The following is a 55,830-nucleotide window of genomic DNA, read 5'->3' as shown; positions in this document are numbered from 1 at the left end:
AACTGCTGTTCACCGAGACGCTGATCTATCAGCAGGAAGTGAGCGAGCGGCTGGGCCTGCGCAATGTGCGCATCATCCGCGCCGACGACATCGCCGAGAAAGACCCCTATGGGGCCCTCAAGTTCAGCGACAAGGACGCCTGCTGCACGCTGCGCAAGACCGTGCCGCTGCAGAAAGCGCTGGCGAACTATGATGGCTGGATCACAGGCCGCAAACGGTTCCAGTCGGGCACCCGTGCCGCGCTGGAGTTCTTCGAGGTCGAGGAAGGCACCGGCCGGCTCAAGATCAACCCGCTGGCCCACTGGGCGCCCGAGGACGTGCGCGCCTATATGGATGAAAACCGCCTGCCCCGCCATCCGCTGGTGGCCAAGGGATACCCGTCGATCGGCTGCGCGCCCTGCACCAGCCCGGTCAAGGAAGGCGAAGACCCGCGCGCCGGCCGGTGGCGCGGCGAGAACAAAGAAGAATGCGGCATCCACGTGGTGGACGGCCAATTTGTACGCACAGGAGCGTGAGTGAGATGACTGTTATCGTGACCGACACCGGCTTTGCCGCCGACGACTGGACCGGCGGCTTTGAGGGCAGCAACGTGCTGGAGCTGGCCTCCGACGCCAATCTGAACAACGTGCCGCTGGACGGGGTTGAACTGGTGCGGATCAGCTTCCCCAGCTTTGCCGACGGCCGCGGCTTTACCCTGGCCCGCCAGCTGCGGCTGAAGGGGTATCAGGGCCGTCTGCGCGCCTTTGGCCATGTGATTGCCGACCAGTACGCCATGGCCCGCCGTTCCGGCTTTGACGAGGTGGAGCTGAGCGACGACCTCGCCGCCCGCCAGCCCGAGGACCAGTGGCTGGCCCGCGCCAACTGGAAAGACCACAGCTATCAGGCCCGCCTGCGCGGCAGCACCGCTGCCCGCTGAGCCAGCCCCTTAACCCGGGACACTCCCTGAAACCGGCTCCGTTGCGTCAGACGCGGGGCCGGTTTCGCAAAACAGGGGGTTTTCCTGACCTGTATCAAAGACTAATCAGAGGTGCCGGCTACTCCTCCGGCAGTGGACCCGATGAATGAGATGACACCCGTGACCGACACTGCAACCGACCCGAAACCGGCCAAAGCCGTGCCGGCCCTGCCCGATGCGCAGACCGTGACCCAGGTGAAACACTGGACCGACCGGCTGTTCTCCTTCCGCTGCACCCGCCCGGCATCCCTGCGGTTCCGCTCCGGCGAGTTCGTGATGATCGGCCTGATGAATGACCCGGACCCCAAGACCGGCAAGCAGAAGCCGCTGTTGCGCGCCTATTCCATCGCGTCGCCCTCTTGGGACGAGGAAATGGAGTTCTACTCGATCAAGGTGCAGGACGGCCCGCTGACCTCCAAGCTGCAGCACATCAAGGAAGGCGACGAGATCATCCTGCGCCCCAAGCCCGTCGGCACCCTGGTGCATGACGCGCTGGTTCCGGGCAAGCGGATCTGGTTCTTTGCCACCGGCACCGGCTTTGCGCCCTTTGCCTCGCTGCTGCGCGAGCCGGAAACCTACGAGAAATTCGACGAGGTGATCATCACCCACACCTGCCGCGAAGCGGGTGAGCTGACCTATGGTGCTGAGCTGATCGAGAGCCTGAAGGACGACGAGCTCCTGAATGAGGTGATCGGCGAAGGCTTCTGGAAGAAGATCAAGTATTACCCGACCACCACCCGCGAAGAGAGCCCCAAGATGGGCCGCATCACCGACCTGATGCGCTCCGGCGAGGCCTTTGCCGATCTCGGCGTGCCGCCGCTGAACCCGGAAAGCGACCGCGCGATGATCTGCGGCAACCTGGCCTTCAACCTGGAGCTCAAGGACCTCTTTGAGAACACCTATGGGCTGGAAGAAGGCGCCAACTCCAAGCCTGCGCATTTCGTGGTGGAAAAGGCGTTCCTGGACTGATCCCGGGCCGGGCCGCCCGGCGGGCTGCCCGAATTTTGACACTGTTTTGACGGGAGGCTGCCGCCTCCCGTTTATCTTTTGTTGGTGATGAATCGGTATTTCTGCTGCTGAGATCCAGAATGGAGCAGCAGCAGATGCACAACGAAACGGCCCCCGGGCAGGCGCCCGTCTTTCAGTCCGTCAGAACCGAAGCAGGCAAGGCGCGCGTCCGCGCCGCCCTCACCGGCTTCCAGAACCGCCCCGACCCGGTGCAGCCGCCGCTGCAGGACAGGATTGCCGCCATCAAGGCCCGTTTCGACCTGCGCGCTATGACACCGCAGGACATCGACCAGATGTTCGACGCGCTGGTGCAGGAAGGCCAGCCGATGACCGCGCCGATGCTGCTTTTGAACTCGATGGGCGACCGCTTCCGCAGCCATCTGGCGGGCCTCACCGGCAAGGACTACGACGGCGGCAAGGCGCTGGACCTGATCGCGGTGGCGCAGCTGCAGATCCAGCGCGCCCGCAAGCAGGGCGGCGCCAGCGGCGGCTGGGAGAGCTTCCTGACGTTCCTGGCACCGCAATCGCCGGCAGACCATCCCGCGGCCCAGGCCCCGCTGCAGCATATGGCGCGCCTTGCCCAGCAGGCCCAGGCGCACACTCACGCGCAACCGAGGCCGCACTGATCCGGCAGATGCAGCGCTGACCAATGCTGGAATGGAAAAGGCGGCCGGAATGTCCCGGCCGCCTCTCCTTTTTCTGCAAATGCGGCGGGCGCAATCACTCGCTGGCGGTTGCGGCCTCATCAGCGGTGCCGGTTGCGGCAGTGCCGGACTGGTTCAGCAGCTCCTCAGCGGCAGAGGTGGCGCTGTCCAGCGCTTCGCTGGCGGCGTCCTGGGTGGCGTCAGCCGCGCCCGCCGCCGCATCCGCAGCGCTGTCAGCCGCGCCTGTTGCGGTGTCCACCGCGCTGTCAGCCGCAGCGGCCGCTGCATCTGCTGCAGTGCCGGTGGCGTTCCCAGCCGCTTCACCCGCGCTGTCCAGCGCATCGCCCACGGTTTCGGTCACCGCCTCTGCGGCTTCGTTCACCGCATCCTGCGCAGCCTCGACAGCGGCACCTGCCGCCTCGGCGCCAGCCTCAACGGCCTCTTCGACCGCTTCGGCAGCCTCCTGGGCCGCTTCCTCTGCTGCAGCTGCCGGCTCTTCCGAGGTCACCGGCGCGGTGCTGCTCTGCTCTTCCTGCACCGTCGGCGCTTCAGCCGGGACCGGCTCCTGCGTGTCCTGGCGGCTGACCACCACATAGGCCCCAACGGCCGCGGCACCCAGCGCCAGCACGATCAACAACTGTTTCATAGATCTCTCTCCTCACTCCTGCCGGCCCGCCTGGGCCGGGGCCGCAGCTGGTGCGGCATCTGCCTGCCAGATGGCGATGCGCGGGGCGCAGCTCAAGGGGGAAGTTTGCGCCAGGCGCGTCACGGGCGGGCGGGCGCCGCCCTGGCGGCGCGAAACTGGCGGAAGGCCGCCGCAACCGCGCCTTTTCAGATTGTTGCGCCGCACCTCTCAGCCGCCGCCACCCGCCGGTTTCACGCCTGTTTTCCAAGCCTTTTGCAACATGCGGCCTTGAAAAGCGCCTTTCCTGCCGCCATACCGCCCATAACGCTTGAATCACACGCGCGGGGGCAGTAGCGTTCCCGCACTTTTTGCAATGACAGAAGGATCGCAGTCATAGCCCGCAGACCTCATAACGCGCCGCCGCAACGCGACACCGGCCCGCGCGTCAACGAAAAAATCCGTGCCCCCGAAATCCGCCTGATCGGCGCCGATGGCGAAAACGTCGGGGTTGTGCACCCGGCCAAAGCCATGGACATGGCGGCAGAGGCCGGACTTGATCTGGTTGAAATCTCGCCCAACGCCACCCCGCCCGTGTGCAAGATCATGGACTTCGGCAAGTTCAAGTATGAACAGCAGAAGCGCGAGAGCGAAGCCCGCAAGAAGCAGAAGATCATCGAGGTCAAAGAGGTCAAGTTCCGTCCCAACACGGACACCCATGACTACGATGTGAAGATGCGCAATGTCGTCAAGTTCCTGGAGAACGGCGACAAGGTGAAGGTCACCCTGCGCTTCCGCGGCCGTGAAATGGCGCACCAGAACCTTGGCCGCGAGCTGCTGGAGCGGGTTGCCGAGGACACCAAGGAAATCGGCAAGGTCGAGAACTTCCCCAAGATGGAAGGCCGCCAGATGATCATGCTGATCGGGCCGCTCGCCAAGAAATAAGCCCGCGCACCGCTGGTGCCAGGCACAGCCCCGCAGGCCGCCGCCTGCGGGGCTTTTCTTTTGCTTCGGTTAGCGGTGCCTTAACGCCTGCCCGCTATACCGGAGCCATCCCCAGTGAAGGCAGACGCATGACCAGCTTGACCGACGTTCAGAACACCGCCTTCATGGCCATCGGCCCCAGCCGCATCGCCGCGCTGTCGCTGCTGGCCCTGGCGCAGGCGCCTCAGGATGCGGACGGCAGCGGCGCTGACGGCGTTCTGGCGCTGTCGGTGCAGCGGATTTGCGCCGCGCATGACATGCTCGGCGGCGGGCTGGACGCCTTGCTGGCGGAGTGCAGCTATGCCCTGCCCGCTGAACTGGAGACCAAACGCCAGTCCTGTCTTGAAATGCTGGTGCCGCTGCATCGCGCCGTCACGGCCGCCGAGGGCGAAGCACTGGCGCAGGTGCGCGCGGTGCCGGATCTCGCTGCCCTCTGCCTCTACCGGCTGGAACCGGCGGTGTCGGACTTCCTCAAGGACATGGTGCAAACCCTGCGCGAGGCGCAGCAGCAGCGCGAGGAAGACCGCGACGCGCAGATGCGGGCCACCATCGCCACGGCCGAAGGCGTCGGCAAGAACATCAAGTTCATTTCCTTCAATGCCTCGATCGAGGCGGCCCGGATCGGCGACATGGGCAAAGGGTTTGCCGTCATCGCCACCGAAATCCGGGAGCTGTCCGGCAAGACCCAGACCCTGCTGGAAGAGATGTCTGCCTATCTGCGGCACTGAAACGGCAACAGGCACCGGAAACCGGTGCCTGTGCATTCAAGAGCTTGCGGAGGTTCAGCCCGCTGCGGCCACCGCGCGTTTTGTTATCACCCCGACCAGATGGGCGCGGTATTCTTTCGTTCCGTGCAGATCGCCGATCATGCCGCCGGCATCCACGCTGAGCCCATCCAGCGCGTCCGGCGCGAAACCGGCGTCCAGCGCCGCCTCGGCCTCATGCCAGCGGAACACGCCCTCCTCTGACGCGCCGGTGACCGCCACCCGGACGCCCGCCGCATATTTCGCCACAAAGACACCCACAAGCGCAAAACGCGAGGCCGGCTGCAGGAACTTCTGGTAATTGGCCTTCTCCGGCACCGGAAAGCGCACCGCGGTGATGATCTCGCCTTCGTTCAGAGCGGTTTCAAACAACCCTTGAAAATAGTCATCCGCAGCGATCTCGCGGGCGTTGGTCACGATGGTCGCACCGCTCCCGAGCGCCGCCGCCGGATAGCAGGCCGCCGGGTCGTTGTTGGCCAGCGAACCGCCGATGGTGCCGCGGTTTCTGACCGCCGGGTCGCCGATATGGCCGGCCAGATCCGCCAGCGCCGGGTAGGCGCCTGCAGCCCCTTCAGCCACTTCGGCATGGGTGACCGCACCGCCGATGGTCAGCATGCCGCCATTGACGCTCAGCTCCTTCAGCTGCGGAATGCTGCTGAGGGAGACCAGTTTCGACGGCATCGCCAGCCGTTGTTTCAGCGTCGGGATCAGCGTCTGCCCGCCGCCCAGCGCCTGCGCGTCCTCATCCGCCAGCGCGGCCGCGGCCTCGGCGACGGTTGAGGGCTTCTCGAATTCGAATTCATACATTTCGTATCCTTTCTGAAAACCGGCCCGCCGGCTTTCATCTTTCCGAAAATACTCCGGGGGTATGGGGGCAGCGCCCCCATGAGCCCTTACCCGTTCATCGCCGCCCAGACCCGCGCAGGCGACAGCGGCATGTCAATGTGGGTGACGTTCTTGCCGCCCGATTGCAGCGCGTCGATCACCGCGTTGACCACCGCCGGCGGCGAGCCGATGGCGCCGGCCTCGCCGCAGCCCTTCACGCCCAATGGGTTATGAGTGCACGGCGTTTGGCAGGAATGATCCACCTGGTAGAACGGCACGTCATCGGCCCTGGGCATGGCGTAATCCATGAAGGACGCCGACAAGAGCTGGCCGTCCTCATCATAGGCGGCGTTCTCAAGCAATGCCTGGCCGATGCCCTGCCCCAGCCCGCCATGGACCTGGCCGTCAACGATCATCGGGTTGATGATATTGCCAAAGTCATCGGCGGCCGCGAACCGTTCGATTGTCACCTTGCCGGTGTCGGGATCCACCTCCACCTCGCAGGCATAGGCGCCGGCCGGATAGGTGAAGTTTGCGGGGTCATAAAACGCGGTCTCCTCCAGCCCTGGCTCCAGCTCCTCCAGCGGGTAGTTGTGGGGGACATAAGCCGTCAGGCAGACATCGCCCCAGGCCACCGACTTGTCGGTGCCCGCAACGGTGAACTGGCCGTCCTTCAGCTCGATATCGGCGTCCGAGGCCTCCATCAGATGGGCCGCGATCTTCTTGGCCTTGCTGATGATCTTCTCGGTCGCCCGCACCATGGCAGAACCGCAGACCGCGATGGAGCGCGACCCGTAGGTGCCCATGCCGAACGGCACCCGCCCGGTGTCGCCATGCACGATATCGACCATGCTTTCATCGATGCCGATCATGTCGGCCACCACCTGCGGGAAGGTGGTCTCATGCCCCTGCCCGTGCGCATGCGCGCCGACCATCACGCTGATGGAGCCGGTGGCATTGACCCGCACCGTAGCCGCATCATAAAGCCCTGCACGGGCGCCCAGCATGCCGACGATATTGGAGGGGGCGATGCCGCAGGCCTCAATATAGCAATTGACGCCAAAGCCGCGCAGCTTGCCGTTCTTCTCGCTTTCGGCGCGGCGGGCGGCAAAGCCCGCCACGTCGGCTACCTCCTCCAGCTTGTCCATCGTCGCCACGTAATCGCCGGTGTCATAGGTCAGCGCCACCGGGGTTTCATAGGGAAACTCGGTGATGAAGTTCTGGCGGCGCAGCGCAATCGCGTCGGCGCCCAGCTCGCGCGCAGCCTTGTCGATCACCCGCTCCAGCTGATAGGTCGCCTCCGGCCGGCCCGCGCCGCGGTAGGCATCAACCGGCACCGTGTTGGTGAAGACGGTCTTGACGTTCACCTGCACGATGGGCGTCTTGTAGTTGCCGGCCATCAGGGTGCCGTGCAGGTAGCTGGGCACCGAGGTCGAAAACGTCGACAGATACGCGCCCATATTGGCCATCGTGTTGGTGCGCAGCGCGGTGAAGTTGTTGTCTGCATCCAGCGCCAGCTCGATCCTGGTCACATGGTCGCGGCCATGGGCGTCGGAGATGAACGCCTCTGCCCGGGTGGAGGTCCATTTCACCGCCCGCCCGCAGGCCTTGGCGGCGAAGGTGCAGAATGCTTCCTCGGCATAGTGGAAGATCTTGGAGCCGAAACCGCCGCCCACATCCGGCGCGATCACCCGCACCTTGTGTTCCGGCAGGCCCAGCACAAAGGCGCACATCAAGAGGCGGATCACATGCGGGTTCTGGCTGGTGGTGTGGAGCGTGTACTCATCCGTTGCGCGGCTGTAATCGCCGATCGCCACGCGCGGTTCCATCGGGTTGGCGACCAGGCGGTTGTTGACCAGTTCCAGCGTCGTCACATGGGCGGCGCTGTCAAAGGCCGCCTGCACCGCATCGTCGTCCGGGTTTCCAAACACCCAGTCATAACAAAGGTTTGAGGTCAGATCCTCATGCACCTTGGTGGCGCCATCGGCCAGGGCCGCCGCCATATTCACGACCGCGGGCTTGTCGCTCAGATCCAGTTCGATCGCCTCGGCCGCATCGCGGGCCTGTTCCAGCGTGCCGGCCACCACCGCGGCGACGATCTCGCCCACGTGGCGGATCGTGTCATGCGCGATGATCGGGTGGCGGGGCTCCTGCTGCGGATTGCCGTGGCGGTCGGTGACGCCCCAGCCGCAGGGGATGCCGCCCACCTCGGCGAAATCTGCGCCGGTGAAGATCTTCACCACCCCGGGCATCGCCTCAGCCGCGCTGGTGTCGATGGAATTGATGGTCGCATGGGCAACATCCGCGCGCAGGAAATGCACGTATGCCTGTCCGTTCACGTTGATGTCGTCGGTATAGTTTCCGGCTCCTGTCAGGAACCGCACGTCCTCGCGCCGCTTGGGGCTGGCGCCGATACCTTGGTCCTTGGGCATGTCTGGTCTTTCCTCCCTGGAGGGTGCTGCCGTGGCGCACCTCTTTGTCAGTCACTCCTTGTCCGTTTCAGGCCGGGTCCGGCCTGGGCCGTCGCAAATTATTCCGCCGCGATGGACGAAACATCCTGTCCCGAGGCCGCCAGGATCGCCTTGACGATATTGTGGTAGCCGGTGCAGCGGCACAGGTTGCCCTCAAGGTAGTCGCGGATTTCCGCCTCGGTGGGCTTGGGGTTGTCCTTCAGCAGCGCTGCCGCCGACATCACCATGCCCGGCGTGCAGAAGCCGCATTGCAGCCCGTGATGGTCCTGGAACGCCTGCTGGATGGTGTTGAGCGAGCCGTCGGCGTTGGCCTGGCCTTCGATGGTGGCGACCTCGGCCCCCTCGGCCTCTTGCGCCAGCATGGTGCAGGCCTTCACCGCCTTACCGTCCACATGCACAACGCAGGCGCCGCACTGGCTGGTGTCGCAGCCCACATGGGTGCCGGTCAGCCCCAGCTGCTCGCGCAGGAATGATGACAGCAGCGTGCGCCCTTCAACCTCGCCGCTGGCAGCCTTGCCGTTCACGGTCATGGAGACCTTGGCCATAGTACCCTCCCTTTAGCTTGTTTTTGTCTGGCTGACGGGAGTTAAGCACGGGCCGCGCCGTCCGCGAAGTGTTTTCCGGCGGAGCAGAAGTGCAAATTCGCGTCAGCAGCGCTTACCCATGGTTGTGACCTTGCGTCACAAATCCCGCGCTGCAGTGCCGCATTCAGCCTTCTGCATCGCGGCGCGGCATCGGGCGGGTGGGGATTTCCTTCAGCAGCCCGCCCACGCCCATGGCGGCGATATCGGCGGAGGTCACAGGCAGGCCGCAGATCACCCGCTCCAGCACCCAGTCGGCGCCGTTGAGGGCCGGAGACCGCGCGCAGCCCGGCAGGCCGATCACCACCCTGTCCTGATGTGTGCCCAGAAACAGCAGGTTGCCGGGATCCACCGGCATGCCAAAGCGGGTCACGCTGCCGCCCGCGTTGTGCAGGGCCTGAGGCGCCACGTCATGGGCGTCAGAGGTAGCGGAGCCAGTGAGGATCAGCACCAGTTGTCCGGGCGCGTTTAGGATCGCCTCTGCCAGCGCATCCTCCCGGTGCGGGACGACCAGCCGCGGCGACAGGCTGAGACCCATCCGGTGCAGGCGGCCCGCCATTGCGGCGCGACCCTTATCCGGCGGGGTGTCTTCCGTGACCGCCGTTTCGATCAGCGTGGCAGAGGACAGGACCGGCGGCAGCACCCGGATGGCGTCCCCTGCCCCCTCGCTGGCACGGCGGATGGCGTCGGCCGGCACGCCATAGGAAATGATCTTGATCGTGGCCAGCATGCCGTCCGCATCGGCGCGGTGATAGTCCGGCACGGTGGCAACGGTGATCATCGGGTCAACCGCGTTGACACCCTCCAGCTTGTCCCGGTCCAGCCGCACCAGCCCGGCGCCCGTTGCATAGAGATTCACCCGCCCGGTGCCAGCGCCGGAGATGCGGATGCCTTGTGCGGAGGGGTCCGGCACCAGCGCCTTGGCCAGCGCCTCCGCCGCAGCATCCTCGTGCAGGTCGGCGGGATCGAGCCGGGCCACGGTCAGGGTGTCATGGCCAGCGCCGGCGAGATCTGAGAGGTCGTCTGCGCTCAGCACCGTGCCCTTGGCGACCTTACGGCTGGCGCCCAAGAGTGAATGCGCGAGGATGGCGCCCTCGGCGTCTGAAATGGGGACCGGGCCGAACCTCATGGCTGTTTGCCGCGCAGGACGGCGGTCATTTCCGACAGGATCGACACCGCGATTTCCGCCGGGCTGGCGGCGCCGATATCCAGGCCGATGGGGCCGTGGATGCGGTTGATCTGCGTCTCTGTGAAACCTGCATCCTGCATCCGGGCGACGCGGGCGGCGTGGGTTTTCCTGCTGCCCAGCGCGCCGATGTAGAAGACATCCGCCGCCAGTGCCGCCTGCAGTGCCGGGTCGTCCAGTTTCGGATCATGGGTCAAAAGCACCAGCGCGGTGCGGGTGTCGAGGCCGAGTTTTTCGACCGCCTCGTCGGGCCAGTCGTCCATCAGGGTCTCGCCGGGGAACCGTTCGGGGGAAGCGAAGGCCGCGCGCGGGTCGATGATTACCGGATCATAGCCCGCGATCCGCGCCATCGGCACCAGCGCTTGCGTAATATGCACCGCACCGACGCTAACCAGCCGCAGCGGCGGGTTGTGAACGGCCACAAAGGTCTTACCATCCTCTTCCAGACCGGAGCGATCCATGCGCATGCGGTCCGGGTAATCTTTGCGGGTGAGCCGCCGGGCGCCGGTGGCGAGGTTCACCTCATAGGCCACGGGGGTGCGGGCTGCGCGGGCGGCCACCAGATCCTCCAGCAGGTCCCCGGGCAGCGCTGAGCCAACCGGTTCCACCAGCACCTTGATGGTGCCGCCGCAGGCCAGGCCGACGGCAAAGGCGTCTTCGTCGCTGATGCCGAATTCCAGCAGCCGGTGCTGGCCGTCCTGCAGCGCCTCCAGCGCCTCAACCACCACCGCGCCCTCGACACAGCCGCCGGAGACGGATCCTTCGATCTGCCCGGTGCCAGACACCACCAGCTGCGATCCGGTGCGGCGCGGGGCGGAGCCCCAGGTCTGCACAACAGTGGCCAGCACAGCGCCGGTGCCGGAATGGTGCCAGTCCTGCGCGGTCTCCGGGGCGTGCTCAAACGGGGTCATGGATTGCATTGGCGGGCCTTAAGGGTTGCGGCGGGAGATGTTGTCAAAATCGGTACTTGGACGGCGGATTGCAAGCGGCGGCGGCTAGAGCAGCGCCATCAGCCGTGCCTTTTCACCCGCGTCGGAGGGGCTGGTTATCACCTGTGCCAGGTCCTGCAGTGAAGCGATGGAATGGCCGGCGCGGAAGCTGTCCGTGTAGGGCAGCATCGCACGGATGCCCTGCGCCTTGGGGGCGAACCCGTCCCAGCGCAGCAGGGGGTTCAGCCAGATCAGGCGGCGCGACGACAGCTGCAGCCGCTGCATCTCGCGCGAAAGGCCCTCGGGGTCGCCGCGGTCCAGCCCGTCGGTGATCAGCAGCACCACCGCGCCCTGCCCCATGACGCGCCGCGACCAGTCGCGGTTGAAGGCGTGCAGGCAGTCGCCGATCCGGGTGCCGCCCTCCCAGTCCTGCGCCTCTGCCCCTGCAGCGGCCAGCGCTGCGTCGACATCGCGCTGCTGCAGATGCCGGGTGATGTTGGTCAGGCGGGTGCCGAAGGTGAAGCCATGCACCCGTGCCCAGCCCTGCCCACCAGATTTTCCCCGGGCATTGGCGGCGGCATGCAGGAAATGCAGGATGATGCGGCTGTACTGGCTCATCGAGCCGGAGATGTCGCAGAGCACCACCAGATTGGGCCAGCGGATGCGGCGCTTGGCGCGGGCAATCTGCTGCAGGTCGCCGCCCTGCCGCGCGGCATTGCGTAAGGTTTTGCGCCAGTCGGCGCGGTGCCCCCGTGGTGCGGCCATCAGGCGGCGGGACTGGATGGGTGTCACCGGCAGTTTCAGCTGCGCCAGGATGCGCTTGGCGGCGGCAATCTCCGCCGTGCTCATCTGTTCGAAATCCAGCGTCCTGAGGCGTTCCTCCGCCGACATGGTGCGGGAGGCGTCGATCTCGATCTCTGTGCCTTCCGGCTCCGCTTCCGGAACGTCCGGCGGGTCAAGCATGCCGTCCAGCAGCGCCTCGGCGGCGCGTTTCTCGGCGGGCTTGGCCGGGCGCTCCTCCTGCACGCCGCGGATGGCGGGCAGCATCGCGGCCATCATCTGCTCCAGATACCGCGGATCGCGCCAGAACAGGCGGAAGACCTGGGCAAACACAACCCGCTGCTCCGGCTTGGTCACGAAACAAGCGTGCAAGGCCCAATAGAAGTCCTGCCGGCTGGTGAAGCCTGCCGCGGCAACCGCGCGCACCGCGTCCAGCACCCGGCCCGGGCCAATGGGCAGCCCGGCCTTGCGCAGGGCGCGGGCAAAATGGGTGATGTTGCGGAGCAGCTTAGGATTGTCCGGCAGGGTGAGCGGCGGATAGTCAGGCACTAGCGAACATGGGGGCGCTGCCCCCATACCCCCGGAGTATTTCCAGAATGATGAAACATCAGGCCGCGTCCAGGCTGGCCTTGGCCTCATCAAGGATGCGCTTGGCCTCGGAACCGTGCAGGCGGGCAATGTCGTCCTGGTATTTGAGGATCGCGCCGAGGGTGTCGGCGATCACCTCGGGGCTGAGGGCGATGACGTCGAGCGCCAGGAGGCAATTAGCCCAGTCGATGGTTTCGGCCACCCCCGGTTTCTTGAACAGATCCTCGGTGCGCAAGGATTGCACGAAAGCGACGATCTCGCGGCTGAGCTGTTCGCTGGCCTGCGGCGCGCGGGCGTGCAGGATATCGAGTTCGCGGCTGAAATCGGGGTAGTCGACCCAGTGGTAGAGGCAGCGGCGTTTGAGGGCGTCATGCACCTCCCGCGTGCGGTTGGAGGTGAGGATAACAATCGGAGGCTCCGGCGCCTGGATGGTGCCAAGTTCGGGGATCGTCACCTGGAAGTCGCTGAGCGCCTCCAAGAGGAAGGCCTCGAACGGTTCATCGGTGCGGTCCAGCTCGTCGATCAGCAGCACCGGGGCGCCGTTCTCATCCGGGCGCATCGCCTGCAACAGCGGCCGTTCGATCAGGTAATCTGCGGAGAACAGTTCGTTCTGGAGCGCGGCGCGGCCGGCGCTGCCCGCGGCCTCGCCCGCAGCTTCAGCGGTGCGGATCGCCACCATCTGCGCCGCGAAGTTCCATTCATAAACGGCGCTGGCGGCATCCAGCCCCTCGTAGCATTGCAGGCGGATCAGGCGGCGGCCTAGGCTGGCGGCCAGTGCCTTGGCAATCTCGGTCTTACCGGTGCCGGCCTCGCCCTCCAGGAACAGCGGGCGGCCCAGTTTCAGCGACAGGAACACCACGGTGGCAAGCGCCCGGCCGCAGACGTAGCCCTGCTGCGACAGCAGGTCCTGCACCTGCTCGATGGATTGTGCCTGCATGTCTGACCTCCCCTTGCCCCGTCCAACAGGCCACGGGCAGGCGCATCGGTCAAGCGGCGGCTGCCTGCGACGCTGCGGCCCGGCAGCGGCGCGGGAGGGTTTGTATCGCCGCCGGCTTGGGGTAAGACTGGCAGCAGCAAGACAGAAGGCCGAGGCATGAGCAGAACTCTCCAGATGCGGTTGAAACCGGCAGCCCGGCGCTGCGGGGACGTGTGACGATGCGGGTGCTGGCCATTCTCTGCGTGCGCAACGAGGGCGCGTTCCTGCTGGAATGGCTGGCCCATTACCGTACGGCCGGCTTCACCGATTTCCTGGTGTTTTCCAACGATTGCCAGGACGGCACCGATATGATGCTGGACCGGCTGCAGGCGATGGGGCAGCTGGCGCATGTGCGCAACGAAGGCCCATATGGCCGCGAGGGCATCCAGTTCGCTGCGCTGAAAATGGCGGACAAGCATCCGCTGATGAAGGCCGCGGACTGGGTGCTGGTTGCCGATGCCGATGAGTTCCCTTGCATCAAGACCAGCGAGGGCACGGTGGCGGACCTGCTGGCGGCGCTGCCGGATGCGGATGCCATTCCGCTGACCTGGCGGCTGTTCGGCAATGGCGGCGTTGTGGCCTATGAGGACCGCCCGGTCACGGAGCAATTCACACAGTGTGCGCCGGAGGTGGTCCACTGGCCCTGGCGGGCGGTGATGTTCAAGACGCTCTACCGCAACAACGGCACCTACCGGAAATGCGGCGTGCACCGGCCCCGCGGTGTGAAAGAAAAGGCGCAGCTGAAAGGCTATCGCTGGTTCGACTGCGAGGGGCGCGAGCTGGGTGAGGCGTTCAAGACCAAGCGGCTGTTTACCGATTACGGCCAGCCGAATTACCGCCTGGCGCAGCTGAACCATTACCCCTTGGGCGCAATGGAGAGCTATGTGGTGAAGGCGGCCCGGGGCCGCGTGAACCGGCAGGCCCCGCTGGGGATGGATTACTGGGTGGAGCGCAACTATGCCGCCTGCGAAGACCGCGCGATTGCCCGCTATGCGCCCGCGCGCGCGGCGCTGCAGGCAGAGCTGATGGCGGATACGGAACTGGCCAGGCTGCATGGCACTGCCGTGGCCTGGCGCAAGGCGCGGTTCCTGGAGCTGATGCTGGCCGAGGAAAACCGGGCGCTGTTCACCCGCCTGCTGATGGCCCCGCCGGCGCGGGTGCTGACTGCGGAGCAAGGCGCGCAGATGCGGCGCTTTGCGATGCTGGGGCTGGCGGCGGAGAGCGGAAGGCAGCCAGGCTGAGAGGTGATCAGCACGCGGCAGGCAGGCAATGGCCCGCTGATCGCCCCGGACCAGACAGTAAAGAGGCCTTAGTTTTTCCAAATTTAGCCTTATTTGTCTCCTAAGCGTAAACCAGCAAAACCGCCGCTCGGCGCAGGGGGTACTCAAGGTGGAAGTCATGCAGGACGGACTCGAAAATCTGGACGAAGACCTTTCGGGGCTGAAACCGGCGCAATGGAAGGCGCGGATGGCGGCGCTGGCCGAACAGCACGGCATGTACCAGCCGCTGGGCGAAAAGCATTTCACCACCTTCATCGACCAGGGCAACACCCTGCTGGTGACCTTTGAGACCATGCAGGGCATTCACAACCTGTCGGACCAGGCGCAGCCGCTGGGGTTCGATCTGGTGAAGAACCTGGGCTGGTCGCATATGTGCGTGGTCTCCGACGGCGACACCTGGTTCCGCGACGAGCGCATCTATGGCTTCTTCGATCAGCTGATCGACGACGGCTTTTTTGACGAATTTGAAAACGTGCTGTTCTACGGCGCAGGCCCCTGCGGCTATGCGGCGGCTGCGTATTCCGTGGCCTCGCCCGGGGCCACCGTTGTGGCGGTGCAGCCGCAGGCGACGCTGGATCCGCGGATGACCGAATGGGACGACCGCTTTGCCGAGAACCGGCGGCTGTCGTTCACCGACCGCTACGGCTATGCGCCGGACATGCTGGATGCTGCCGGGCAGGCTTTTGTCATCTACGACCCGCAGGAGCGGCTGGACGCGATGCATGCGGCGCTGTTTGCCCGCAGGAACGTGACCCGGCTGCGCGCCAGCCACATGGGGGACGCGGTGCAGACCCGGCTGATCGAGATGGAGATGCTCTATCACATCCTGTCGCTGGCAGGCAGCGGCAAGCTGTCGGAGGCGGCCTTTTGCAAGCTGTTCCGGGCGCGGCGCAACAACCCCTTCTTCCTGCGCAACCTCCTGGGCCGGCTGGAGCGGGAGGACCGCGGGGTGCTGATCGCGCTTCTGTGCCGCAATGTGACGGAGCGGATGCGGGCGCCGCGGTTCCGCCGCCGCCTGGAGGAGATGCAGAAGCGGGCCGGCAGCGGCGAATTCACCATCCCGGACAAGCGCTGATCCGGCTGGATCAGCGCGCATTCTGCCGCTTTGTTTCCGTGCTGCCATGTGCTAACGCACGCGCATGACCGACACGCTCACCATCCCCCGCCCCGATGACTGGCACCTGCACCTGCGCGACGGCGCCATGCTGCAGGCCGTGCTGCCCGAAACCGCCCGCCATTTCGGCCGGGCGATCATCATGCCGAATCTGGTGCCGCCGGTGGTGACCGGGGCGCAGGCCGCGGCCTACCGCGACCGCATTCTGGCGGCGCTGCCGGAAGGCATGGCGTTTGAGCCGCTGATGACGCTGTACCTGACCGAGGACACCGATCCGGCGGATGTGGCTGCCGCCCACGCCAGCGGGCTGGTCAAGGCAGTGAAGCTGTATCCGGCGGGCGCCACCACCAATTCGGCTTCGGGTGTGACCAATTTCGATAACGTCCGTGCGGTGCTGGAAAAGATGGCCGAAATCGGCCTGCCGCTGTGCACCCATGGCGAAGTGACCGACCACGACATCGACATCTTCGACCGTGAAGCCGTGTTCATCGACCGGGTGCTGGACCCGATCCGCAAGGCGACCCCCGGCCTGCGGGTGGTGATGGAGCATATCACCACCAAAAACGCGGCTGATTACGTGGCCAGCCAGGAGCGGGATCTGGGCGCGACCATCACCACGCACCACCTGATCATCAACCGCAACCACATCCTGGTCGGCGGCATCAAGCCGCATTACTACTGCCTGCCGGTGGCCAAGCGCGAAGAGCACCGTCTGGCGCTGCGGGCCGCTGCGACCTCCGGTGATGCGCGCTATTTCCTGGGCACCGACTCGGCGCCGCACACCGACCCCAACAAGGAAAGCGCCTGCGGCTGTGCCGGCTGTTTCACCGCCACCAACACCATGTCCCTCCTGGCGCATGTGTTCGAGGAAGAGGGCGCGCTGGACAAGCTGGCGGGCTTTGCCTCGGAAAACGGCCCGGCGTTCTATGGCCTGCCGGTGAGCAGCGAGACGCTGACCCTGACCAAGCAGGATGCGCCGGTGGCTTTCCCGGAGAAGATCGAAAGCGGCGACGGCCCCGTCACCGTATTCGACCCGGGCTTTGACGTTTTCTGGAACGTGGCCGGGTAATTCCTTGAAACAGTCTCTTGCGGCTCTGTTGCGCAAATCGGGTGAGGGATTCATCTCATGAATCCAGCGTGATAGCTGGAGGGCATGAGCAGACCAACACCCCCGACCTACAAGATCAAGAACTGGCGGGCCTATAACGAAGCGCTGAAGCGTCGTGGCTCTCTGACGATCTGGTTCGATCCCGAGATGACGTGGGAGGCCCGGCCGACCGGCAAGAGAGGCCGACAGCCCATCTATAGCGACGCCGCGATCAAGACCTGCCTGACGATGAAGGTGCTGTTCCGTATGGCGCTCAGGCAGACGACCGGCTTCGTGGAAAGTCTCCTGCGATTGAGTGGATTGGACTGGTCGGTACCGGATTTTAGCACGCTTTCACGCCGCCAGAAGTCTCTCGCCGTGAACATCCCGTATCGTGGTTCTGAGGGGCCGCTACACCTGCTGATCGACAGCACTGGGATAAAGGTAGAGGGCGAAGGCGAGTGGAATGCGCGCAAGCACGGTGGCTCGAAACGCCGCGTGTGGCGCAAGGTTCACCTCGGTATCGACGAAAAGACACTGGAAATCCGGGCAGTCGAGTTCACCAGTAGCAACATTGGTGATGCGCCCATGCTGCCGGAACTGCTTAATCAGATCCCGCCCGAGCAGGAGATCGGCAGTGTCACGGCAGATGGCGCCTACGATACGCGCAAGTGCCACGATGCCATCGCCAACCGAGGTGCCAATGCCGTCGTCCCGCCCCGCAAGAACGCCAAGCCCTGGAAACCCGACACCGCAGGCGCGATTGCGCGCAACGAAGCGCTGCGGGCGTCGAAATACCTTGGCCGAGCGCTTTGGCGGAAATGGAGTGGATACCACCGCCGAAGTCGTGCCGAAACCAAGATGCACTGCATGAAACTGCTGGGACAAAGACTGATGGCACGGGATCCTGGACGTCAGGTTGCCGAGCTTCAGCTCCGTGTTGCGGTCATGAACGGATTCACCGCGCTTGGCATACCCGTCACAGAGGCAGTGGGATAAGTCCGTCTGGGGAAAGGGGAACCTTGGCCCTCAACCGATTTGCGCAACAGAGTCTATCCAGGACAACGGCCCAAGCCGGCTGCTTCCCTCCCTTGCAGCCCGCGATCTGGAACTGCGGTTAAACGTTTCTGAGGGTGAACCCTTCTCCTACTCTCCCGTCAGTTTCCTGCCCGATGGCGAGGTGCAATTCATCCCGGGCACAGAGATTTCCGGGCTTCCCGAGGCGCCAGCGGACGGCAACGATATTCTATTGCCCAGGCTGACCCTCTCCGAAATAACCTGGAGCGGTGGCACCACGGTAGTTCTGATAATCAATAATTTTTGGGGCATCGACGGCGGCAGTATCCAACTCTTTGCCCTCAGAGGTGCAGCCCTGCCGGAAATCAGTAGCTTCGGCGATTACCAGAACTTTCAGAATTCAATCACGCATAAGCAACCGGTCACTGGGACGCTGGACCCGAACCAGACCCTGGACTGGGACCCTGAGACCGTCCGGACGGTGGAAGACTTGAATATTACCGGCACTAGCGGCAACGATGACCTCAGCGGCGGCGAGGGCAATGACACCCTGAACGGCAGGGAAGGCAACGATGCCTTAGACGGGGGAGCCGGAAACGACAGCCTGCGCGGCGCTAACGGCGATGATGCCCTCTCTGGCGGCAACGGTGATGACGAGCTATCGGGTGGGACCTTTACCCAGAACTGGTTTTTGTCGCCTCTGCGGTTCGTGAGGGCCGCACCATCTGGCGAAATGATTCAGGAAGATACCGGCAATGATACCCTCGACGGAGGGCAAGGTCAGGACACGCTGGACGGCGGGCTTGGTGATGACCTTCTGACAGGCGGAGCTGGCGATGACCTGTTTGTGTTCTGGGACGGATTCGGAAATTTTGGCAACGACACCATTACTGATTTCGACGCGACGAGCAGCCTTGAGAAGATCGACCTCAGCACAGTTTCCAGCATCACGGATATGACCGACCTGCTCGAAAACCACATCCGGCAGGACGGCCAAGACGTTCTGATCGAGGACGCGCATGGGAGCACCATCACACTGCTGAACGTGGATTTGACGGATCTGGATGAAACAGACTTCAATTTTGATCTCCCCGCGTGGAACCCCTGCGGGGTTGGCGAAGAAGGATTTGAAGTCATTCCGATTGGGCCGGAGCAAAGCGGCGATGACCCAGCACCTGAAGCGGAAGATGATCTTCGTTTAACTTCAAATTACATAATAGAGCCCTGCTTCGATGTCGTTTGGTAAGAGATCCCTTGGGGACCGGCCTGATCCTGAACAGCACTAGGCAACGTTTGCGCGTTGCGCCTCTGGGGCTTCTAACCGGCGGAGTTCCGGTTTATGGACAGCAAAACCGCTGCCGCAAAGGATGCCTGCCGCCATGATCCCCACCTCCTACCCTTCCCGCGAAGAAATCGCCCGCCTGTCGGCCCGGATGCTGCTGGAAATCGGCGCGGTGAACTTCAACACGGATGAGCCCTACACTCTGGCCTCCGGCCTGCCCTCGCCCAGCTATATCGACTGCCGCAAGCTGATCTCCTTTCCGCGCATCCGCACCACGCTGATGGATTTCCTGACCGTGACCGTGATGCGCAACGCGGGGTTCGAGGCGTTTGACAATATTGCGGGCGGGGAAACCGCCGGCATCCCCTTTGGCGCGCTGGTGGCCGAGCGCATGGCGCTGCCGATGACTTATGTGCGCAAGAAACCCAAGGGATATGGCCGAAATGCCCGCATTGAAGGGGTGATGACCGAGGATCAGCGGGTGCTGCTGGTGGAGGACATGACCACCGACGGCGGCTCCAAACTGTCCTTTGTCGATGCGATCCGCGAAACCGGTGCCTCCTGCGGCCACACCGCGGTGATCTTCTATTACGACATCTTTCCTGAAACTACTAAGCGCCTGGGCGACCACGGGGTTGAGCTGCATTACCTGTGCACCTGGTGGGATGTGCTGGCCGAGGCCAAGGCGCAGAAGAGCTTCAGCGAAGAGACGTTGGCCGAGGTGGAAAAGTTCCTGAAAGACCCGCGCGCCTGGCAGGACGCGCATAAGGCCTGATCGGATGGCGGGCGGAACCGCCCGCCCTGCACGCCCCCGCAGGGCGGCAATTTGCATCCCGTGCCGGCACCGGTGTCCTGCCGCGCCCCTTGCAGATTAACGCAAGGGAAAGCGTTACGGGACGGGATGTGGACAAGCCCGCCCCGAATCGTTTCCCGCACAGGTTGATGCGCAGATCTTGGGGCCTTCCCACAGCGCACCGCATCATGTAGCCTGGATAGGACAGGCTTACTGGCCTTTTGTGGTAAACGGCCCACAAACCCTGCGGCTTTATCCACAGGGAATCCACAGAGATTCCCAGATAGGAGAAACCCGCGCGGCACCGTATAAGCGGGCCGAGTGACGAGAGCAGTGATGAACGAAATTACCCCTTTCGACGGCGACATGCCGCCCCCCGCCCCGATGCCGGAGCATCTGCCGGCCCCCGCGCAGGCGGACCAGGCGATGCCGGACAACGAACTGCCGCATTCAGTGGAGGCGGAACAGCAGCTCTTGGGCGCGATCCTGACCAACAACGAGGTCTACGACAAGATCGCGCTGATCATCGACTCGTCGCATTTCTACGACCCGGTCCATGCCCGCATCTATGAGGTGGCGGCGGCGCGGATCTCCAAGAACGCGCTGGCCTCGCCGGTGACGCTGAAGGCGTTCCTGGAGGACCACGAAGGTCTGAAGGAACTGGGCGGGCCGGCCTATCTGGCCAAGCTCGCAGGCGCGTCGATCTCCGCCTTTGCGGTGCGGGATTACGCGCAGATGATCTACGACCTGGCGATCCGGCGCGAGCTGATCGCCCTGGGCCAATCGATTTCGGACAAGGCGCGCCGCGTAGACGTGGCATCAGAACCTAAAGAGCAGATCGTTGAGGCTGAGCAGGCGCTTTACCAGCTGGCAGAGCAGGGCCAGACGGAAAGCGGTTTCAAATCGTTCCTCAAGGCCGTCACCGAAGCGGTCAATGTGACAAACGAGGCGTACCAGCGCGGTGGCGGCATGGCCGGCATCTCGACAGGCCTGGTCGACCTAGACAAGCAACTTGGCGGCCTGCATCCCTCGGACCTTCTCATCCTCGCAGGCCGCCCCTCTATGGGGAAGACGTCGCTGGCGACCAACATCGCCTTCAACGTTGCCAAGGCATACAAACGCGGGGTGAAACCCGACGGATCGGAAGGCGCGCTGGATGGCGGCGTGGTGGGGTTCTTCAGCCTCGAGATGAGCGCCGAGCAGCTGGCGGGGCGTATTCTGGCGGAAGCGTCAGAGATTTCCTCGCACAAGATCCGCCAGGGCGACATGACAGAGGGCGAGTTCCGCCGCTTTGTGCAGGCTGCAAAAGACCTGGAAAGCTGCCCGCTGTTCATTGACGACACGCCTGCAATCCCGATCTCGCAGCTGGCCGCGCGCGCCCGCCGCCTGAAGCGGACGCATGGGCTGGACCTTCTGGTGATCGACTATTTGCAGCTTTGCCGCGGCATGGCCGACAACCGGGTGAACGAGATCGCCGAGATTTCGATGGGGATGAAAGCGATTGCCAAGGAATTGAACATTCCGGTGATCGCGCTGTCGCAGCTGTCGCGCCAGGTGGAAAACCGCGAAGACAAACGCCCGCAGCTGTCGGACCTTCGGGAATCGGGCTCGATCGAGCAGGACGCCGACGTGGTGATGTTCGTGTTCCGCGAGGAATACTACAAGGAACGCGAAAAGCCCGGTGACCACGAGCTGGAAAAGATGGAAGAGTGGAAGCAGGCGATGGAACGGCTGCATGCCAAGGCCGAGGTGATCGTCGGCAAGCAGCGTCACGGTCCCATCGGCACTGTGGAACTGTCGTTCGAGGCGCAATTCACCCGCTTCGGCAACCTCGCCAAGGCCTGGCAGCAGGGGCATGAGGACGGCGGTTATTAACCGCCGCCGGTTTCTGTCCGGTTCAATGGCCGGTGCCGCGGGCGCCGGCGCCCTGTCCATTGCGGGAGGTCCGGGTATGGCAGAGGACGGTTTCCGGGTGCCGCCCGAGGAGGCGCCGCATCAGCTGACATTCATGCAATGGCCGGTGACACCCCAGGTCTATGGCACCGGGCGCTACCGCAGGCAGGTGCAGAACCAGATCGCGCGGATTGCCAATACGGTGGCCGCTTTCGAGCCGGTGGTGATGCTGGCCGCGCCGGAGGAACACGCCCGTGTCCGGCGCAAGCTGTCCGGCAACGTCGAGCTGTGGGACATTCCTGCAGATGATCTGTGGTGCCGCGACTCCGGGCCGCTGTTCGGGCGCGACACGCGCGGGCAGCTGTCCGTTCGGCAGCTGAACTTCAACGGCTGGGGCCGCTACCATCTGCCGAATGACGAACGCATCGCCGCACGGGTGGCAGAACGGCTGGGGCTGCCGCTGTTTGACAGCGGCATCAGGGGCGAGGCCGGAGGGGCGGAGGCGGACGGCCATGGCCTGTTGATGGCCAATGAAAGCAGCTGGGTGAATGCTAACCGCAATCCCGGCCTGAGCCGCAGCGGAATTGAAACGGCCCTGCTGGCCGCCTATGGCGCGGACCGGATGATCTGGGGCACGGGCGTCAAGGGCCAGGACGTGACCGACGACCACATCGACGGGCTGGCCCGTTTTACCGGCGGCGACCGCGTGCTGATGATGCTGGCAGACGCGCCCGATCCAAATGATCCCTTTGATGCCTCGGCCCGGCAGTTGCAGCGGCATCTGCAGGCAGAGGGCCTTCAGGTGGACACCCTTCCCTGGCCCGAGGCCGGGCGGATCAGGGACGTGAACAGCCAGTGCAGCTATGTGAACTATTATGTCTGCAACGGCGGGGTGATCGCACCTGAAAGCGGCGACAGGCGCACCGATGCGCTGGCCGCAGAGGCGCTGCGCCGCCATTACCCCGAGCGTGAACTGGTGATGCTGGACACCGATCTGCTGGCAGAGCTTGGCGGCGGCATCCATTGCGCCACCCAGCAGATGCCCGCCTGAGCTGGCTGCAACAGGCTGATCAGCGCCCTGAAAGCTGGCAACAAATGGCCTGTTTGGCGGGTTTTCCCACTTGACCTGCGCACCTCCCATGTCATGAACACCGCATGAGCACGGCAAAACTGACAATCAACCTGGATGCGCTGGTGACCAACTGGCGGAATCTGGATGCGCTGACAGGCTGCGAGACTGCAGCCGTGGTGAAGGCGAACGGATACGGCCTGGATGCAGGCCGGGTGGGCAAGGCGCTGGCCAAGGCGGGCGCGCGCAACTTCTTTGTGGCGGCAGCCGAGGAAGGCGGCGCGCTGCGCCGTGCGCTGGGACCGGGTCCCGGCATCTCGGTGTTTTCCGGCCACATGGAGGGCGATGCGAAGCTGTTGAAGGATTTCCAGCTGACGCCGATGCTGAATTCGCTGGACCAGATGCTGCGCCATTTCGAGACGCTTCCGGGCCACCCGTTCGGGGTGCAGCTGGACAGCGGCATGAACCGGCTGGGGATGGAGCATGGCGAATGGGCCGCGGTGGCGGAGATCGCCCTGGGCCAGAACCCGGTTCTGCTGATGTCGCATCTGGCCTGCGCCGATGAACCCGCGCACGAGATGAATGCACAGCAGCTGAGGACCTTCCGCGAGATGTCGGACGGGCTGGAGGTGCCGCGCTCGCTGGCTGCGACCGGCGGCATGCTCCTGGGCAAGGACTATCACTTCGACCTCTGCCGCCCCGGTGTCGGGCTTTATGGCGGGCTGCCGTTCACGGATGCGGTACCGGTGGTGCAGCTGGACCTGCCGGTCATTCAGGTGCGCGATATGGAACCGGGCGAAAGCGCCGGTTACGGCAATGCCTGGGTCGCCCAGCGCCCCAGCCGCATCGCAACTGTCGCCGCGGGTTACGCCGACGGGCTGCACCGGGCGATGGGCAAGGGCGGCATTCACGTCTATGCGGGCGAGACCCCCTGCCCCGTGGTCGGCCGCGTTTCGATGGACCTGATCACCGTGGATGTCACGGATCTGGCGGAGGTGCCGCAGATGCTGGCGATCCTCAATGAGCGTCAGACCGTGGACGTGCTGGCCGACGCGGCAGGCACCATCGGCTATGAGATCCTGACCTCCTCGGGCCACCGGTCGGCGCGGACCTATCTGGGATGAACCCAATCGCTCTCCTGGCCCGGCTGGGCCGCACCGCCCTGGCGGGACTGGCGGCTGTCGGCCGCGCGGCGCTGTTTGCCCTGTCTGCCTTCAGCCACATGATCCGCCCCCCCTATTACCCGCGCGAGTTCCTTCAGGCGCTGCTGAACGTCGGCTGGCTGTCGCTGCCGGTGGTGGGCCTCACCGCGATTTTCACCGGCGGCGCGCTGGCGCTGCAGATCTATGCCGGCGGCGCCCGGTTCAACGCCGAGGCGGTGGTGCCGCAGATCGTCGCCATCGGCATGGTGCGCGAACTCGGCCCGGTTCTGGTCGGCCTGATGATCGCGGCGCGCGTGACCTCCTCCATCGCGGCTGAGATCGCCACCATGAAGGTGACGGAGCAGATCGACGCGCTGGTCACGCTCTCCACCCATCCGATGAAATACCTGGTGGCGCCGCGGGTGCTGGCCGCGCTGATCACGGTGCCGGTGCTGGTCGGTGTCGGCGACATCATCGGCATCATGGGCGGCTACACCGTGGCGGTGCAGAACCTCGGCTTCAACCCGGCGGCCTACCTCAAGAACACCGTCGATTTCCTGGAGGCGCTCGACATCATCTCCTCGCTGGTCAAGGGAGCCGCCTTTGGCACTATCGCGGCGATGATGGGCTGCTACTACGGCATGCAGTCGGGCCGCGGCGCCCAGGGCGTGGGCCGGGCCACCAAGGGGTCGGTGGAATCCGCCGCCGTCCTGATCCTGGCCGCCAACTTTGTCCTCACAGGGGTGTTCTTCTCGCTATGATCCGCATGGAAAACGTCCACAAGGCCTTTGGCGACAACCGTGTGCTGAACGGCATGAACCTGGAGATCGCCAAGGGCACCTCGATGGTGATCATCGGCGGCTCCGGCACCGGCAAGTCGGTGGCGCTGAAAAGCATCCTGGGGCTGATCCAGCCGGACTCAGGCCAGATCTACGTCGACGGCAAGCCGGCGGGATCAGGCGACCGCGACAAGTTCCTGGCGCGCTTTGGCATGCTGTTTCAGGGCGGCGCGCTGTTTGACAGCTTGCCGGTCTGGCAGAATGTTGCCTTCCGCCTCTTGCGCGGTGCCCTGAAACGCCCGCAGGAGGAAGCCCGCGAAATCGCCATCGAAAAGCTGCGCCGGGTGGGACTGAAGGCGAATGTCGCCGACCGGTTCCCGGCGGAACTGTCAGGCGGCATGCAGAAACGCGTCGGCCTCGCCCGCGCGATTGCGGCTGAGCCTGAGATCATCTTTTTCGATGAGCCGACCACCGGCCTCGACCCGATCATGTCAGGTGTGATCAACGACCTGATCCGCGAGATCGTGGTGGAGATGGGCGCGACGGCGATGACCATCACCCACGACATGACCTCGGTGCGCGCCATTGCCGACAATGTGGCGATGCTGCACGGCGGGGTGATCCAATGGACAGGCCCGGTGGCTGAGATGGACCAGTCAGGCGACCCCTATATGGAGCAGTTCATCCACGGCCGCGCAGAGGGGCCGATTGAGGCGGTGCGGTAGAGCTTCCCCGTTCAGGAACTACCCTACCTGTGGACTTTCTTCGAACCACCTCTCTTGAATTCTCAGCCAGAACCAATCAGGTACTGTGTGAATTCATTTTGAGGTAGAATCTTGAAACCGTCAATGGCGTTCGGAGACTTAGCTGGGGCACTGCTTGCCCCAGTTTTTGAAGCAATTTTCGCATTTCTTCAGGGCGTCGCGGCCTTTTTCTTAGAGCTCTTGGCACCCTTTCTCTTTCCTGTTTTCGAGTTCATAGGTGCTGTCATCAGCGGCCTTTTTCTGATGGTGGCCTCTCTTATTTGGGGGATCATCGAAGCGCTTGGCATGGCACAGCGGGCACGCGGACTTTCGCTGGCAGCCTACACCCTATCCGCAGCAGGCTTTGTGTACCTGCTGTACGGGTTCATGTTTGGTGGGCTATCTTCGCAGGAAGAGTTTTACCCAGGCTGGGCCATCCTCTCCGCTTTGTCGATCGCAGTCTTTGGCTTGCTTCTTGGCTGGGTTCTTTTTGACCCTCCAGAGGACCGCCGCGGGCACCGGAAGGAAGAAAGCAAGCAGGAAGCAGAACAAGGTAAGGACGCTTCGAATTCAGGCAGGAGGCTGAAACTCCGTCATGCTCTGGTATTCTTTATAGCCGGATGTCTGACTGCCGGGGGACTTGTCTGGTACACAACACCGCGAGCGACCAGCCTTCCGCCATGTGCGACCAGCGACAAGCTGCGGAATTTCGCAGCTGATGCCCTCAGAAAACAAGGCAAAGAGCTTACCGCGGACATAGTGGGCAACCGGAATTGTACAGACTAAATTGCGCGCCTGAGACATCGAATGAACAAACGCCTGATAAAGATTGCGACCCTGTCGCTGCTGATCCTCTACCCCGTCGCCTGGTTTGCCCCTTTGATGCGGGCGGGGCTGCTGCCGATCTTCGGCCTCAGCGAGATCTCGGTGATCACCGGGCTGCAATCCCTGTGGGGCAGCGATGCCGTGCTTGCGCTGATTGTCACCTTCTTTGCTATCTTTGCGCCCTACCTCAAGACCATCGGCACCGCGCTGGTGCAGTGGGATCTGCTGGATGCACGGGTGCAGCCTGCGCTGCATGTTCTGGGCAAACTGGCGATGGCCGACATTTTCCTGATCGCGCTTTACATCACGCTGGCCAAGGGCATCGGCCTTGCCACGCTTGAGACCGCCTGGGGATTGTACCTGTTCACCGCCTGTATTCTGGCGTCGATTGTGCTGGGAATGCTGACGGAACGCACGGCCAGGATGCAGCACAAGCCGCGTTAAACCCTTGATCCGGGAGCAAACCGCTCCATTTCATAAGACCGGACAAGTGAAAACGCACCGTCGCGGACCTGGCCAGCTGCGCCCTTTTCGGGCTCCCCCGCCTTGCAGGCCCCGGTTCCGGGCGTGCATTTGCTGGAGGGGGGCCAATGGCCGGCATTCAATCCATCCTGTTCACCGCGCAGACCGTGCTGATGCGGTTTGCCTTTGCGCTGATTTGCCTGGCCGCTGCGGCGATGCTGGCGGCAACCACGCTGGCCGCCCTGGGCGTCTGGCCCTGGCTGTCACTGCAAGCGGGCCTTGGCGGCGAAGTCATGCCGCGGGCCGGCATGGCCGCGCAGATCACCCTGACCGCGTTGGCGGTGATGCTGGCGTTCTTTCTGCCCGCCAACGGGCGCATCATGGCGCTTGAGACCTCGCACCGGCGGTTTTCCATGAACATGGAGGACGTGCTGCAGGCCTATCAGCTGGCTCATGCCGGCGACCGCGCAGGCGTTTTCACGCTGGCCTCAGAGTTTGATGCGGTGAAGGAGCGGCTGACCTTCCTGCGCGATCACCCGGACCTGCAGGGGCTGGAGCCGGATGTGCTGGAAGTCGCCGCGCAGATGAGCCAGGTGAGCCGCGAACTGGCGGAGACCTATTCAAATGCCAAGGTGGCCCGCGCCCGCCAGTTCCTGAAACAGCGGCAGGAGGAGCTGCAGACCTTCAAGGCGCGGCTGGAGGATGCCCAGATCATCATGCATGAGCTGCGCCAGTGGACCCGCGACGTGGAGATCGAGGAAAGCATCGCCAAGTCGCATCTCTCCCGGCTGCGCGGCGAATTGTTCGAACTGCTGCCGGAACTGTCGGCGCAGTTGCAGGGCCAGCCGGACGGGTCGGACCCGGAAGGCGGCAGCGTGGTGCCGATCCAGCCGCCGCGCCGCGCCGACTGACGCGCCGCAGGCCGCGGCGCGCAGCCCCTTGAACAAAAGGGAAACATCTGCCACTGATCCGGAATGGCAAAAACATCTTTCTCCTGCTCCGCCTGCGGGGCCAGCTTTTCGAAATGGTCGGGCCGCTGCGAGGGCTGCGGCGAGTGGAACACCATCACCGAGGATCAGGGGCTGTCCTCCGGCCCCTCCAAGAAGTCGCTGGGCGTCAAGCGCGGCCGCGCCATCCCGCTGACTGATCTGTCCACCCGGGAAACCCCGCCGCCGCGCGCCTGCTGCGGCGTCGGCGAGCTGGACCGGGTGCTGGGCGGCGGCCTTGTTGCAGCCTCGGCCATTCTGGTGGGCGGCGATCCGGGCATCGGCAAGTCCACCCTGCTGCTTCAGGCGGCTGCGCGGTTTGCCCAGGCCGGCGTCAAGACCGTCTATGTCAGCGGCGAGGAGGCCTCGGCCCAGGTGCGGATGCGGGCGCAGCGGCTGGGGCTGGCGGATGCGCCGGTGCAGCTGGCGGCCGAAACCAACCTGCGCGACATCCTGACCACGCTGGAGGCGGAAAGGCCGCAGCTGGCCATTATCGACTCCATTCAGACCATGTGGGCGGACCATGTGGACAGCGCGCCCGGCTCGGTCAGCCAGGTGCGCGCCGCCGCCCATGAGCTGACCACATTCGCCAAGCGGCACGGGATCTCGATCATCATGGTTGGCCATGTCACCAAGGAGGGCCAGATCGCAGGCCCGCGGGTGGTCGAGCATATGGTCGACACGGTTCTGTATTTCGAGGGCGAGCGCGGCCACCAGTTCCGCATCCTGCGGGCGGTCAAGAACCGATTTGGCCCGGCGGATGAGATCGGCGTGTTCGAGATGACCGGCAGCGGCCTCAGCGAGGTGATCAACCCCTCTGCCCTGTTCCTGTCGGAGCGCGGCGAGCCCTCGCCCGGGTCGGTGGTCTTTGCCGGCATTGAGGGCACCCGCCCGGTGCTGGTCGAGATGCAGGCACTGATTGCGCCCTCCCCCCATTCGCAGCCGCGCCGCGCGGTGGTGGGCTGGGATTCATCGCGGCTGGCGATGATCCTGGCCGTTCTGGAGGCGCGCTGCGGCATCCCCTTTGCGGGCCTGGACGTCTATCTGAACGTGGCGGGCGGCATGAAGATCTCGGAACCTGCCGCCGACCTGGCGGTAGCGGCTGCATTGCTGAGCGCGCGGGAGGACGTCGCCCTGCCCGCCGATACGGTGGTTTTCGGAGAAATTTCGCTGTCAGGCGCCCTCCGGCCCGCCCCGCAGACCGAAAACAGGTTGAAAGAGGCGCAAAAACTTGGTTTCACGGCGGCGATTGCCCCTGGCGGCAGCAAAACCGTGTCCGTAAACGGCCTGAACCTCAGAAAGTCGGGCGATCTGGCAGGTTTTGTTGGCGAATTCTTCGGGGCCGGTTAAAGTCGCAAAAAATTTGAGATCGCAGGCAAACGGGCGAGGGACATGGAAGGTTTCACAATTATCGACGGGGTCGTGGCCCTGGTCATCGTGGTATCGGCGCTGCTGGCCTATTCGCGCGGTTTCGTGCGCGAGGCGATGGCGATTGCCGGCTGGATCGCCGCTGGTGTCCTGGCCTTCATCTTCGCGCCGCAGGTGGAGCCGCTGATGGCGGAGATCCCGGTGATCGGCGACTTCATCGCCGACAGCTGCGAATTGTCGATCATTGCCGCCTTTGCCGCGGTGTTTGCCCTGGCGCTGATCGTGGTCTCCTTCTTCACGCCGCTGTTTTCCACCCTTGTTCAGCGGTCGGCGCTTGGCGGCCTGGATCAGGGCGCGGGCTTCTTTTTTGGCGTCTTGCGCGGCATTCTTCTGATCGCAATTGCCTTCTTCCTCTATGATGTTGTGATGACCGGGCAGAGCTTCACAATCGTTGACGAAAGCCGCTCTGCCGAGGTGTTCGAGCGCCTGACCGGCAAAATCGAGGAACGCAACCCGGAGCAGGCCCTGGGCTGGGTGACTGAGCAATATGAGGCGCTGATCGGGGCCTGTGGCCAGTAATTCCAAGGGATTACCACCTTCAGTCAGATACGCGGGCGCCCAAGGGGCGCCCGTTTTGCTTGAATATCAATGCGTTCACACAGTTACCCACAGGTTGCGGGGTGCAGCCGTTAACACAGCAAACTCGCATTAACACTTTGTTAACCAAAGAGAATCGGGCGCCAGAGGGCAATTCAGCGCGTCTCAAAAATTGCGTCAATTCTTAATAAATCCTCAGCCTGCACCGTGAAAAGGTTAACAATACCTCGGAAAAAGCAGCTTTTATCCCCAAAAAACCGCCTCATCCCGAAAGGCGACGCACCCCTGCCCCAATTTGGTCCCAATTCGGGGGCCACATGGCGTCAACGGCAAAACGCCGGGACGAAGACGCTCAGAAGGGACGCTACAATGCAGCTGGATCACACCACAGATTTCGCAGACTACCTGCCGGTTGACGTGCTGCTGCTGACCAATCCCCTGCCGCACTCCGTGAAGCCGGCGCCCAAGCGTGCCCGTATCCGCAGCGGCGGCTTCCTGCCCGATACGCTGGTGGAGACCGAAGAAGGCTTCAAGCAGGCCCGCGACATCAAGCCCGGCGACATGGTGTTCACCTTTGACGGCGGCGCCCAGGAAGTGAAGGCGGTGAAACACGCTGTGCCGCGCCTGACCACGCTGATGCATATCCCGGCCGGTGCGCTGGGGAATGACACTGCCCTGATGCTGCCCTCGGACCAGAAAGTGGCGCTGGAGATGGAGACCGCGGAACGCCTGTTCGGCCTGCCGGTTGTTGTCGCCAAGCTGATCGCCCTGGCCGGATACAAGGGGATCACCGCGGCTGCACCGGAGCGCCTGGGCCGCATCCATTTCGAATTCGCAGAGGAAGAGCTGGTCTGGGCCGAATGCGGCATGCTGCTGTCCGCCGGTGACGCCACCAGGGACTCCGCGTTCCACCAGCTGTCGCTGACAGAGACCCGCCAGGTTCTGGCCAGCGACGAAGGCCGCGCGCTGTCGCAGACCGGCATGGGCGAGATTGACGCCCGCCTGCCCGGCCCGCTGGACAACCTTCTGGACCGCATCCTGGCGGCCTGACCCAAAGGCCAGCCTGCAAGACATTCCCTCCCCCCTCGGGCCCGCCTTTGTGCGGGCCTCTTCTTTTGGGAACCCGGAGAGGCTCGCATGGTTCCGCCCCTGCATTTTGGCGGAAAGACGGAACGTCCGTTCCATACGCAGGAGCATTTCCGGAAAAAGTTGCCCGGAAAATATATGTATGCCAGCATCCCCCCAGGCGCCAAAGGCCCCGCAGAGCAACCGGCGCCCGGTATTCAGGGAGGATTTGACGATGAACTTGCGGCCCGACCCAACATTTCACGCAACACCCAAACTGGCGATGGAGGCGCCGGCGGAAAAGCTGGCCTTCACGCTGATGCTGAGCCCCGATTTCTCGCAGCCCGACGGACTGGCAGTGGTCGATGTCGACCCGGGCTCAGACACCTACGGCCAGATCGTGCATCAGCTGATCATGCCCAACAAGGGCGACGAGTTTCATCATTTCGGCTGGAACGCCTGTTCCTCCTCGCTGTCGCCGCTGTCGGGCCATGCGTTCCTGGAGCGGCGCTATCTGATCATCCCCGGCATCCGCTCCAGCCGGATCTATGTGGTGGACGTGAAAGAGCCGCTGAAGGCCAAGATCCACAAGATCATCGAGCCGGAGGAGGTCTTTGCCAAGACCGGCTATTCGCGCCCGCACACCATCCACTGCGGCCCCGAGGGCATCTATGTCTCGACCCTGGGCGGCGGCGGCGAGGACGGCACCGACGGGCCGCCGGGCATCTTCATCATGGATTGCGAGACCTTCGAGATCCTCGGCCGCTATGAGATGGACCGCGGCAAGCAGGACAAGCACTATGATTTCTGGTGGAACCTGCCGCGCGATTACATGGTCAGTTCCGAATGGGGCCTGCCGCCGCAGTTTGAGAACGGCATCGTGCCGGAGGACCTGCTGAGCAACAAATACGGCCATTCGATCCATTTCTGGAACCTGCGCCAGCGCAAGAACGTGCAGACCATCGACCTGGGCGAGAACCACCAGATGGCGCTGGAAATCCGGCCCGCGCATGATCCCTCACGCGATTACGGGTTCTGCGGCGTGGTGGTGGACACCACCAACCTGCAAGGTTCGATCTTCACTTGGTGGCAGAAGGACGACGGCACCTTTGAGGCCAAGAAGACCATCACCATCGACCCGCGCCCGGAAAAGGCGGAAAACCTGCCGCCGCTGCTGCAGGGGTTCGAGGCGGTGCCGCCGCTGGTCACCGACATCGACCTGAGCCTGGATGACAAATACCTCTATGTGGCCTGCTGGGGGCTGGGCGAGATGCATCAGTATGATGTGAGCGACCCGATGAACCCCAAGCTGGCCGGCAAGGTCGAGCTTGGCGGCATTGCGCGCGGTGCCAAGCATCCGAACGGCAAGGACTTCGCCTATGGCCCGCAGATGGTGGAGATCAGCCGCGACGGCAAGCGGGTCTACTGGACCAACTCGCTTTACTCCACCTGGGACGACCAGTTCTACCCGGACAGCGGCGGCGGCCAGATGGTGATGGCCAACGTCGGCGAAAGCGGCGGGCTGGAGCTGGACAAGGACTTCTATGTCGAGTTCCCCGAGGGCTACCGCAGCCACCAGATCCGGCTGGAAGGCGGCGACTGCTCCACAGACAGCTTCTGCTACCCCTCCGTCTGACGCGTGGCAGAGATCAGCACGGCGGCGGCCCTGTGGGGGGCCGTTGCGCTTTCGGGCGTGTATCACGGTGTAAACCCCGGCATGGGCTGGCCGCTGGCGGTGTCGGCCGCGCTGATGGAGCGCGCGCGGGGCAGCCTGTGGCGGGCGCTGGCCGCGCTGGCGGCGGGGCACCTGCTGGCAATGGCAGCGGTGCTGTTTCCGTTCTCGATGCTGCTGGTGCTGGCCGAATGGCAGCGCGAGATCCGGATCGGCGCTGCCTGCCTGGTGATGGCGCTGGGGCTGTATCTTTTGTGGAACCGCCGCCACCCGCGCCTGCTGGCCCGCGTGCCGCCGTCGCGGCTGGCGTTGTGGTCGTTCCTGGCAGCAATGGCGCATGGCGCCGGGCTGATGCTGGTGCCTATCTATCTGGGGCTATGCGCTACGGCGGAAACAGATGCCGGACATGCTGCTGCGGGGACGCTGATGACCGGCAGCGCGGGCATCGCCATAATGGTCGCCCTGGCCCATACGCTGGCAATGACGCTGGCGGGCGGCGCCATCGCCTTTGGCGTCTATCACTGGCTGGGGCTGAAGTTCCTGTCCCGCGGCTGGTTCAACCTGGATCTGGTCTGGGCGCTGAGCCTGGTCCTGGTTGGCGCAGTGTCGCTGCTGACGCTGCATTGATGCGGGCGGCCCGCCCTGCCCGCGCAGCCGGCAAACCGCCCCTGTTGCCGCAGCGCAGAAGGGAAATGTGATCCTTTGATGACAGCAGCCGCGAAAGCCTCTATGTGAGGGCGCGAACAGGAAACGGATTCGGAGCCACACCGCCTTGCCGCTGCTGCAGACGCTGCCCGCCTGCCCTTGTGGACCTGACCTGATGCGCGCAGCGCCAGGGAGCAGGGCTGCAACCGGCCACCAGGCTCCGGAGGTTATGCCGGCAAGCTGCTTTGGTGCCGCCAGAATGGCGCGGGCGCGCAAGAATGCGCTAGACTGCCGGCAGAACCGTTTCCATCAGCCATCGAACAGCAAAGCCTAAGTGGGATTGGAGCCAGCCAATGTGCGGGATTTTGGGGATCGCAAGCCGGGACACAGAAGTCTTTGCAGAGATATATGACGGGCTTCTGATGCTGCAGCACCGCGGCCAGGATGCCTCGGGGATTGTGACCTACACCGGCGAGTTCTTCCGCGAGCGCAAGGCAAACGGACTGGTCAAGGATGTGTTCGGGCCTTCGGACGCGGAAACCCTCACGGGCCGGGTCGGCATGGGCCATGTGCGCTACCCCACCGCAGGATCGCTGAGTGCCGCAGAGGCGCAGCCGTTCTTTGTGAACGCGCCTTACGGCATCTACCTGGTCCATAACGGCAATATCACCAACACCGCCGAGCAGCGAGAGAAGGTGACCGGCAAATACAGCCGCCACCTGCGCACCACCTCCGATTCCGAAATCCTGCTGAATGTCTTGGCCGACAAGGTGGCCGATGCGATCAAGGTCAATGGCAACGCCGAGCCGATCCGCAACATCTTTGCCGGCGTCAAGATGACCATGGAGCGGGTGCAGGGCGCCTATTCTGTGCTGTGCATGATTGCCGGTGTCGGCATGCTGGCCTTCCGCGATCCGCATGGCATCCGGCCGCTGTCGCTGGGCAAGCGCCCGGCGCAGGGCGACGGCGACGATTATTGCATTGCGTCCGAGGACGTGGCGTTCGGCATCAACGGGTTCGAGAAGGTCCGCGATGTGAAGGCCGGCGAGGCAGTTCTGATCGATCTTGAGGGCAACCTGCATACCTTCCAGGCGGTCGAGGGCAAGCTGACCCCCTGCATCTTTGAATATGTCTACCTGGCGCGCCCGGACTCGATGATGGACGGCGTTTCCGTGTATAAAACCCAGCTGCGCATGGGCCAGGCGCTGGCCAAGCAGATCCAGGACTCGGGGCTCGAAATCGACAGCATCATCCCGGTGCCTGATTCGGCCCGCCCCGTGGCGCTGGAAGTCGCCAACTCCACCGGCATCCGCTACCGCGAGGGGCTGGTGAAGAACCGCTACGTGGGCCGCACCTTCATCATGCCGGGCCAGGCGGAGCGGCAGAAATCGGTGCGCCGCAAGCTCAACGCGATCCCGCTGGAGTTCAAGGACCGCAACGTGCTGCTGATCGACGATTCCATCGTGCGCGGCAACACCATCAAGAAGATCGTGCAGATGTGCCGCGAGGCCGGCGCCAAGAAGGTCTATATCGCCTCTGCCTCGCCGCCGGTGGTTTACCCCAACGTCTATGGCATCGACATGCCGACCAAGCACGAGCTGATCGCAAACGGCCTCAGCATCGAGGAAATCCGCGAGGAGCTGGGCGCCGACGCGCTGTTCTACCAGAAGCTCGAAGACCTGATCTGGGCAGCGCAGGAGGGCAACCCGGACATCCAGGGCTTTGACTGCTCCTGCTTTGACGGCAACTACATCACCGGTGTCACCGAGGAATATCTGGAGGCTTTGGAAGGCAGCAGCCGGGTCAGCGCCAAGATCAAGGACATGCCGGCCCCCGGCGCCTCCTGGAACGCCTCCAAGCTGGCCACTGGCTGACCCCAGCCAACAGGGGTTTGAACTTTGGCCCGCATGCGTCTATGAGGGCCCGGAACTTTGCATGGGGAGGCGCTGGCCGTGATGGCCCGCGCCTTTTCCTATGCTCCTGACGAAAGGCCGCCCCTTGGACGCGCATCTTGCCCGCATGCTGACTTCTCCGCGCCAGTGCCGCTGCTGCGGCGCGACTTTCGCGCAATTGCTCAGCCTTAGCTGCGACCGGCCCGACACCTGTTCCGAGGACATGGAGGTGGAGGACAACTCTGCCGTTCTGGCGACCCGCGGCGATATCCTGACCGAGGACTTCTGCCGCCTTGGCGATCTGCGCTTTGTCCGCGCGGTTCTGGCAATTCCATTGAACGGCACCCGCGGCGAGGAGTTCATCCTGGGCACCTGGGCCAGCCTCAGCCGCGATGATTTCGACGCCTATCTCGACCTCTTTGAGATGCGCGAGACCGACAAGCTGGGCGACCGCCCGGCCTGGCTCGCCAATGCCATCCCGCCGGACATGCCGCTGCCTGCGGGCTGCATGCTGGAAATGCGCCCCGGCGGCCAGTACCCGGAGCTGAAAGTCACCGAACAGAACCACCCGCTCTACCCGCTGCAGAAAGACGGCGCAGAGCTGGAGGAGCTGCTGGAGCTGCTCTATGCCTACGGGCACGACCTGCCGTCGCTGGTCTATGACGCCTGAGTCATGATGCAAGGCCCGGTGCAAGCAGCCTGACGCGGGGCCGTCGGCGGTCCTCCACTCAGCCAACTGCAGCTTTCCGCCGAGGCCTGCCCTGCCCGCTTGAAACAGCAGCGGCCGCACGCCAGATGCCATCCGGACAAACAAGGGGCAGACGAAGATGGCGAACGAGCAGACCTCCGCCAAGGTGGCGGGGCTGGCAACCCAGACCAATGCAGTGAACCGCAGCAACCTGAGCCTGCTGGGGGTCTACGGGCCGGAAAACAGCATGAGCGCGCTGATCCGCCTGCCCTCCGGGCGCACCCGCGAGGTGAAGCGCGGCACCAGGCTGTCGCAGGGCCAGGTGATTGCCATCGACGCCCATGGCCTGGTGCTGAACCAGCGCGGCGAAACCCGGCGCCTGGAGATGCCGGGCAGCTGAGCAGGCGGGCTGCGGCGCAAATTTCTTCCAGGAAATCTGCCAGGGATTTTCGAAAATCCCCGGCGCTGCCTTCCGCCTCTTGACCTGCCCGCGCGGGCGGCCCAAGAAGGCGGCCATGACAGACAAAATCGCTCTCATCACCGGTGCATCGCGCGGCCTGGGCTCGGCCCTGGCCGAGGCGCTTGCGCCCACCCATCACATCGTTGCCGTCGCCCGCACCACCGGCGCGCTGGAAGAACTGGACGACCGCATCAAGGCGGCGGGCGGCTCTGCCACCCTGGCGCCGATGGACATCACCGTGCCGGAGGCGATGGCGACGCTCTGCCGCGGCATCCATGACCGTTGGGGCAAGCTGGACCTGTGGCTGCACACCGCGATCCATGCCACTGCCCTGTGCCCGGCGCCGTCGGTTGCGCCCAAGGACTGGACCAGGGCCGTGGCGGTCAACGCCACCGCGACCTCGGTGCTGATCCCCTATGTGGCGCCGCTGCTGGGTCAGTCGGGCCGCGCGGTGTTCTTTGACGACGCACGCGCGGGCGAGAAGTTCTACGGCACCTATGGCGCCACCAAGGCGGCGCAGATGGCGCTGGCCCGCAGCTGGCAGGCCGAGACAGAGCGCACAGGCCCGCGGGTTCGGATCCTGGAGCCGCAGCCGATGGCCACCGCGCTGCGCGCCCGCTTCCATCCGGGCGAGGACCGTGATGCGCTGACCCCGATCCAGGACGAGGCCGCGCGCCTGCTGCCGCTGATCCTGGCGGACTGACCTCTCAGACCGGCCCGCGCCGCGCTCCTGCGCGGCGCCCGGCCCAAGGCTTTGGGCGGCATCTTTGGATGCAGGCCAAAGGCGCGGGAGCGCTCCCCGCCTCTCCCGTCCGTCCCGCCTGTTGCCTCCCTGCCCCGCTTTGCCGCGGATCCGGCTTCTCCCTGCGAAATCCTTGCCCCCTTCAGGTGCAGGTCCTATTCAATCGAAAACCCGGTTGAAGACGGCAGGCACCCCATGCGCATTCTGATCACCAATGACGACGGCATCAGCGCCGAAGGGCTCAAGGTTCTGGACGCCATTGCCCATGAGGTCGCGGGACCCGGCGGTGAGGTCTGGACCGTGGCGCCCGCGTTTGAGCAGTCCGGCGTCGGCCACTGCATCAGCTACACCCGCCCCACCATGCTGAGCCAGCTGGGCGAACGCCGCTTTGCCGCAGAAGGCTCGCCCGCCGACTGCGTGCTGGCGGGCATCCATGTGGCGATGCACGACCAGAAACCGGACCTGGTGCTGTCTGGCGTGAACCGCGGCAACAACTCGGCTGAGAATGCGCTGTATTCCGGCACCCTGGGCGGCGCGATGGAGGCGGCGCTGCAGGGCATCCCGGCGATGGCGCTGTCGCAATACTACGGCCCCGCCAACCGCGAGACGGATAATCCGTTTGAGGCCGCCGCCGTGCATGGCGCGGCGCTGGTGAAGAAGATCCTGGCGGCCCAGCCGCAGGACAACCAGGACTACCGGCTGTTCTACAACATCAACTTCCCGCCGGTGCCGGCGGCGGATGTGAAGGGCGCCCGCGTCGCGCCGCAGGGCTTCCGCCGCGGCAGCCATTTCTCTGCCGAGGAGCAGCTGTCGCCTACAGGACGGCGCTATTTGTGGATCCGCGGCGGCAACCAGCATGTGGAAACAGAGCCGGGCTCTGATGCGGCGATGAACCTGGACGGCTATATTTCCGTCACCCCGATGCGCGCTGATCTGACCGCACGGGACGCAATGGACGCGCTGAAAGCGATCGAGGGCTCTGACGCATGAGCGGCCCCGACGCGCAAACCAAGATGCAATTCGTCTACTCCGTGCGCTCGCGCGGGGTGACCGACCAGAAGGTGCTGGAGGCGATCGAGGAGATAGACCGCGGGCTGTTCGTGCGCGGCATCTTTGCGGAACGCGCCTATGAGGACGTGCCGCTGCCGATTGCCTGCGGCCAGACCATATCGCAGCCTTCCGTGGTGGGCATGATGACCCAGGCGCTGCAGGTCAGCCCCCGCGATACAGTGCTGGAGGTCGGCACCGGCTCCGGCTACCAGGCGGCGATCCTGTCTAAACTGGCGCGCCGCGTCTATACCATCGACCGCCATGCCCGGCTGGTGCGCGAGGCGCGGATGGTGTTTGAGCAGCTGCAGCTGGCCAATGTGACCTCGCTGGTCGGCGATGGCAGCCACGGGCTCAGCGAACAGGCGCCGTTTGACCGCATCATCGTGACCGCCGCCGCCGAAGACCCGCCCGGGCCGCTGCTGGCGCAGCTCAAGACGGGCGGCATCATGGTGCTGCCGGTGGGCCAGTCGGATCACGTCCAGACCCTAATCCGGGTCCGCAAGACAGAGGACGGGCTGGAGTATGACGAGTTGCGCCCGGTGCGCTTCGTTCCCCTGCTTGAGGGCCTGGGGAAAGACACGTAAACTGGCGGCGGAATTCAGCCGTGCCGCAAAAGGCATCGGCTATAGTGATTGACGCGAGAGGATCCCCGCGAAAATGGGGATGCGTGTTTTGAGGAGAGCGAAATGACCCGGATCCCCCCCGCCCGGACCGTGTTCCGCGGCCTGTCCCGTTCGGTGCTGCCCCGGGCCCGGTTGCTGGCCGTACTGCCGCTGGCCGGCGTGCTGGCAGCCTGCCAGAGCCCGCTGGACTATGACCTGCGCGGCCAGATCGGCGGTTTCAACACCACCACTGCTGCGCAATCCGCGACCGCGAACCGCCCGGTACCGGATGCCCGCGGCCTGATCTCCTACCCGTCTTATCAGGTGGCCGTGGCCCAGCGCGGCGACACAGTCGGCGATGTGGCCGCCCGCATCGGCCTGCCCGCGGATGAAGTCGCTAGCTACAACGGCATGCAATCCAGCGACAAGATGCGCCAGGGCGAGGTTCTGGCCTTGCCGCGCCGCGCCCCGGCCAGCCTGCCCGGAAGCGCCGCGCCCGGTTCCGTCGATATCGCCACACTGGCGGGCCAGGCCATCGACAGCGCGCCGCTGACCTCGCCTAATGCGGGCTCCGTAACAACGACCGAAATCCAGCCCGCCCCCAAGCCGCAGCCCGCCAAGGTGCAGTCCGGCCCGGAGCCGGTGCGCCACAAGGTGAAACGCGGCGAGACAGCCTATACCATTTCGCGGCTTTACCAGGTGCCGGTGAAGTCGCTGGCGGAATGGAACGGCCTGGGAAGCGATTTTGCCGTGCGCGAAGGCCAGTACCTGCTGATCCCGCTGAAAGAGCAGCCCGCCGCCAAGGTGACGCCTGCCGCTGCAGCGGCCCCCGTGGTGGTGACAGAGCCGGGCGCAGGGTCCGAGACGCCGGTGCCGCCCAGCGCCAGCAAGCCGCTGCCGGCCGAGAAGGTCGAGCCTGCCGCGGTCAAGCCGGCGGCGGACACCCTGCCCAAGCCGGAACTGCCTGAACCGACCCGCAGCAGCGGCGCGGCAATGGCTTATCCGGTGCAGGGCAAGATCATCAAGACCTACTCAAAGGGCCGCAATGACGGCATCGACATTGCCGGCACCGCCGGGGCGCCGGTGAATGCCGCCGAGGCCGGCACCGTCGCGGCGATCACCAAGGATTCCAGCAATGTGCCGATCGTGGTGATCCGCCACAGTCAGAAGCTGCTGACGGTCTACCAGAACGTCGGCAATATCACCGTGAAGAAGGGCGACAGCGTGGTCCGCGGCCAGCGCATTGCCTCGCTGCGCGGCGGTGACGACGCCTATGTGCATTTCGAGGTGCGCGATGGTTTCGAGAGCATCGACCCGCTGAACTACCTGAACTGACGGCAGCAACAGCCTGTTAACAAAGAAAAGCCCGGCTGATTAGCCGGGCTTTTCTTTTGACAGGACCGGCGGCCTCAGCGCAAAGCCACCCCGTGCCGCCCGGCCAGGTCGGTGAAAAACTGCCAGGCCACCCGGCCTGAGCGTGCGCCGCGGGTGGCTTGCCATTCGACCGCCTCGGCGCGCAACTCTTCGGCGTCCACCTCGACGCCATAAGCCGCGCAGTAGCCCTCGATCATCGCCAGATACTCGTCCTGATCGCAGGGGTGGAAGCCCAGCCACAGCCCGAAGCGGTCCGACAGCGAGACCTTCTCCTCTACCGCTTCCGACGGGTTGATGGCGCTGGAGCGTTCATTCTCGATCATGTCCCGCGGCATCAGGTGGCGGCGGTTGGAGGTTGCATAGAACACCACGTTTTCCGGCCGCCCCTCGATACCGCCATCCAGCACCGCCTTGAGGCTCTTGTAATGCTGGTCGTCATGGCTGAACGACAGGTCGTCGCAGAACAGGATGAAGCGGTGCTCCGAGCCGCGCAGGTGCCCCAGCAACCGCGCGACCGAAGGCAGATCCTCGCGCTGCAGCTCCACCAGCTTCAGCTGCGGGTGGTCCGCCGCCAGCGCCCCGTGCACGGCTTTCACCAGGCTGGACTTCCCCATCCCCCGCGCGCCCCACAGAAGTGCGTTGTTGGCGGCAAACCCTTGGGCAAAGCGCCGGGTGTTCTCCAGCAGCGTATCGCGGGAGCGGTTGATACCCAACAGCAGGTTCAGATCAATCCGGTTGACCTCTGCCACCGGCTCCAGCCGCTCCGGCCCCACATGCCAGACAAAGGCGCTGGCCGCGTTGAAATCCGGGGTTTCCAGCGGTGCGGGCGACATCCGCTCCAGCGCCTCGGCAATGCGGGTCAATGCGATCTGGTCCATGGGGTGCCTCCCTGCGTTATCGGGCCGTCAGTTGCCGGATTTCAAAGCATGTTCAGGGGCGTGCGGCAAGGGGAAGTCAGTTCTGTTCGACTGCAGGCACTCAGGCTAGTCTGTCCCCATGGACACCATGGACGCACTCTCCCGCTGGATGATGACCGAAGGCCGCTGCTGCGGCGATCCGGTCAAGGTTGTCTCGCATTTCTGCACAACGCTGATCGAGGCCGGCGTGCCGCTATGGCGGGTCAACATCGGGCAGCGCTTCGCGAACCCGCTGCTGATTGCCTGGGGCGTGGTATGGACGCCGGAGGGCGCAGAAAGCTACGATGTCACCCATGATATGATGCTGACGGACAGCTACGTCGGCAGCTCGTTTGAATACATTCTGGCCCACCGCCGCCCGCTGCACAAAAGCCTGCGCGGCCTCGACCCTGAGGCCGACCACATCTCCTATCATGAATTCGCGGAGGCTGGCGGCACCGATTATTATGCCACGCTCCTGTATTACGGCGACGGATCGCTGCATGGCTGCACTTTTGTCACGCAGGCAGACAACGGGTTCACGGCGGAGAACCTAGCGATGATAGAGGCCTCCCTGCCCGGCCTCTCCTGCGCTTTGGAACCCGTCACCATGCGCAAATCGTCACGCAGCCTGCTGCGGACTTATCTCGGCGATGGCCCGTCAGACGCGGTCTGGAACGGCTCCATCAAGCGCGGCGAGCGCACGGCGCTGGAGGCTGTCGTCATGTTCACCGACCTGCGCGGCTTCACCGCCCTCTCCGACAGCGCCAGCGAAGAGGACGTGTTCGACGCCCTGAACATCTATTTCGACGTGGTGGTGCAGGCAGTTGAGGAGGCGGGCGGCGACGTGCTGAAGTTCATGGGCGACGGCATTCTGTCGATCTTCCCCGCCTCTGGCGGCAGCAGCCGCGAGGCCCAATGCCAGCAGGCAGCGCAGGCGGCGCATACGGCGCTCGCCGGGCTCGCCGCGGTGAACACAACCCGCACAGAAACAGGCAAACCGCCGCTGGAGATCGGCATCGGCCTGAATGCGGGCCGCGTCAGCTATGGCAACATCGGCAGCCCCGGCAGGCTGGATTTCACGGTGCTCGGCGCCGCGGTGAACCTGGCGAGCCGGATCGAAGGGCTGACGAAATCCACCGGGCATCCCGTTCTGGCATCCGCTTCTGTCGCCACGGCCGCCCCCGGTCTGTTTGCCAGCTGCGGCCGCCATAATGTGCGCGGGGTTTCCGCTCCGGTAGAGATCTTCTTCCTGCGCGGTGGTGCCACATAGAAAGGCGCGCCGAGCCGGCACGCCATAGTGGCTGCGGAACGCTTTAGCCCGCCCTCCCCGTCTCAATCCGCGGCGAAGCAGTAGAAGTACCCGTTGCCGCCGGTCCCGCGCAGGTTGTCTGCACTGCAGCCGCGCGAGTTATGCGCCGCATTCCACGACGTGTTGCCGCCACCGTGGCGGTCGTGGTGGCCGACCGTGGCGGACCCTTCGCCGTTGGAGGTCCAGTTCGAGCAGGTCTTGTCACCCTCCTGCCAGGGGAAATAGGCGGTGCCGTCTTCCTGAGTGCCGGTCAGAATGTCATGCTCATTCGGATTGTCACCGCGGCCCTTGATGCGGTTGCCGTTCTCATCCACCGCGGTGCGGGCATAGATATTGGGCATGATGTGCAGCTGGTCCAGATCCACAGCAATCAGCTCCCCATTGGCGTTGTACCAGGGGCCGGTGCCGATGCGGGAGCGGGCCGAGATGCCGCGCTTGCCCTCTTCCTGGGTGCTGAGATAGGCGCGCCAGGTGCGGCCCGCGGCGCCCGCTGCCTCTGCCAGGCTGGCGCAATGGGCATCCGCCCCTTCCAGCCCGCCCAGATTGCCGCCATCGCCGAGGCCGACGGAGGTGACAAAAAAACCCATCGGCGGGTCTTCGGCATAAGACGCAGAGGCCAGCGCACAGGCCGCAGAGCAGGTCAGGACAGCAAGAAACTTGTTCATGGAAACCTCCCTTAATCCAGGACTGGCCGCAGGATGCCGTATGGGGTGGAGCAAAGATACGCTGGCGGGCGGGGTTTCACGAAAGAGTGTTGGGGGTGTGGACGTCCTGCCTGCGGCTTGGCCTTACACTTTTGCGGAGATCGACTGAATAGCCTGAAACCGCGAAAGGCAATTGAGCGGGACAAATTGAGCTTTCGCTGCGGGAGCTCCAATGTCGGGTCTTGAAAACAGTGCCCCACAACAAGGCATTATCCTGAATCATTGGCGCTTACTGATGCGTGTCGCCAGCTACCCGCGTGGCTTTTAGGATTTTCAGCACGAACGCTGAGACGGTTTCGGCAGTTGTCGCAACTTGATCCTGTACTATTCCACTATTGGTCCGATGCGCCGACAGGATAGTTGTCGTCATTCCAAGTCGGGCCAACGTCACGTCATGAAAGTCCACCTCCTGGAAAACGCCCTGGGACTCACCGCTCTTGAAAATTGCGGCTTCGGCCGTGTTCAAGGCGGAGATTTTTTCAGCGATGTGGCGCAGGGGACCGAGTTTCGCCTTTAATTGCTGATGGGCCATCAGCAAATGCGCGGCTGCGGGATTTTCGGCCAGAAGCATTGTGTGCTCCTTGCAAAGTTCCCTCACAGCCCGTTCTGGTGGCAGCGTGCTTATCGCCGCGTAGACCTCAAGGAGATCGTCGAGATGTTCTTCCAGGATTGCCGCCAGCAAGTCTTCCAAACTTGCAAAGTGATTGTAAACCGAAGGGGCTGACACACCGGCCTGTCGAGCGATCTCTCTCAGCTTCACTCCCTCAGGTCCAAAATCTACGAACAGCGCCTTGGCGATCTCAATGAGTTCCTTGCTGCGCTCAGCGGACGGCAACCTTTGGTTCATTACACTACTTTCGCATTCTTCGTGCTTGACAGATACTAACAGTGTTAATAAGCGTCAAGTTAACACCGTTAATAAGTTATCGGGTCGCTGAATGATACCTGCCTCCGCCAATACAAAGATCCCAGCCCAATAGATGCTCATCACTCCGGCAGAACAGCTCCTTAAAGACCAGTCTTTCCACATTCGCTCCTAAGTCAAAACTAAGCATCCCCAGGAGAACGAAAGATGAAACTTCCTCGTCTCTTTCCAAGCCTCACACAATCGGTTGCCCTACTCGCGTCAGTCTCGCTGTGCAGCGCCGCGTTCGCGGATGACTACATCTTCACAAACGCCAAGGTCTACACTGTGGATCAAGCGCAGCCTTGGGCAGAGGCGGTGGTTGTGGACGACAACCGGATTACTTTCGTGGGTGATGCCAATTCTGCACTGACATACCGCAACGAGGACACACAGGTCATTGACGTAGATGGGCGTATGATGATGCCGGGTCTGAACGACATTCATACCCATCCCGGAGTGGCTGGCCTCGCCACAGCGCTCGGGGTGATCCTGACGCCGAACATGCGCATCGGTGACTATCAGGACGCTGTCAAACAATATGCGGACGCCAACCCGGATGCGCCAGTCATCGCTGGGTTTGGATATATACCGCCCGTCTTTGGTCCCGCCGGGCCGTCAAAGGAGATGTTGGATACTGTTGTCCCGGATCGCCCTGTCTTTATCATTTCCGGATTTGGCCACAGTGCTTGGGCCAACAGCAAGGCGCTGGAGGTCTTGAATATCACGCGCGACACGCCTGACCCTGTTCCTGGCGCGCATTTCTATCGTCGGGACAGCAACGGCGAGCCAACAGGCCACCTGGTTGAAGGCGCGGCGTTCTGGTCACATCTCAGCGCGCTTGGACTTGGCACCCCCGAGCAGTTCCTTGCCGGGTATCAACGGGTTCTTCCGGACTTTGCGACCGTCGGCATCACTTCCCTGTTCGACGCAGGCACGCCGTCGGTTCAGGAAAACGCCTACATCGCTTTGCGAGAACTAGAAGCGGGCGGGCAACTCAACATCCGCTATAACGGTTCTTTCTACGTGATTGATGGAACCGATGCAGATGTGGCCGTCGCAGAGGCCAAAAGGCTTCGGGACACCTACGACAGCGATCTGCTGAAGATTACCGGCATCAAGGTCTCTAACGATGGACAATCACCTGATCCGTCGAAATCTCACCTTTTGTTCGACAGCGCGCAATTGAGCGACATCTTCACGCGGATTGCCGAGGCTGATCTCAACGTAATGGTGCATGCCACAACGCCCTTTACCGTCACTCAGACGCTTGATGGTATGGAAACGGCCAGGGCAGCCCAACCGGACACGGAAAGCCGGTTCATCATCACCCACATGGACCCGATCATGAAATCCGACTTCCCGCGTTTTGCGGAACTGGGTGTCATTGGCGCGGTGAATTTCGAAGGCAACAACTTGAACTTCCAACACCGCAATCCTGCTGTGTTTGAGGACGACACGCTGATGGTTGGCACGGCGCGCTCATTTATCGAAGCGGGCGTGGTCCTGACCAGTGGCAGTGACTTTCCGGCCTGCGGGCGCCCGATCACCGGATGCACTCCATTTCATGCAATGGAAGTCGGACTGACACGCTTGGGACTTGGACAGACAGAGGGCGATCCGATGGCCCCGGCAGAGGAAAGCATCAGCCTTGAGCAATCCATCCAAGCTTACACCATGTCCGCTGCTTATCAGATGGGCCAGGAAGACGACCTAGGCTCAATCTCAGTGGGCAAACTGGCTGATATGATTGTGCTGGATCGAAACTTGTTCGAAACCGAACCGCATACCATTCATGAAACGAAGGTCTTGATGACAATGTTGAATGGCCGGATCGTTCATAATCTTCTGCCTTAAAGCGCGGCAACAACGCAACAAAATCGATTATCCGCAGCGTCGCACGACGTTGCGGAAATTTGTTTGTGAATAATTGGCGGAACTGTAGCTGGGAAACGGCAACCCGACATTCGTTGATTGCGCAGCATCGGTCAAGTTGGGCTCATTGCAGACCAGCACTTCCAATAAAAAGCGCGCCCTCTCAGGCGCGCTTTTCCATTTCAAACCGTTTCAGGCCCTTCAGCCCTTGCCGTCCTCGGCCTCGGCAGGCACCGGATCATCCGGATGGGCCTCCATCTCCTCGTCGTCATAGTAGCCCTCCGCGCGCAGCTTCGCCTCGCGCTTGGCCTCCACCCGGCGGACCAGGAAGATTGAGATCTCGTAAAGCCCGTAGACCACCACAAACAGGATGATCTGGGTGATCACATCCGGCGGCGTCACCAGGGCCGCCAGCACCAGGATCGCCACCACCGCATATTTGCGGACAGATCCCAGGCCGTCGGCGCTGACCAGCCCGGCCTTACCCATCAGGGTCAGCAGAACCGGCAGCTGGAAGCACAGGCCAAAGGCCACGATGAACTTGATCGTCAGGTTCAGATACTCCTGGGCGGAGCCCTGGAACACCACGCTGAGACCCTGGTTCACTTCCTCGCCGACCACCGCCTCGCCGCCGGAACCGAACTGCTGGAAACCGAGGAAGAAGTCATAGGCCAGAGGCGTGACCACATAGAAGGCAAAGCTGGCGCCCAAGAGGAACATGAAGGGCGACGCAACCAGGAAAGGCAGGAACGCCCCCTTCTCGGATTTATACAGCCCCGGCGCCACAAACCGCCACATCTGGAACCCGATATAGGGAAACGCCAGGATGAAACCGCCCAGGAAGGAGATCTTGATCGCGACGAAGAAGCCTTCCTGCGGGCTGATGAAGATCAGCGCGCAATCCTGCCCGCTCTCGGCCAGCACCTGGCACAGCGGCGCGGTCAGGAAGTTGAACACCGGCGTCGCCACGGTGAAGCAGATCACCATGCCAGCGATGAAAGCCAGCACCGAATGGATGAGCCGCGTGCGCAGCTCGGCCAGATGCTCGATCAGCGGCGCGGTTGAGTCGTCGATCTCATCCGTCTTGCTCATGACTTGGCCTCTTCTTCCTTCGCTGCCGCAGGTTTCAGCGCCGCCTCGGCAGCTTCCGCCTTAGCCAGCGCCTCCTCCGCCTCGCGCGCCTTGCGCTCGGCTGCGGCACGCGCTGTCGACGCCTGGATCTTCTTGGCGTCTTCCGCGCGCTCAGCCGCCAGCTTGCCGGTCTCGCTTTCGGGGTCGTATTTGGTGGGGTCGATCGACGACGCCATCTCCTGCGCGGCTTGCTTGACCCCGTCCATGGCGGTGCTCATCGGGTTCGACGCAGCCTTCAGCCCCTTGGCGACCTCATTGACCCCGGCCTCATCCGCCGCGTCATGCATCGCACGGCTGAACTCGCGCGCCATCCCCTTGGCCTTGCCGACAAACCGCCCCACATTGCGGAACAGCACCGGCAGGTCCTTGGGGCCGACGACGATCAGCGCGACAACGCCGATGACCAGCAGTTCGGTCCACCCAAGATCGAACATCCGCGCTTAGGCCTTGTCTTTTTCGGTCGCAGATTCGGCTCCCGGGGTGACGTCCTTGGCGGCGTCAGCGGCGTCCTGCTCCAGCTCCTTGGTGCCTTCGTTGATGCCCTTCTTGAACGAGGTGATGCCCTTGCCGACTTCCCCCATCAGCGAGGAAATCTTGCCGCGGCCGAACAGGACCAGCACCACGACAGCGATGAGCAGCAGGCCAGGCAGGCCGATGTTGTTGAGCATATGAGTCTCTCCTTACTTGATCCGGCGCAGATTGGCGGCGCCGGTGGAATTGTTCGCTACTTACTTGATCCGGCGCAGATTGGCGGCGCCGGTGGAATTGTTCGCTACGGGTTTAGCGCGGCCGCTGCTTTGAGCGAAAGCAACTCCGCACGCAGAAAGCGCCTGCAAGCGCGGGAATCCGAAGTTTTTGCCGGCCGCCCGCATCCAACTGACAGGTTTATGTCAGTTGCAAGGCGGTAAATCCAGCCCATCACATGAACAAAGGAGAAACGTGATGAGCAAACATGTCGCCGAAATCGTGACCTTCAAACTGGCCGATGGCGTGAGTCCCGCAGATTTCACAGCGCTGATGCAGCGCACCGAGGGCTTCGTGCGCGCCCAGGACGGCTTTGTCACACGCCAGCTCAGCCAGGGCGAGGACGGCAAGTGGACCGACTATGTGGTCTGGAAGGACATGGCAACGGCAAAACAGGTGGCGCAGACCTTCATGCAGCAGGACTTCGCGCCGGAGGTGGCGGCGGCCCTTGCGCCTGACAGTGCCAGCATGCGCCATGAAGAGGTGCTGTGGCAGATGACGCCCTAAGCCTGCCGGGCTGCGCCTGAAGGCCGGAATCACTGCAGGCTGCGCCTGCGGGCCGGGCGCAGCCCTTGACCTCCTCACGCCACCGCGCAAAGGCTAGCCCCATGCGCCGCACCGACCGCCTTTTCGAAATCATCCAGATCCTGCGCGACGGGAAGCTTCACCGCGCCCAGGACATCGCCGAACGGCTGGAGGTCTCCACCCGCACTATCTACCGCGACATGGACACGCTGGTGGCCTCCGGTGTGCCGGTGGAGGGCGAGCGCGGCGTCGGCTACATGGTGCGCGAGCAGATCAGCCTGCCGCCGCTGACCCTAACGCCAGAGGAACTGGAGGCGCTCAACCTTGGCATGGCCATTGTGGCTGAGGCCGCCGATCCGGACCTGAAGGCTGCCGCGCTGTCGCTGGCAGCCAAGGTGGACGCGGTGCTGCCGGAGCAGACCATCGCAGAGGCCGACGCCTGGAAATTCGCGGTCTATCCGTTTTCGGACGCCGCCCGCGCCCTTGCCCATATGCCAACCCTGCGCGCTGCCATCAAAGCGCGCCAGAAACTGCAGCTGACATACCGCCGCATCGACGGCACCCTGACAGAGCGCAAAATCCGCCCGCTGCACATGGAGTACTGGGGCCGGGTCTGGACCCTCACCGCCTGGTGCGAAACCCGCGAGGCCTTCCGGGTGTTCCGGGTCGACCTGATCGAGGACGCCTCTGCCCTGCCCGAGCTGTTCGTGGACGAACCCGGCAAGCGGCTGCAGGATTACGATCCTTACGGAAACTCTGGCTAAGCTCTTTCATCTTTCTCAAAATACTCCGGGGGAGCCGCCAGCGGCGGCGGGGGCAGCGCCCCTAACCCAGCTCGAAGCTCGTCACACCGTAAATCAAATCCGTATCCAGTTGCGGCGCAGGCCCGCGGTACATCCGGGCGGTCTCAAACACCGGCTCCAGCCCCATGCCGCGCGCCAGTTCCACCGCCGCGCCATGGGGCTCCGGCACATCCAGAAACACTTCCTGTCCGGGTGGCAGTTCCTGCAGCAGCCGCGCCAGCACCGCCTTTGCCGCCATGCGGGAGACCGCGACCAGCGGCCCGATCTTGCAACCGTTGCCGCAGGGCCGCAGGGTGCCGAAACCGGCAAGACTCCCGTCCCGGTACGCGGCAACGGAGTGATGCCCCTCTGCCCCAAGCCATTGTCGCCAGAACACCCGGCGCGGCGCTGGAAAGACGCGGGCGTCCAGCGCCTCCAGCTCCGCCGCGGGGGCAGTAAGTGCTGTCACATCATAGTCCTCAGAAACCGCCAGCCCGGCTGACGGCACCCCGCCAAAGCGGATATTGCGGTAGGCAAGCTCAAATCCCGAGCGGCGGTAGTTCTCCTGCTGGTCCACCACCCCGTCAAGGCCGACAACCCTCCCCCCGGCATGGGCCAGCGCCTGCTGCCACAAGGCATACCCGTAACCCTGCCCGCGACACTCCGGCGCCACGATGTAGAAGCCGAGGAAGGCAAACGCCGCGCCGTAGTTCACCACTGAAATGCAGGCGATTATCTGCCCGTCCAGGAACCCGCCCCAGAAGCCTTCCGGATCCACGCTCGCAAAGCAGGCGGCATCCCGGTGGCCGGGGTTCCAGCCTTCGCGCGCGGCCCAGTCCACAGCAGTCTGGATTTCCGCACCCGCCAGCGGCCTGATCTGATAGCTGCCCTGCATCTGCACCTCCCGTTCCGCTGGCTGCAGACTGCCCTCTAACGGTCAGGCAGGAAAGACAAAACAGCGGTTTCGGCGCACTGTCAGCCACATCACCCGGCCGGCCTCCGGCAGGAACACGTTGGGCACCGTCGCCTTGAGCACAGAGCCGTCGAAATCCATCCGGAACTCCACCAGGCTCTCGCTGCCCAGAAAGCGCGCGCGCTCCACCACCGCCCGCGCCGGCACGCCATCGCTGGGGGTCGGCAAAGGCCCCTGGCCGCCGCGGTCGAAGTCGATGCGCAGATGCTGCGGGCGGAACACGATCTCCACCGCGGTTCCATCCGCCACACCGGGGGCCAGGAACTCGCCAAAGGCGGTGCGTGCGAGTGCGCCGTTCACTTCGGCCTTCAGCACGTTCACATCGCTGAAGAAAGACACCGCGGCCTTGTCCGCCGGGTGAGTATAGACGTTGTAGGGCGCACCCTGCTGCACGATCCTGCCGCCGCGCATCAGCGCGATCTCGTCAGCCATGCGCATCGCTTCTTCCGGCTCATGCGTGACCAGCAGAACAGCGGTGTCTTCCTCTTTCAGCAGGCTCAGCGTCTCGTCGCGGATGCCGTCGCGCAGCCGGTTGTCGAGGCCGGAGAACGGCTCATCCATCAGCATGATGCGCGGGCGCGGCGCAATCGCCCGGGCCAGCGCCACCCGCTGCTGCTCGCCGCCCGACAGCTGGTGCGGGTAGCCGTCGATGAAACGCTTGAGCGACACCCGGTTCAACAGTTCCTCGACCCGGGTGCGTTTCTCATCCTTGCTGCCCTTAAGGCCAAAGCCCACGTTGTCAGCGACGCTCAGGTGCGGAAACAGGGCAAAGTCCTGGAACATCAGCCCGATCTCGCGCCGCTCGGGCGGCACCCGGAACACGGTGTCGCAAATCAGCTTGCCATCAACATAAATCTCGCCACTGTCCTGCATCTCCACGCCCGCGATCATCCGCAGGGTGGTGGATTTGCCGCAGCCCGAGGGGCCCAGCAGGCAGGTCACCTGCCCGGCCTGGATCTGCAGCGAGACATCGTCGACCACCGCGCGCCCTTCGAAGAAGCGCCGGAGGTTGCGGATTTCCAGCCGCGGCGGGGCAATCGTGCGGCTGATGCCGGCAGGGGCAGTGTTCATGAGGCCTCGGGCTGTTTCCGATGAAAACGCTTGGGTTCACGCCGGGATAGCAACCCAGCGGCAGCGCCGCAAGCGGTGCGGTCAGCCTAAGGCCAAGGAAGAGAATTTGGCGAGGGCAGCGCCCGGCGGTGCCGCCGGGCGGCAGACTTCAATTTCGGATTTGCCGTGTTAACAGCACCCCGGCGCGGCGCCGTCCTGTTCCAGCCCGTTGAAGGGCGAATTGCCGCCGCAGCCTTCGAATATCCCATAGTGGGTCTCAAAGCTGCCAATGAACTCAAAATGCGGCGCCAACCGGGTATTCTGCAGCATCATCCAGGTGTTGCCGCAGACCGGAAACACCTTGCCCGCCTCGATCACGTGATGATCGTCCAGCGCAAAGACGTGGGGCGCGTGCGGAATGGTGCCCTTGTAGATCACCGCCTGTCCGTAATCCTCACAAGCCGGTTCCAAGACTGGCAGCTTGAAAAGCCGGTAGGTGGCCGACAGGAACTTCAGCGGCTGCACCCGTTTTTCCAGCACCGGGTTTTCTATGGTCAAAAGGCGTGAGGTCACCATCCGCGGGTCCTTGAAACCGGACTCTTTGGCGATTGACAGAAAATCGTTCCAATAGAGCGCCCCGGACAGGCACTCTCCGTACAGAACCTCATCCTCCGCCATCTCCTGCGGCACCCGCCGGTCGGCGTAAACGTCGGAAAAATACATCTCCCCGCCTTCTTTCAGCAGGTGATGCGCGCCGCGCAGCACCGCGCCCTTGTCGGTGGCCAGGTTGATCACGCAGTTGGAGACGATGATGTCAAAGGAGCCCGGCTCCAGGTCCAGTTCCTCCAGCGTCTCGATAAACCCGCGGTGAAACTCGACGTTGGACTTGGCATAGCCGAATACCTCAGCGTGATAGTCCTGATGGCGGCGAGCCACCTCCAGCTGGGCGGGTGTCATGTCGACGCCGACCACCCTGCCGTGCTCGCCAACCAGCGCCGACAGCGCATAGACGTCCCGTCCCGCGCCGCAGCCAAGGTCGAGGATCTTGACCCCTTCCAGCGCCTCGGGCGCGATCAGCCCGCAACCATAGTAGCGGGTCAGCACCTCATCGTGGATCTTCGACAGCACCGCCTTCACATGATCCGGCATATCATCCGGCGTGCAGCAGGCGTTGGTCTGGAGGTCGTCGCTGCCTTGCAGCACCTCGCCGTAATAAGTCTGCACGTTTTCATGTTTCATGGGGGCGCCTTTCCTGATGGTTCCGGACCATCGGGATAGCGCCCCTCAGGCACTCCGGCAATCGGGCCGGCGGGAGGCCTGACGCAACTGTGATAGAACGTGGGGATTGCGCGGCCCGGCCTGCCGGCCGGGCGGAAAATTTTTTCGATGACGTGGCTGAGGCTCACCTCTCCGGCAGCAGTTCAAACTCCGCCTCGGCCCGCACTCTGCCATTGACCATCAGCTCAATCCGGTGCGGCCCCGGCACCAGTTTAAAGGTCGTGGCGTTGCCCTTCAGCTTGTGGCGCTTGTCCAATTTCAACAATTTGCCAGAAATTTTCGATTGCTTCAGCTTGAACACTTTCGCCGAGACCTTGCCGCCAGGCCGCTGAAAATGAAGGATATAGTCGATCAGGACGGGCGAACCTGCCTGTCCCTCCAGATGCACCGAGAACTCCAGAGCTTCGCCAATCCGCACATCCTGCGCTTTCAGCGCGATTTCTACGCCCAGCGCCAGATCCGGGTCATAGCCCAGCATCTTCATTGCCCGCGGGTGCCCTGCCTTGACCAGCCCGCGCAGCGCGTGGGAGGTCATCCAGTCCAATTCCTTGGCCGCTTGCGCCCCGGCTGCCTGCCAGTGCTCCAGACGGTCCATCACCAGATCCGGGTCTTTCTTGGCGACGTCGTTCAGGTGGTTGGCGATTGACCGGGTGACATAACGGGTCGGGTCGGAATGCAGACGGTCCAGCAGCGGCAGCGGCTCATCCAGCTGCAATCCCACCGCCTCACCCCAGGGCAGCCGCGGCCGGGTGCCTTCACTGACCAGGCGGCGGACGTGATAGCTGGAGTGGCTGGCCCATAGCTCCATCCGCGCCAGCACCTCTGCCGGCCAGCGGTTCAGGAACGGGCGGATCGCCCATTCCATGGAAAACCGCTGGGTGATTTCTTCCAGCAGGTCCAGCGACAGCTCCGGATGCGCCCCGATCCCCCTGGCGGCCACATATTCGCCCAAGGGAGCAAAGATGAAATCTCCGAAATCATCATCGGTTTTCGACGGGTCCAAGGGCGGCGGCAGCGCCTTCAGCAGCACCGGCGCGGCCTCGGGCAGCGCCTCCGGCAGGTGATCCGCCAGCACATCCGCAATGAGCGTCATCCGCTGTTTCAGCTCGAGCGCCGGCAGGTCTGCCATCACCTTGGTCTCGAAAGCATCAGCATCGAACCCGCCGTCCGCAGCCGCGAACAGGCCCGCCAGATAGCGAACCTTGCCCCGGTTAAACAACTGGTCCTTCAGGGAAAACCCGCCGTCCATGCGCCCTGCCCCTCCTTACATCGTGCTGTTGGTGGCGCCGCCGTCCAGCAGGATGTTCTGCCCGACGATAAAGCCCGCGTGCTGCGAACACAGGAAGGCGCAGGCGGCACCAAATTCCTGCCGGGTGCCATAGCGGCCCGCGGGAATGGTGGCAAACCGCTGTTTCTGCGCTTCTTCGGGGGTGATCCCCTGCGCCTTGGCCGCGCCGCCATCCAGCGCCACGGCGCGGTCGGTGGCATGGATGCCCGGCTGCAGGTTGTTGATGGTGACGCCGTGGCCCGCCACCTGCCGCGAAGTGCCCGCGACATAGCCCGTCAGCCCTGCACGGGCCGAGTTCGACAGCCCCAGCACCGACACCGGCGATTTGACCGAAACCGAGGTGATGTTGACCACCCGGCCCCAGCCGCGCTCCATCATGCCGGGCAGCAGCGCCTTCATCAGCGCAATCGGCGCCAGCATGTTGGCATCCAGGGCCTTGATGAAATCCTCGCGGTCCCAATCGGTCCACATGCCCGGCGGCGGACCGCCCGCGTTGGTGACCAGGATATCGACGCCCTCTGCCGCATCCAGCACCTGCTTCTGGCCCTGCGGCGTGGCGACATCCGCAGCCACCGTCACCATATCTACGCCGTACTGGTCACGGATGGCCTGCGCCGAGGCCTCCAACGCCTCTGAACCGCGGGCGTTCATCACCAGGTTCACACCGGCCTCCGCCAGCGCCTCTGCGCAGCCAAGGCCCAGCCCCTTGCTGCTGGCACAGACCAGCGCGCGCTTGCCCGAAATACCCAGATCCATCGTTTTCCTCCCTCCGGATTCTTCACCGTTTGCCGGAGAGTGCACCGCCCGCCCGCCAAAGGCCAGCCCCGGACGGCGGCTGACCCAATCGTGAAGCTGCCGGAAAATCAGCCCCGTTCCACCGCCATTGTGCCACATTCCGCAGGCATTTTTGTTGGACAGCGCCCTGCGCGCGCCCACATATGGACCAAGACAGACCCGCAGATGGGACAGACAGTGACTGCCAGCCTCTCTTCCGTTCAGGCCTACCCGGCCGAGCGTTTCCGTGTCGAATACGGCGCCAACGCGGGCGACCCGCTTGGCGTGCTGGAAGATCTGGTGCTGGACGACATCTATCTGCTCGACGGCCCGGCCCCGCCGCAGCGCCTTGGCATCGCCGCCCATCACGACGGCAGTTTCACCATTGCGGAAGGCAGCGCCATCGGCACCCCCGGCGCGGTGCTGCATCTTGACTGCCTGCTGACCCTGATGCCTGACCGCGGCCCCAACACTGAGACCCTGGTGATGGTGGAAGCCGACGCAGAGGGCTATATCGCTGCCATTTTCCTGGTGCCGCTGGCGCCGCTGCAGACCCAGATGCCCTACACGCTGGTGAAGGCTGCGCGCGAACCGGCCCGGCGCAAGCTGGCGCAGTCGGCCTGCGTCTCCTTTACCCGCGGCACCCGCATCACCCTGTCGACCGGCGAACAGCGCCCGATCGAAGAGATGCGCGCAGGCGACCGGGTGCTGACCCGCGACGACGGCATCCAGGAGGTGCGCTGGGTCGGCCAGTCCACCCTGCGCGCGGTGGGCGATCTGGCGCCGATCCTGATCCGCAAGGGTGCCCTCAACAATTCCAACGACCTGATCGTCAGCCCCAGCCACCGGCTGATGGTCTACCAGCGCAGGGATGAGATCGGCGCCGGCGCGCCGGAACTGCTGGTGCGCGCCCGCGATCTGGTGAACGGCGGCAGCGTGGTCGTGCTCGACGGCGGCTTTACCGACTACTTCCAGATCCTGTTCGACCAGCACCATATCATCTATGCCGAGGGCATCGCGGCCGAGAGCACCTTCCTGGATCCGGTCACCCGTCAGGTGCTGCCCGAGGATTTCTGGGCCACCCGCCCCGGCACCCTGCCGGCGGCCCACACACGCGGCGCCCACGGGCTGGACGTGAACCGCTCCCTGCTGGACCGGCCGGACGCGGTTCGGCTGCTGAAACGCTCTTCGCTGCGCTAAGCCGCGAAACTTTGACCCGGCAGGCAATTCAAATTCAAGGGCTTGCCGAGGCCACGCAAGGCGGTCCCGCATCGAAGCAGAAGGGAGTCCGAATCTCCGGCCTGACGCAAGAAAACATGCCACTCCCAAAAGGTTTGTTCACACAATATTAATCGCGTAAAAGCAGAATGAACTGGTGGGCAAGGGATTGCGATTACATGCCGGAACATTCCTCTAGATTGCAAAATTGGCGCCGGCTTTTCAGCCACAGCCATCTCTCGCTGATCCATGTTCTGATCATCGGCCTGTCGCTGATGATGACCCTCGGGGCCTGGTACTACGCCAAGGCGCAGACCGAGACCCGCACCGAAAACGCCTTCAAGGCCGCACGCGACCAGGCGGTCGGCCTGATTTCCGCCCGGATGGCGAAATATGAGGACGCGCTCTGGGCCGGTGTTTCCGCAGTACAGTCCCA

At 64.0% G+C, this 55,830-nt stretch carries 57 protein-coding genes (2 of these 57 cut by a window edge); 38 read left to right on the top strand and 19 right to left on the bottom strand.

Features of this window, described 5'->3' with window-relative positions; all coding sequences use genetic code 11:
- From K3725_RS06225 to K3725_RS06210, 4 genes are all read left to right on the top strand, one after another.
- Positions 1 to 515 carry the 3' portion of a phosphoadenylyl-sulfate reductase gene (locus K3725_RS06225; protein ID WP_260017956.1) on the top strand. 247 nt of this gene lie to the left of the window's left edge, so 515 of the gene's 762 nt are visible here — the last part of the coding sequence; its start codon lies beyond the left edge, outside the window; its stop codon occupies positions 513 to 515.
- Positions 516 to 520: 5 nt separating this feature from the next.
- Positions 521 to 916, top strand: a complete 396-nt coding sequence (locus tag K3725_RS06220; protein WP_260017955.1) for a DUF934 domain-containing protein — start codon at positions 521 to 523, stop codon at positions 914 to 916.
- 141 nt (positions 917 to 1,057) lie between these two features.
- Positions 1,058 to 1,924 carry a ferredoxin--NADP reductase gene (locus K3725_RS06215; RefSeq protein ID WP_260017954.1) on the top strand — a complete coding sequence of 289 codons (867 nt, stop codon included), beginning with the start codon at positions 1,058 to 1,060 and terminating at the stop codon, positions 1,922 to 1,924.
- Positions 1,925 to 2,058: 134 nt separating this feature from the next.
- Positions 2,059 to 2,589, top strand: a complete 531-nt coding sequence (locus tag K3725_RS06210) for a hypothetical protein (RefSeq protein WP_260017953.1) — start codon at positions 2,059 to 2,061, stop codon at positions 2,587 to 2,589.
- Positions 2,590 to 2,683: 94 nt separating this feature from the next.
- Here K3725_RS06210 and K3725_RS06205 read toward each other — a convergent pair whose 3' ends face one another.
- A complete protein-coding gene (locus K3725_RS06205; protein ID WP_260017952.1) occupies positions 2,684 to 3,253 on the bottom strand; it encodes a hypothetical protein in 570 nt (189 codons plus the stop codon).
- Positions 3,254 to 3,625: 372 nt separating this feature from the next.
- Here K3725_RS06205 and infC point away from each other — a divergent pair, with 372 nt between their 5' ends.
- Both infC and K3725_RS06195 read left to right on the top strand, forming a co-directional pair.
- Positions 3,626 to 4,174: a translation initiation factor IF-3 gene (gene infC, locus K3725_RS06200; RefSeq protein ID WP_260018576.1), complete on the top strand. Its 549-nt coding sequence runs from the start codon at positions 3,626 to 3,628 to the stop codon at positions 4,172 to 4,174.
- Between the two features lie 128 nt (positions 4,175 to 4,302).
- A complete protein-coding gene (locus K3725_RS06195; RefSeq protein WP_260017951.1) occupies positions 4,303 to 4,941 on the top strand; it encodes a methyl-accepting chemotaxis protein in 639 nt (212 codons plus the stop codon).
- A gap of 54 nt (positions 4,942 to 4,995) precedes the next feature.
- Here K3725_RS06195 and K3725_RS06190 read toward each other — a convergent pair whose 3' ends face one another.
- From K3725_RS06190 to K3725_RS06160, 7 genes are all read right to left on the bottom strand, one after another.
- Positions 4,996 to 5,784 (bottom strand): xanthine dehydrogenase family protein subunit M, encoded by a 789-nt coding sequence (locus K3725_RS06190; protein WP_260017950.1) that lies wholly within the window; start codon positions 5,782 to 5,784, stop codon positions 4,996 to 4,998.
- Positions 5,785 to 5,870: 86 nt separating this feature from the next.
- Positions 5,871 to 8,234 carry a xanthine dehydrogenase family protein molybdopterin-binding subunit gene (locus tag K3725_RS06185; protein ID WP_260017949.1) on the bottom strand — a complete coding sequence of 788 codons (2,364 nt, stop codon included), beginning with the start codon at positions 8,232 to 8,234 and terminating at the stop codon, positions 5,871 to 5,873.
- Positions 8,235 to 8,332: 98 nt separating this feature from the next.
- Entirely contained in the window at positions 8,333 to 8,818 is a 486-nt protein-coding gene (locus K3725_RS06180) for a (2Fe-2S)-binding protein (RefSeq protein WP_260017948.1), read from the bottom strand.
- A gap of 163 nt (positions 8,819 to 8,981) precedes the next feature.
- Positions 8,982 to 9,983, bottom strand: coding sequence for a molybdopterin-binding protein (locus K3725_RS06175; RefSeq protein ID WP_260017947.1), 1,002 nt, complete (start codon positions 9,981 to 9,983; stop codon positions 8,982 to 8,984).
- Positions 9,980 to 10,960, bottom strand: coding sequence for an XdhC family protein (locus K3725_RS06170; RefSeq protein WP_409201590.1), 981 nt, complete (start codon positions 10,958 to 10,960; stop codon positions 9,980 to 9,982). The genes K3725_RS06175 and K3725_RS06170 overlap by 4 nt, the downstream gene beginning before the upstream one ends.
- Positions 10,961 to 11,035: 75 nt before the next feature.
- Entirely contained in the window at positions 11,036 to 12,298 is a 1,263-nt protein-coding gene (locus K3725_RS06165) for a VWA domain-containing protein (RefSeq protein WP_260017946.1), read from the bottom strand.
- Positions 12,299 to 12,356: 58 nt separating this feature from the next.
- Positions 12,357 to 13,274 carry a MoxR family ATPase gene (locus K3725_RS06160; protein ID WP_260017945.1) on the bottom strand — a complete coding sequence of 306 codons (918 nt, stop codon included), beginning with the start codon at positions 13,272 to 13,274 and terminating at the stop codon, positions 12,357 to 12,359.
- Positions 13,275 to 13,492: 218 nt separating this feature from the next.
- Here K3725_RS06160 and K3725_RS06155 point away from each other — a divergent pair, with 218 nt between their 5' ends.
- From K3725_RS06155 to K3725_RS06030, 26 genes are all read left to right on the top strand, one after another.
- Positions 13,493 to 14,554, top strand: coding sequence for a glycosyltransferase family 2 protein (locus tag K3725_RS06155; RefSeq protein WP_260018574.1), 1,062 nt, complete (start codon positions 13,493 to 13,495; stop codon positions 14,552 to 14,554).
- Positions 14,555 to 14,711: 157 nt separating this feature from the next.
- A complete protein-coding gene (locus K3725_RS06150; protein WP_260017944.1) occupies positions 14,712 to 15,668 on the top strand; it encodes a phosphoadenosine phosphosulfate reductase in 957 nt (318 codons plus the stop codon).
- A 64-nt stretch (positions 15,669 to 15,732) separates the two neighbouring features.
- Positions 15,733 to 16,776: a dihydroorotase gene (gene pyrC / locus K3725_RS06145; protein WP_260017943.1), complete on the top strand. Its 1,044-nt coding sequence runs from the start codon at positions 15,733 to 15,735 to the stop codon at positions 16,774 to 16,776.
- An 84-nt stretch (positions 16,777 to 16,860) separates the two neighbouring features.
- Positions 16,861 to 17,793: an IS5 family transposase gene (locus tag K3725_RS06140; RefSeq protein ID WP_260015482.1), complete on the top strand. Its 933-nt coding sequence runs from the start codon at positions 16,861 to 16,863 to the stop codon at positions 17,791 to 17,793.
- Positions 17,762 to 19,057 carry a calcium-binding protein gene (locus tag K3725_RS06135; RefSeq protein ID WP_260017942.1) on the top strand — a complete coding sequence of 432 codons (1,296 nt, stop codon included), beginning with the start codon at positions 17,762 to 17,764 and terminating at the stop codon, positions 19,055 to 19,057. The genes K3725_RS06140 and K3725_RS06135 overlap by 32 nt, the downstream gene beginning before the upstream one ends.
- A 133-nt stretch (positions 19,058 to 19,190) precedes the next feature.
- Complete coding sequence (locus K3725_RS06130) at positions 19,191 to 19,868, top strand: orotate phosphoribosyltransferase (protein WP_260017941.1); 678 nt, start codon at positions 19,191 to 19,193, stop codon at positions 19,866 to 19,868.
- Between the two features lie 354 nt (positions 19,869 to 20,222).
- On the top strand, positions 20,223 to 21,761 hold the full coding sequence (locus tag K3725_RS06125; protein WP_260017940.1) for a replicative DNA helicase: 1,539 nt from the start codon (positions 20,223 to 20,225) through the stop codon (positions 21,759 to 21,761).
- A 76-nt stretch (positions 21,762 to 21,837) separates the two neighbouring features.
- Positions 21,838 to 22,830 carry an agmatine deiminase family protein gene (locus K3725_RS06120; RefSeq protein WP_311202221.1) on the top strand — a complete coding sequence of 331 codons (993 nt, stop codon included), beginning with the start codon at positions 21,838 to 21,840 and terminating at the stop codon, positions 22,828 to 22,830.
- Positions 22,831 to 22,934: 104 nt separating this feature from the next.
- Positions 22,935 to 23,972 (top strand): alanine racemase, encoded by a 1,038-nt coding sequence (gene alr, locus K3725_RS06115; RefSeq protein WP_260017938.1) that lies wholly within the window; start codon positions 22,935 to 22,937, stop codon positions 23,970 to 23,972.
- The gene (locus K3725_RS06110) at positions 23,969 to 24,751 is read left to right on the top strand and encodes an ABC transporter permease (protein WP_260017937.1); all 783 of its coding nucleotides are present in this window, start codon (positions 23,969 to 23,971) and stop codon (positions 24,749 to 24,751) included. The genes alr and K3725_RS06110 overlap by 4 nt, the downstream gene beginning before the upstream one ends.
- A complete protein-coding gene (locus tag K3725_RS06105; protein ID WP_260017936.1) occupies positions 24,748 to 25,494 on the top strand; it encodes an ABC transporter ATP-binding protein in 747 nt (248 codons plus the stop codon). The genes K3725_RS06110 and K3725_RS06105 overlap by 4 nt, the downstream gene beginning before the upstream one ends.
- A gap of 111 nt (positions 25,495 to 25,605) precedes the next feature.
- Positions 25,606 to 26,298 (top strand): hypothetical protein, encoded by a 693-nt coding sequence (locus K3725_RS06100; RefSeq protein ID WP_260017935.1) that lies wholly within the window; start codon positions 25,606 to 25,608, stop codon positions 26,296 to 26,298.
- Positions 26,299 to 26,319: 21 nt separating this feature from the next.
- Positions 26,320 to 26,781, top strand: a complete 462-nt coding sequence (locus tag K3725_RS06095) for a paraquat-inducible protein A (RefSeq protein WP_260017934.1) — start codon at positions 26,320 to 26,322, stop codon at positions 26,779 to 26,781.
- 146 nt (positions 26,782 to 26,927) lie between these two features.
- Entirely contained in the window at positions 26,928 to 27,710 is a 783-nt protein-coding gene (locus K3725_RS06090; protein WP_260017933.1) for a DNA repair protein, read from the top strand.
- 63 nt (positions 27,711 to 27,773) lie between these two features.
- Complete coding sequence (gene radA, locus K3725_RS06085; RefSeq protein WP_260017932.1) at positions 27,774 to 29,135, top strand: DNA repair protein RadA; 1,362 nt, start codon at positions 27,774 to 27,776, stop codon at positions 29,133 to 29,135.
- 42 nt (positions 29,136 to 29,177) lie between these two features.
- The gene (locus tag K3725_RS06080) at positions 29,178 to 29,732 is read left to right on the top strand and encodes a CvpA family protein (protein WP_260017931.1); all 555 of its coding nucleotides are present in this window, start codon (positions 29,178 to 29,180) and stop codon (positions 29,730 to 29,732) included.
- Between the two features lie 387 nt (positions 29,733 to 30,119).
- Positions 30,120 to 30,800, top strand: a complete 681-nt coding sequence (locus tag K3725_RS06075) for a Hint domain-containing protein (RefSeq protein WP_260017930.1) — start codon at positions 30,120 to 30,122, stop codon at positions 30,798 to 30,800.
- Positions 30,801 to 31,050: 250 nt separating this feature from the next.
- Positions 31,051 to 32,451, top strand: a complete 1,401-nt coding sequence (locus K3725_RS06070; protein ID WP_260017929.1) for a selenium-binding family protein — start codon at positions 31,051 to 31,053, stop codon at positions 32,449 to 32,451.
- Between the two features lie 3 nt (positions 32,452 to 32,454).
- On the top strand, positions 32,455 to 33,114 hold the full coding sequence (locus K3725_RS06065; RefSeq protein WP_260017928.1) for a hypothetical protein: 660 nt from the start codon (positions 32,455 to 32,457) through the stop codon (positions 33,112 to 33,114).
- Positions 33,115 to 33,485: 371 nt separating this feature from the next.
- Entirely contained in the window at positions 33,486 to 35,006 is a 1,521-nt protein-coding gene (purF, locus tag K3725_RS06060) for an amidophosphoribosyltransferase (RefSeq protein WP_260017927.1), read from the top strand.
- Between the two features lie 100 nt (positions 35,007 to 35,106).
- On the top strand, positions 35,107 to 35,694 hold the full coding sequence (locus K3725_RS06055; protein ID WP_260017926.1) for a DUF2199 domain-containing protein: 588 nt from the start codon (positions 35,107 to 35,109) through the stop codon (positions 35,692 to 35,694).
- A 157-nt stretch (positions 35,695 to 35,851) separates the two neighbouring features.
- A complete protein-coding gene (locus K3725_RS06050; protein ID WP_260017925.1) occupies positions 35,852 to 36,112 on the top strand; it encodes a hypothetical protein in 261 nt (86 codons plus the stop codon).
- A 115-nt stretch (positions 36,113 to 36,227) separates the two neighbouring features.
- Positions 36,228 to 36,875: an SDR family oxidoreductase gene (locus K3725_RS06045; protein WP_260017924.1), complete on the top strand. Its 648-nt coding sequence runs from the start codon at positions 36,228 to 36,230 to the stop codon at positions 36,873 to 36,875.
- 234 nt (positions 36,876 to 37,109) lie between these two features.
- Positions 37,110 to 37,904, top strand: coding sequence for a 5'/3'-nucleotidase SurE (gene surE / locus K3725_RS06040; protein WP_260017923.1), 795 nt, complete (start codon positions 37,110 to 37,112; stop codon positions 37,902 to 37,904).
- Positions 37,901 to 38,548: a protein-L-isoaspartate(D-aspartate) O-methyltransferase gene (locus K3725_RS06035; protein ID WP_260017922.1), complete on the top strand. Its 648-nt coding sequence runs from the start codon at positions 37,901 to 37,903 to the stop codon at positions 38,546 to 38,548. The genes surE and K3725_RS06035 overlap by 4 nt, the downstream gene beginning before the upstream one ends.
- Positions 38,549 to 38,650: 102 nt before the next feature.
- Entirely contained in the window at positions 38,651 to 39,901 is a 1,251-nt protein-coding gene (locus K3725_RS06030) for a LysM peptidoglycan-binding domain-containing protein (RefSeq protein WP_260017921.1), read from the top strand.
- Positions 39,902 to 39,975: 74 nt separating this feature from the next.
- On the opposite strand, the gene K3725_RS06025 is transcribed toward K3725_RS06030, so the two are convergent.
- Entirely contained in the window at positions 39,976 to 40,818 is an 843-nt protein-coding gene (locus K3725_RS06025; protein ID WP_260017920.1) for an ATP-binding protein, read from the bottom strand.
- 118 nt (positions 40,819 to 40,936) lie between these two features.
- Between K3725_RS06025 and K3725_RS06020 the strand changes: the two genes are divergently transcribed.
- The gene (locus K3725_RS06020) at positions 40,937 to 42,109 is read left to right on the top strand and encodes an adenylate/guanylate cyclase domain-containing protein (protein ID WP_260017919.1); all 1,173 of its coding nucleotides are present in this window, start codon (positions 40,937 to 40,939) and stop codon (positions 42,107 to 42,109) included.
- A gap of 62 nt (positions 42,110 to 42,171) precedes the next feature.
- Here the strand turns inward: K3725_RS06020 and K3725_RS06015 are convergent, their stop codons facing one another.
- Both K3725_RS06015 and K3725_RS06010 read right to left on the bottom strand, forming a co-directional pair.
- Positions 42,172 to 42,813: a hypothetical protein gene (locus tag K3725_RS06015; RefSeq protein ID WP_260017918.1), complete on the bottom strand. Its 642-nt coding sequence runs from the start codon at positions 42,811 to 42,813 to the stop codon at positions 42,172 to 42,174.
- Positions 42,814 to 43,081: 268 nt separating this feature from the next.
- Positions 43,082 to 43,699, bottom strand: a complete 618-nt coding sequence (locus K3725_RS06010; RefSeq protein ID WP_260017917.1) for a TetR/AcrR family transcriptional regulator — start codon at positions 43,697 to 43,699, stop codon at positions 43,082 to 43,084.
- A 225-nt stretch (positions 43,700 to 43,924) separates the two neighbouring features.
- Between K3725_RS06010 and K3725_RS06005 the strand changes: the two genes are divergently transcribed.
- A complete protein-coding gene (locus K3725_RS06005; RefSeq protein ID WP_260017916.1) occupies positions 43,925 to 45,613 on the top strand; it encodes an amidohydrolase in 1,689 nt (562 codons plus the stop codon).
- Positions 45,614 to 45,832: 219 nt separating this feature from the next.
- Here K3725_RS06005 and tatC read toward each other — a convergent pair whose 3' ends face one another.
- The 3 genes from tatC to K3725_RS05990 are packed head-to-tail and all read right to left on the bottom strand — an operon-like array spanning position 45,833 to position 47,430.
- A complete protein-coding gene (gene tatC, locus K3725_RS06000; RefSeq protein ID WP_260017915.1) occupies positions 45,833 to 46,723 on the bottom strand; it encodes a twin-arginine translocase subunit TatC in 891 nt (296 codons plus the stop codon).
- Positions 46,720 to 47,196, bottom strand: a complete 477-nt coding sequence (gene tatB, locus K3725_RS05995) for a Sec-independent protein translocase protein TatB (protein WP_260017914.1) — start codon at positions 47,194 to 47,196, stop codon at positions 46,720 to 46,722. The genes tatC and tatB overlap by 4 nt, the downstream gene beginning before the upstream one ends.
- A gap of 6 nt (positions 47,197 to 47,202) precedes the next feature.
- Positions 47,203 to 47,430 (bottom strand): twin-arginine translocase TatA/TatE family subunit, encoded by a 228-nt coding sequence (locus tag K3725_RS05990; protein WP_260017913.1) that lies wholly within the window; start codon positions 47,428 to 47,430, stop codon positions 47,203 to 47,205.
- 274 nt (positions 47,431 to 47,704) lie between these two features.
- Here K3725_RS05990 and K3725_RS05985 point away from each other — a divergent pair, with 274 nt between their 5' ends.
- On the top strand, positions 47,705 to 48,013 hold the full coding sequence (locus tag K3725_RS05985; RefSeq protein ID WP_260017912.1) for a hypothetical protein: 309 nt from the start codon (positions 47,705 to 47,707) through the stop codon (positions 48,011 to 48,013).
- 101 nt (positions 48,014 to 48,114) lie between these two features.
- Complete coding sequence (locus tag K3725_RS05980) at positions 48,115 to 48,795, top strand: YafY family protein (RefSeq protein ID WP_260017911.1); 681 nt, start codon at positions 48,115 to 48,117, stop codon at positions 48,793 to 48,795.
- A 61-nt stretch (positions 48,796 to 48,856) separates the two neighbouring features.
- Here K3725_RS05980 and K3725_RS05975 read toward each other — a convergent pair whose 3' ends face one another.
- From K3725_RS05975 to K3725_RS05955, 5 genes are all read right to left on the bottom strand, one after another.
- Complete coding sequence (locus tag K3725_RS05975; RefSeq protein WP_260017910.1) at positions 48,857 to 49,708, bottom strand: GNAT family N-acetyltransferase; 852 nt, start codon at positions 49,706 to 49,708, stop codon at positions 48,857 to 48,859.
- Between the two features lie 42 nt (positions 49,709 to 49,750).
- The gene (locus K3725_RS05970) at positions 49,751 to 50,857 is read right to left on the bottom strand and encodes an ABC transporter ATP-binding protein (protein WP_260017909.1); all 1,107 of its coding nucleotides are present in this window, start codon (positions 50,855 to 50,857) and stop codon (positions 49,751 to 49,753) included.
- A gap of 168 nt (positions 50,858 to 51,025) precedes the next feature.
- Complete coding sequence (locus K3725_RS05965) at positions 51,026 to 52,075, bottom strand: methyltransferase domain-containing protein (RefSeq protein WP_260017908.1); 1,050 nt, start codon at positions 52,073 to 52,075, stop codon at positions 51,026 to 51,028.
- A 163-nt stretch (positions 52,076 to 52,238) separates the two neighbouring features.
- Positions 52,239 to 53,363, bottom strand: a complete 1,125-nt coding sequence (locus K3725_RS05960; protein ID WP_260017907.1) for a hypothetical protein — start codon at positions 53,361 to 53,363, stop codon at positions 52,239 to 52,241.
- Between the two features lie 15 nt (positions 53,364 to 53,378).
- Positions 53,379 to 54,158, bottom strand: coding sequence for an SDR family oxidoreductase (locus K3725_RS05955; protein ID WP_260017906.1), 780 nt, complete (start codon positions 54,156 to 54,158; stop codon positions 53,379 to 53,381).
- 204 nt (positions 54,159 to 54,362) lie between these two features.
- Between K3725_RS05955 and K3725_RS05950 the strand changes: the two genes are divergently transcribed.
- On the top strand, positions 54,363 to 55,376 hold the full coding sequence (locus K3725_RS05950; RefSeq protein ID WP_260017905.1) for a Hint domain-containing protein: 1,014 nt from the start codon (positions 54,363 to 54,365) through the stop codon (positions 55,374 to 55,376).
- Positions 55,377 to 55,594: 218 nt separating this feature from the next.
- Positions 55,595 to 55,830: the 5' portion of a CHASE domain-containing protein gene (locus K3725_RS05945; RefSeq protein WP_260017904.1), read on the top strand. It continues 1,549 nt past the right edge of the window; the window shows 236 of its 1,785 coding nt (coding positions 1-236); it begins with the start codon at positions 55,595 to 55,597; its stop codon lies off the right edge, out of view.

The sequence above is a fragment of the Leisingera sp. S132 genome (assembly GCF_025144465.1).
Taxonomy (GTDB): Bacteria; Pseudomonadota; Alphaproteobacteria; order Rhodobacterales; family Rhodobacteraceae; genus Leisingera.
The sequence above is the reverse complement of the archived record's forward strand: the minus strand, read 5'-3'. Positions and strand labels throughout refer to the sequence as shown.

What these genes read in the sequence shown, in the direction of transcription:
- K3725_RS06220 (WP_260017955.1), top strand. Translation starts at nt 521, where the DNA reads ATGACTGTTATCGTGACCGACACCGGCTTTGCCGCCGACGACTGGACC.
- K3725_RS06215 (WP_260017954.1), top strand. Translation starts at nt 1,058, where the DNA reads ATGAATGAGATGACACCCGTGACCGACACTGCAACCGACCCGAAACCG.
- K3725_RS06210 (WP_260017953.1), top strand. Translation starts at nt 2,059, where the DNA reads ATGCACAACGAAACGGCCCCCGGGCAGGCGCCCGTCTTTCAGTCCGTC.
- K3725_RS06205 (WP_260017952.1), bottom strand. Translation starts at nt 3,253, where the DNA reads ATGAAACAGTTGTTGATCGTGCTGGCGCTGGGTGCCGCGGCCGTTGGG.
- K3725_RS06195 (WP_260017951.1), top strand. Translation starts at nt 4,303, where the DNA reads ATGACCAGCTTGACCGACGTTCAGAACACCGCCTTCATGGCCATCGGC.
- K3725_RS06190 (WP_260017950.1), bottom strand. Translation starts at nt 5,784, where the DNA reads ATGTATGAATTCGAATTCGAGAAGCCCTCAACCGTCGCCGAGGCCGCG.
- K3725_RS06185 (WP_260017949.1), bottom strand. Translation starts at nt 8,234, where the DNA reads ATGCCCAAGGACCAAGGTATCGGCGCCAGCCCCAAGCGGCGCGAGGAC.
- K3725_RS06180 (WP_260017948.1), bottom strand. Translation starts at nt 8,818, where the DNA reads ATGGCCAAGGTCTCCATGACCGTGAACGGCAAGGCTGCCAGCGGCGAG.
- K3725_RS06175 (WP_260017947.1), bottom strand. Translation starts at nt 9,983, where the DNA reads ATGAGGTTCGGCCCGGTCCCCATTTCAGACGCCGAGGGCGCCATCCTC.
- K3725_RS06170 (WP_409201590.1), bottom strand. Translation starts at nt 10,960, where the DNA reads ATGCAATCCATGACCCCGTTTGAGCACGCCCCGGAGACCGCGCAGGAC.
- K3725_RS06160 (WP_260017945.1), bottom strand. Translation starts at nt 13,274, where the DNA reads ATGCAGGCACAATCCATCGAGCAGGTGCAGGACCTGCTGTCGCAGCAG.
- K3725_RS06155 (WP_260018574.1), top strand. Translation starts at nt 13,493, where the DNA reads ATGCGGGTGCTGGCCATTCTCTGCGTGCGCAACGAGGGCGCGTTCCTG.
- K3725_RS06150 (WP_260017944.1), top strand. Translation starts at nt 14,712, where the DNA reads ATGCAGGACGGACTCGAAAATCTGGACGAAGACCTTTCGGGGCTGAAA.
- pyrC (WP_260017943.1), top strand. Translation starts at nt 15,733, where the DNA reads ATGACCGACACGCTCACCATCCCCCGCCCCGATGACTGGCACCTGCAC.
- K3725_RS06140 (WP_260015482.1), top strand. Translation starts at nt 16,861, where the DNA reads ATGAGCAGACCAACACCCCCGACCTACAAGATCAAGAACTGGCGGGCC.
- K3725_RS06130 (WP_260017941.1), top strand. Translation starts at nt 19,191, where the DNA reads ATGATCCCCACCTCCTACCCTTCCCGCGAAGAAATCGCCCGCCTGTCG.
- K3725_RS06125 (WP_260017940.1), top strand. Translation starts at nt 20,223, where the DNA reads ATGAACGAAATTACCCCTTTCGACGGCGACATGCCGCCCCCCGCCCCG.
- K3725_RS06120 (WP_311202221.1), top strand. Translation starts at nt 21,838, where the DNA reads ATGGCAGAGGACGGTTTCCGGGTGCCGCCCGAGGAGGCGCCGCATCAG.
- alr (WP_260017938.1), top strand. Translation starts at nt 22,935, where the DNA reads ATGAGCACGGCAAAACTGACAATCAACCTGGATGCGCTGGTGACCAAC.
- K3725_RS06110 (WP_260017937.1), top strand. Translation starts at nt 23,969, where the DNA reads ATGAACCCAATCGCTCTCCTGGCCCGGCTGGGCCGCACCGCCCTGGCG.
- K3725_RS06105 (WP_260017936.1), top strand. Translation starts at nt 24,748, where the DNA reads ATGATCCGCATGGAAAACGTCCACAAGGCCTTTGGCGACAACCGTGTG.
- K3725_RS06095 (WP_260017934.1), top strand. Translation starts at nt 26,320, where the DNA reads ATGAACAAACGCCTGATAAAGATTGCGACCCTGTCGCTGCTGATCCTC.
- K3725_RS06090 (WP_260017933.1), top strand. Translation starts at nt 26,928, where the DNA reads ATGGCCGGCATTCAATCCATCCTGTTCACCGCGCAGACCGTGCTGATG.
- radA (WP_260017932.1), top strand. Translation starts at nt 27,774, where the DNA reads ATGGCAAAAACATCTTTCTCCTGCTCCGCCTGCGGGGCCAGCTTTTCG.
- K3725_RS06080 (WP_260017931.1), top strand. Translation starts at nt 29,178, where the DNA reads ATGGAAGGTTTCACAATTATCGACGGGGTCGTGGCCCTGGTCATCGTG.
- K3725_RS06075 (WP_260017930.1), top strand. Translation starts at nt 30,120, where the DNA reads ATGCAGCTGGATCACACCACAGATTTCGCAGACTACCTGCCGGTTGAC.
- K3725_RS06070 (WP_260017929.1), top strand. Translation starts at nt 31,051, where the DNA reads ATGAACTTGCGGCCCGACCCAACATTTCACGCAACACCCAAACTGGCG.
- purF (WP_260017927.1), top strand. Translation starts at nt 33,486, where the DNA reads ATGTGCGGGATTTTGGGGATCGCAAGCCGGGACACAGAAGTCTTTGCA.
- K3725_RS06055 (WP_260017926.1), top strand. Translation starts at nt 35,107, where the DNA reads ATGCTCCTGACGAAAGGCCGCCCCTTGGACGCGCATCTTGCCCGCATG.
- K3725_RS06050 (WP_260017925.1), top strand. Translation starts at nt 35,852, where the DNA reads ATGGCGAACGAGCAGACCTCCGCCAAGGTGGCGGGGCTGGCAACCCAG.
- K3725_RS06045 (WP_260017924.1), top strand. Translation starts at nt 36,228, where the DNA reads ATGACAGACAAAATCGCTCTCATCACCGGTGCATCGCGCGGCCTGGGC.
- surE (WP_260017923.1), top strand. Translation starts at nt 37,110, where the DNA reads ATGCGCATTCTGATCACCAATGACGACGGCATCAGCGCCGAAGGGCTC.
- K3725_RS06035 (WP_260017922.1), top strand. Translation starts at nt 37,901, where the DNA reads ATGAGCGGCCCCGACGCGCAAACCAAGATGCAATTCGTCTACTCCGTG.
- K3725_RS06030 (WP_260017921.1), top strand. Translation starts at nt 38,651, where the DNA reads ATGACCCGGATCCCCCCCGCCCGGACCGTGTTCCGCGGCCTGTCCCGT.
- K3725_RS06025 (WP_260017920.1), bottom strand. Translation starts at nt 40,818, where the DNA reads ATGGACCAGATCGCATTGACCCGCATTGCCGAGGCGCTGGAGCGGATG.
- K3725_RS06020 (WP_260017919.1), top strand. Translation starts at nt 40,937, where the DNA reads ATGGACACCATGGACGCACTCTCCCGCTGGATGATGACCGAAGGCCGC.
- K3725_RS06015 (WP_260017918.1), bottom strand. Translation starts at nt 42,813, where the DNA reads ATGAACAAGTTTCTTGCTGTCCTGACCTGCTCTGCGGCCTGTGCGCTG.
- K3725_RS06010 (WP_260017917.1), bottom strand. Translation starts at nt 43,699, where the DNA reads ATGAACCAAAGGTTGCCGTCCGCTGAGCGCAGCAAGGAACTCATTGAG.
- K3725_RS06005 (WP_260017916.1), top strand. Translation starts at nt 43,925, where the DNA reads ATGAAACTTCCTCGTCTCTTTCCAAGCCTCACACAATCGGTTGCCCTA.
- tatC (WP_260017915.1), bottom strand. Translation starts at nt 46,723, where the DNA reads ATGAGCAAGACGGATGAGATCGACGACTCAACCGCGCCGCTGATCGAG.
- tatB (WP_260017914.1), bottom strand. Translation starts at nt 47,196, where the DNA reads ATGTTCGATCTTGGGTGGACCGAACTGCTGGTCATCGGCGTTGTCGCG.
- K3725_RS05990 (WP_260017913.1), bottom strand. Translation starts at nt 47,430, where the DNA reads ATGCTCAACAACATCGGCCTGCCTGGCCTGCTGCTCATCGCTGTCGTG.
- K3725_RS05985 (WP_260017912.1), top strand. Translation starts at nt 47,705, where the DNA reads ATGAGCAAACATGTCGCCGAAATCGTGACCTTCAAACTGGCCGATGGC.
- K3725_RS05980 (WP_260017911.1), top strand. Translation starts at nt 48,115, where the DNA reads ATGCGCCGCACCGACCGCCTTTTCGAAATCATCCAGATCCTGCGCGAC.
- K3725_RS05975 (WP_260017910.1), bottom strand. Translation starts at nt 49,708, where the DNA reads ATGCAGGGCAGCTATCAGATCAGGCCGCTGGCGGGTGCGGAAATCCAG.
- K3725_RS05970 (WP_260017909.1), bottom strand. Translation starts at nt 50,857, where the DNA reads ATGAACACTGCCCCTGCCGGCATCAGCCGCACGATTGCCCCGCCGCGG.
- K3725_RS05965 (WP_260017908.1), bottom strand. Translation starts at nt 52,075, where the DNA reads ATGAAACATGAAAACGTGCAGACTTATTACGGCGAGGTGCTGCAAGGC.
- K3725_RS05960 (WP_260017907.1), bottom strand. Translation starts at nt 53,363, where the DNA reads ATGGACGGCGGGTTTTCCCTGAAGGACCAGTTGTTTAACCGGGGCAAG.
- K3725_RS05955 (WP_260017906.1), bottom strand. Translation starts at nt 54,158, where the DNA reads ATGGATCTGGGTATTTCGGGCAAGCGCGCGCTGGTCTGTGCCAGCAGC.
- K3725_RS05950 (WP_260017905.1), top strand. Translation starts at nt 54,363, where the DNA reads ATGGGACAGACAGTGACTGCCAGCCTCTCTTCCGTTCAGGCCTACCCG.